Annotated in this window: 44 protein-coding genes and 3 rRNA genes (2 of these 47 cut by a window edge); 37 read left to right on the forward strand and 10 right to left on the reverse strand. The window is 39.2% G+C overall.

Translation table 11 applies throughout. From position 1 onward, the window contains the following. Positions 1-61 carry the final stretch of a TonB-dependent receptor gene (locus tag PALI_RS17425; protein ID WP_193156870.1) on the forward strand. Its footprint begins 2,900 nt before the window's first position, so only the last 61 of its 2,961 coding nucleotides appear in the window; the start codon falls outside the window, past its left edge; its stop codon occupies positions 59-61. 146 nt (positions 62-207) lie between these two features. Here PALI_RS17425 and PALI_RS17430 read toward each other — a convergent pair whose 3' ends face one another. The 3 genes from PALI_RS17430 to PALI_RS17440 all read right to left on the reverse strand — a co-directional run bounded on the left by PALI_RS17430 (position 208) and on the right by PALI_RS17440 (position 1,879). Further along, positions 208-939, reverse strand: a complete 732-nt coding sequence (locus tag PALI_RS17430) for a FadR/GntR family transcriptional regulator (RefSeq protein ID WP_182703261.1) — start codon at positions 937-939, stop codon at positions 208-210. A 492-nt stretch (positions 940-1,431) separates the two neighbouring features. Continuing rightward, positions 1,432-1,599 carry a hypothetical protein gene (locus PALI_RS17435; protein WP_193157071.1) on the reverse strand — a complete coding sequence of 56 codons (168 nt, stop codon included), beginning with the start codon at positions 1,597-1,599 and terminating at the stop codon, positions 1,432-1,434. Further along, positions 1,589-1,879 carry a helix-turn-helix domain-containing protein gene (locus tag PALI_RS17440; protein WP_226894589.1) on the reverse strand — a complete coding sequence of 97 codons (291 nt, stop codon included), beginning with the start codon at positions 1,877-1,879 and terminating at the stop codon, positions 1,589-1,591. Before PALI_RS17440 ends, PALI_RS17435 begins: the two co-directional genes overlap by 11 nt. A 217-nt stretch (positions 1,880-2,096) precedes the next feature. Here PALI_RS17440 and PALI_RS17445 point away from each other — a divergent pair, with 217 nt between their 5' ends. The 10 genes from PALI_RS17445 (at position 2,097) to PALI_RS17490 (ending at position 18,723) form a co-directional block, all read left to right on the forward strand. Beyond that, positions 2,097-2,342, forward strand: a complete 246-nt coding sequence (locus PALI_RS17445; protein ID WP_138586090.1) for a YfhL family 4Fe-4S dicluster ferredoxin — start codon at positions 2,097-2,099, stop codon at positions 2,340-2,342. A 187-nt stretch (positions 2,343-2,529) separates the two neighbouring features. Next, entirely contained in the window at positions 2,530-4,242 is a 1,713-nt protein-coding gene (locus PALI_RS17450) for a type I restriction-modification system subunit M (RefSeq protein ID WP_138586089.1), read from the forward strand. After that, positions 4,235-5,215, forward strand: a complete 981-nt coding sequence (locus tag PALI_RS17455) for a PDDEXK nuclease domain-containing protein (protein ID WP_193156871.1) — start codon at positions 4,235-4,237, stop codon at positions 5,213-5,215. The genes PALI_RS17450 and PALI_RS17455 overlap by 8 nt, the downstream gene beginning before the upstream one ends. A gap of 62 nt (positions 5,216-5,277) precedes the next feature. Next, on the forward strand, positions 5,278-6,837 hold the full coding sequence (locus PALI_RS17460) for a restriction endonuclease subunit S (RefSeq protein ID WP_193156872.1): 1,560 nt from the start codon (positions 5,278-5,280) through the stop codon (positions 6,835-6,837). Positions 6,838-6,889: 52 nt separating this feature from the next. Beyond that, positions 6,890-10,222: a type I restriction endonuclease subunit R gene (locus PALI_RS17465; RefSeq protein ID WP_193156873.1), complete on the forward strand. Its 3,333-nt coding sequence runs from the start codon at positions 6,890-6,892 to the stop codon at positions 10,220-10,222. An 820-nt stretch (positions 10,223-11,042) separates the two neighbouring features. Beyond that, a 16S ribosomal RNA gene (locus tag PALI_RS17470) occupies positions 11,043-12,578 on the forward strand. Between the two features lie 299 nt (positions 12,579-12,877). Continuing rightward, positions 12,878-15,767 (forward strand): 23S ribosomal RNA (locus PALI_RS17475). A gap of 213 nt (positions 15,768-15,980) precedes the next feature. After that, a 5S ribosomal RNA gene (rrf, locus tag PALI_RS17480) occupies positions 15,981-16,095 on the forward strand. Together the 16S, 23S and 5S rRNA genes form the textbook arrangement of a ribosomal RNA operon. An 878-nt stretch (positions 16,096-16,973) precedes the next feature. Further along, on the forward strand, positions 16,974-17,609 hold the full coding sequence (locus tag PALI_RS17485; protein WP_138585671.1) for a methyltransferase family protein: 636 nt from the start codon (positions 16,974-16,976) through the stop codon (positions 17,607-17,609). Between the two features lie 316 nt (positions 17,610-17,925). Beyond that, positions 17,926-18,723 carry a response regulator transcription factor gene (locus PALI_RS17490; protein WP_193156874.1) on the forward strand — a complete coding sequence of 266 codons (798 nt, stop codon included), beginning with the start codon at positions 17,926-17,928 and terminating at the stop codon, positions 18,721-18,723. Between the two features lie 132 nt (positions 18,724-18,855). Here the strand turns inward: PALI_RS17490 and PALI_RS17495 are convergent, their stop codons facing one another. Then, complete coding sequence (locus tag PALI_RS17495; protein ID WP_193156875.1) at positions 18,856-19,938, reverse strand: patatin-like phospholipase family protein; 1,083 nt, start codon at positions 19,936-19,938, stop codon at positions 18,856-18,858. Positions 19,939-20,828: 890 nt separating this feature from the next. Between PALI_RS17495 and PALI_RS17500 the strand changes: the two genes are divergently transcribed. From PALI_RS17500 to PALI_RS17510, 3 genes are all read left to right on the forward strand, one after another. Then, complete coding sequence (locus tag PALI_RS17500; RefSeq protein ID WP_193156876.1) at positions 20,829-21,122, forward strand: hypothetical protein; 294 nt, start codon at positions 20,829-20,831, stop codon at positions 21,120-21,122. 148 nt (positions 21,123-21,270) lie between these two features. Then, the gene (locus PALI_RS17505) at positions 21,271-21,720 is read left to right on the forward strand and encodes a hypothetical protein (RefSeq protein ID WP_193156877.1); all 450 of its coding nucleotides are present in this window, start codon (positions 21,271-21,273) and stop codon (positions 21,718-21,720) included. 422 nt (positions 21,721-22,142) lie between these two features. Beyond that, the gene (locus PALI_RS17510) at positions 22,143-22,511 is read left to right on the forward strand and encodes a PH domain-containing protein (RefSeq protein WP_077535528.1); all 369 of its coding nucleotides are present in this window, start codon (positions 22,143-22,145) and stop codon (positions 22,509-22,511) included. Positions 22,512-23,029: 518 nt separating this feature from the next. On the opposite strand, the gene astB is transcribed toward PALI_RS17510, so the two are convergent. Further along, a complete protein-coding gene (gene astB, locus PALI_RS17515; protein ID WP_193156878.1) occupies positions 23,030-24,376 on the reverse strand; it encodes an N-succinylarginine dihydrolase in 1,347 nt (448 codons plus the stop codon). Positions 24,377-25,025: 649 nt separating this feature from the next. Then, complete coding sequence (locus PALI_RS17520; RefSeq protein WP_193156879.1) at positions 25,026-25,460, reverse strand: MarR family winged helix-turn-helix transcriptional regulator; 435 nt, start codon at positions 25,458-25,460, stop codon at positions 25,026-25,028. A gap of 122 nt (positions 25,461-25,582) precedes the next feature. On the opposite strand from PALI_RS17520, the gene PALI_RS17525 reads away from it, so the two are divergent. The 5 genes from PALI_RS17525 to PALI_RS17545 all read left to right on the forward strand — a co-directional run bounded on the left by PALI_RS17525 (position 25,583) and on the right by PALI_RS17545 (position 31,058). Beyond that, positions 25,583-26,011 carry an organic hydroperoxide resistance protein gene (locus PALI_RS17525; protein ID WP_024611591.1) on the forward strand — a complete coding sequence of 143 codons (429 nt, stop codon included), beginning with the start codon at positions 25,583-25,585 and terminating at the stop codon, positions 26,009-26,011. Positions 26,012-26,177: 166 nt separating this feature from the next. Beyond that, positions 26,178-26,534: a metalloregulator ArsR/SmtB family transcription factor gene (locus PALI_RS17530; protein WP_193156880.1), complete on the forward strand. Its 357-nt coding sequence runs from the start codon at positions 26,178-26,180 to the stop codon at positions 26,532-26,534. A 32-nt stretch (positions 26,535-26,566) separates the two neighbouring features. Next, complete coding sequence (locus tag PALI_RS17535; protein WP_193156881.1) at positions 26,567-27,577, forward strand: ArsJ-associated glyceraldehyde-3-phosphate dehydrogenase; 1,011 nt, start codon at positions 26,567-26,569, stop codon at positions 27,575-27,577. A 24-nt stretch (positions 27,578-27,601) separates the two neighbouring features. After that, a complete protein-coding gene (gene arsJ, locus PALI_RS17540) occupies positions 27,602-28,828 on the forward strand; it encodes an organoarsenical effux MFS transporter ArsJ (RefSeq protein WP_193156882.1) in 1,227 nt (408 codons plus the stop codon). A gap of 109 nt (positions 28,829-28,937) precedes the next feature. Continuing rightward, positions 28,938-31,058: a methyl-accepting chemotaxis protein gene (locus PALI_RS17545; RefSeq protein WP_193156883.1), complete on the forward strand. Its 2,121-nt coding sequence runs from the start codon at positions 28,938-28,940 to the stop codon at positions 31,056-31,058. 81 nt (positions 31,059-31,139) lie between these two features. Here PALI_RS17545 and PALI_RS17550 read toward each other — a convergent pair whose 3' ends face one another. Then, complete coding sequence (locus PALI_RS17550) at positions 31,140-31,724, reverse strand: TetR/AcrR family transcriptional regulator (protein WP_193156884.1); 585 nt, start codon at positions 31,722-31,724, stop codon at positions 31,140-31,142. Positions 31,725-31,837: 113 nt separating this feature from the next. Here PALI_RS17550 and PALI_RS17555 point away from each other — a divergent pair, with 113 nt between their 5' ends. Further along, positions 31,838-32,380 carry a carboxymuconolactone decarboxylase family protein gene (locus PALI_RS17555; protein WP_138584781.1) on the forward strand — a complete coding sequence of 181 codons (543 nt, stop codon included), beginning with the start codon at positions 31,838-31,840 and terminating at the stop codon, positions 32,378-32,380. 62 nt (positions 32,381-32,442) lie between these two features. Here PALI_RS17555 and PALI_RS17560 read toward each other — a convergent pair whose 3' ends face one another. Next, positions 32,443-32,976 (reverse strand): hypothetical protein, encoded by a 534-nt coding sequence (locus tag PALI_RS17560; RefSeq protein WP_138584782.1) that lies wholly within the window; start codon positions 32,974-32,976, stop codon positions 32,443-32,445. Between the two features lie 51 nt (positions 32,977-33,027). Here PALI_RS17560 and PALI_RS17565 point away from each other — a divergent pair, with 51 nt between their 5' ends. Continuing rightward, on the forward strand, positions 33,028-33,396 hold the full coding sequence (locus PALI_RS17565; protein ID WP_138584783.1) for a DUF1294 domain-containing protein: 369 nt from the start codon (positions 33,028-33,030) through the stop codon (positions 33,394-33,396). 158 nt (positions 33,397-33,554) lie between these two features. Here PALI_RS17565 and PALI_RS17570 read toward each other — a convergent pair whose 3' ends face one another. Together PALI_RS17570 and PALI_RS17575 are read right to left on the reverse strand one after the other, a co-directional pair. After that, entirely contained in the window at positions 33,555-33,890 is a 336-nt protein-coding gene (locus PALI_RS17570) for a PEGA domain-containing protein (RefSeq protein ID WP_138584784.1), read from the reverse strand. Positions 33,891-34,080: 190 nt separating this feature from the next. Continuing rightward, positions 34,081-36,051, reverse strand: a complete 1,971-nt coding sequence (locus PALI_RS17575) for a serine/threonine-protein kinase (RefSeq protein ID WP_193156885.1) — start codon at positions 36,049-36,051, stop codon at positions 34,081-34,083. Positions 36,052-36,589: 538 nt separating this feature from the next. Between PALI_RS17575 and tagH the strand changes: the two genes are divergently transcribed. From tagH to tssH, 16 genes are all read left to right on the forward strand, one after another. After that, positions 36,590-37,843 carry a type VI secretion system-associated FHA domain protein TagH gene (gene tagH, locus PALI_RS17580; protein ID WP_193157038.1) on the forward strand — a complete coding sequence of 418 codons (1,254 nt, stop codon included), beginning with the start codon at positions 36,590-36,592 and terminating at the stop codon, positions 37,841-37,843. Between the two features lie 14 nt (positions 37,844-37,857). Then, complete coding sequence (gene tssJ / locus PALI_RS17585) at positions 37,858-38,322, forward strand: type VI secretion system lipoprotein TssJ (RefSeq protein WP_077535543.1); 465 nt, start codon at positions 37,858-37,860, stop codon at positions 38,320-38,322. A 13-nt stretch (positions 38,323-38,335) separates the two neighbouring features. Then, positions 38,336-39,664, forward strand: a complete 1,329-nt coding sequence (gene tssK, locus PALI_RS17590; protein ID WP_193156886.1) for a type VI secretion system baseplate subunit TssK — start codon at positions 38,336-38,338, stop codon at positions 39,662-39,664. 20 nt (positions 39,665-39,684) lie between these two features. Then, positions 39,685-40,965, forward strand: a complete 1,281-nt coding sequence (gene tssL / locus PALI_RS17595; RefSeq protein ID WP_138584787.1) for a type VI secretion system protein TssL, long form — start codon at positions 39,685-39,687, stop codon at positions 40,963-40,965. A gap of 10 nt (positions 40,966-40,975) precedes the next feature. After that, the gene (tssM, locus tag PALI_RS17600; RefSeq protein WP_193156887.1) at positions 40,976-44,485 is read left to right on the forward strand and encodes a type VI secretion system membrane subunit TssM; all 3,510 of its coding nucleotides are present in this window, start codon (positions 40,976-40,978) and stop codon (positions 44,483-44,485) included. Beyond that, positions 44,467-45,195, forward strand: a complete 729-nt coding sequence (gene tagF, locus PALI_RS17605; RefSeq protein ID WP_193156888.1) for a type VI secretion system-associated protein TagF — start codon at positions 44,467-44,469, stop codon at positions 45,193-45,195. The genes tssM and tagF overlap by 19 nt, the downstream gene beginning before the upstream one ends. Further along, positions 45,188-45,985 (forward strand): PP2C family protein-serine/threonine phosphatase, encoded by a 798-nt coding sequence (locus tag PALI_RS17610; RefSeq protein ID WP_138584789.1) that lies wholly within the window; start codon positions 45,188-45,190, stop codon positions 45,983-45,985. The genes tagF and PALI_RS17610 overlap by 8 nt, the downstream gene beginning before the upstream one ends. Before the next feature lie 455 nt (positions 45,986-46,440). Continuing rightward, positions 46,441-47,556, forward strand: a complete 1,116-nt coding sequence (tssA, locus tag PALI_RS17615; RefSeq protein ID WP_193156889.1) for a type VI secretion system protein TssA — start codon at positions 46,441-46,443, stop codon at positions 47,554-47,556. Between the two features lie 16 nt (positions 47,557-47,572). Next, entirely contained in the window at positions 47,573-48,076 is a 504-nt protein-coding gene (gene tssB / locus PALI_RS17620) for a type VI secretion system contractile sheath small subunit (RefSeq protein WP_077535550.1), read from the forward strand. After that, complete coding sequence (gene tssC, locus PALI_RS17625; RefSeq protein ID WP_138585659.1) at positions 48,073-49,563, forward strand: type VI secretion system contractile sheath large subunit; 1,491 nt, start codon at positions 48,073-48,075, stop codon at positions 49,561-49,563. Before tssB ends, tssC (PALI_RS17625) begins: the two co-directional genes overlap by 4 nt. Positions 49,564-49,599: 36 nt before the next feature. After that, positions 49,600-51,126, forward strand: coding sequence for a type VI secretion system contractile sheath large subunit (gene tssC, locus PALI_RS17630; protein WP_182702326.1), 1,527 nt, complete (start codon positions 49,600-49,602; stop codon positions 51,124-51,126). Positions 51,127-51,128: 2 nt separating this feature from the next. Continuing rightward, a complete protein-coding gene (locus tag PALI_RS17635) occupies positions 51,129-51,908 on the forward strand; it encodes a type VI secretion system accessory protein TagJ (protein ID WP_182702327.1) in 780 nt (259 codons plus the stop codon). A 15-nt stretch (positions 51,909-51,923) separates the two neighbouring features. Next, entirely contained in the window at positions 51,924-52,409 is a 486-nt protein-coding gene (gene tssE, locus PALI_RS17640) for a type VI secretion system baseplate subunit TssE (RefSeq protein ID WP_077535554.1), read from the forward strand. After that, positions 52,406-54,232 carry a type VI secretion system baseplate subunit TssF gene (gene tssF / locus PALI_RS17645; protein ID WP_077535555.1) on the forward strand — a complete coding sequence of 609 codons (1,827 nt, stop codon included), beginning with the start codon at positions 52,406-52,408 and terminating at the stop codon, positions 54,230-54,232. Before tssE ends, tssF begins: the two co-directional genes overlap by 4 nt. Continuing rightward, entirely contained in the window at positions 54,229-55,218 is a 990-nt protein-coding gene (gene tssG, locus PALI_RS17650; protein WP_077535556.1) for a type VI secretion system baseplate subunit TssG, read from the forward strand. The genes tssF and tssG overlap by 4 nt, the downstream gene beginning before the upstream one ends. Before the next feature lie 22 nt (positions 55,219-55,240). Further along, positions 55,241-57,671: the 5' portion of a type VI secretion system ATPase TssH gene (gene tssH / locus PALI_RS17655; RefSeq protein WP_193156890.1), read on the forward strand. Its footprint extends 173 nt past the window's final position; 2,431 of the gene's 2,604 nt are visible here — the first part of the coding sequence; the start codon lies at positions 55,241-55,243; its stop codon lies beyond the right edge, outside the window.

Below are 57,671 nucleotides of genomic sequence, written 5' to 3' on the forward strand. Positions count from 1 at the left end.
ACTTTGTTTCCAAGGTTTAACAGACCGCCGTATTACATTTGGTATGAGCTATCGTTTTTAAATAATGGCGCAGCAGTAGTAAAGCAAGCCTTATTTAAGGCTTGCTTGTAACCTGAACTTTAAATAACCTGAACTCTGGATAATAAAACTATCTCAAACAGCTGTTTTTAGTGCTAACTGCCTTCTGGGGGAGTGGGTAAATTACTGTTATTGCGTTAAATGAGAGATTGAATACAACCCACGAGTTTCGCTTGTTTGGCGTTTAATTTCTTCAAGTGCTTTTTTCTCGCTAGCAGCAAAAAGGGCATTGATCAAACGGTTAAAATGATTGTGCATGGCTTTGCGCGCCGCCGATGAATCATGATTTGCGATAGCATCGTAAATTGACGTGTGTTCTTGCAAACGTTGCTCGTCGCTTTGAGAACATACATCTTCATACGCCGCAACGATTTGTGGTTCACAGCGCCTTAGTTTCCACAGATTTTGTATAGACATCACAATGGCGTTGTTACGAGTTGATTTAGCAATTATTTCATGAAAACGCTGATCAGCTTCAATGGCCATTTCTGGTATTTGCATATCCTCTAAACTTTGCTTTAAAGTGGCAAGTTCGTGATCTTGAATGGTTGCCGCAGCCAACGCAGCGGCTTCAGCTTCAATGAGTGCTCTGGCTTGTGTAAGCTCAAATGCACTAATAGGTTTGTCGCTTGTTTCAACTTTGTTTGTGTCTGTTACAAAAACACCCGAACCTGTTTTTACTTCAACACGACCTCTAACTTCAAGCGCGATAATTGCTTCTCGAATTGTTGGCCGACTAACTTGGTGAGTTTCTGCTAACTCTCGTTCTGCAGGCAAACGACTTCCAACATGATAAATTCCTTGATCTATCGCGGCTTCTAACTTATCAACAACGTTCCAAAAACGTCTGCGCCTTTTCATTTTAAACTCCCCAGGTTTTATACTTTGTGTTTCGTAAACTAGATACTAATCGACTACTAAAAGTTGACTAAATTGGCAAATTAATTGGTAAAAAAAATACCTTAATTGGTAAAGTACATTCCTTATATTACCTTGTCAATTTGCTTTTTTTAAAATTGAATAAAAGGCATTAGTATTTTAGGGGACCACTGGTTTTTAAAGGTATTGAGGTGAGCACTTAATAACTTATAACGAACATTAATTTGCTATTAATAGTTTGAAGTCGTGCTTGTTAGAGTCATTGAAATAGATTTAGAAATGTTAATTAGAAATAAAGTGGCTGCTGCCTTTTTAGAGGTATAAATAAACGGCACTTTTAAAAATTAAAACCTCGGCACGAGTGCCTGTTGACCTTTCAGGATTGAAATTTGTTCAACCTAGGGGCGATTTAATCGCGGCGTGAGGTTTGTAACCTAGTGGGCTCGGTAACTGCTCCTGCGTTACTCTAATGGCTTACATCCCTGTAAGAATAAGTAAAAACCGAGCAACAAAGAGTAAATAGCCTTGATCGAATTGAAAGTAAACACCTTGTCTATTTTGAGCAAGTACACCCACCATTAACTCTGTTGAGTCTGACAGTGTACGTTTTACTTCTAGCTTTTCTATGGGTTTAAAGGCCATTGTTTAATACCTGATCAATAGACGTTGGCGCATTCTTACCTTGAGCTGGCGCTTTTGTTAAGTCATATAAACGAGTTAAGTCGTCGAGTGTTTGCCACAAAAGTAATAGCTGCCTAAACGAAATAAGCCCTGTAACCTCAAACTTTTTGATTGTAGAAGCAGGTACCGTACTTTTTTTAGCTAACGCTTCACGTGACATTTTTGCTTTTTTACGGCGTTCTTTTAGGTGCTCAGCAAAGGCTAGCTGCACATCCTCCTCGCTTAATAATAAATAATTAATAACAAAACCTCACGAACTTGATTGGACACGACTGTGTCCAAAATTGCTTTTTTATGAGCGTAATGGATATTGTAGTGTCCATTTTTAGTTGTAAAGTTAATGATTGAATACGAGTTACCCAATGTAATTTTTATTGATTGAGATCAACAAGAAAACGCAGATTAAAATGCATAATTTACGGCTGAAAATTTATGCTAGAAGTACTAGAGGCTAGAGAATGGCGTTACTAATTAACAGCAAATGCATTAACTGCGACATGTGCGATCCAGAATGCCCTAACGAAGCCATTTACATGGGCGCTAAAGTTTACCAAATAGATGCAAGTAAATGCACCGAATGCGTAGGCCATTACGACAAACCAACCTGTGTCAGCGTATGCCCAATTGACTGCATAAAGCCCGACCCAGCCCATCGTGAAAATATAGATGAATTGGCTGAAAAATATATCAGGCTAACGAGTTAGTTTGTTAATTGGTTTTTATGCTTAATGGGTTACGAAGCTCAAATTGCGACACTGTCGCAGCAATCAAACTGCTCGCATGTGACTAATAAATATCTCCTCATATATTTTTAATTAAGTCTCAATAATTCGCGCTCTTTACGGTATGATAACTCAATAATTTGTATTGATATTCTGGTCTGAGATAGCTATGGAAACCGCACCTAAAAAAACCGCCACAAAGCCCGCTACTAAAAAAGTTGCTAAAAAAAACACAAAACAAGCACAAGTCGGGTTTGAAGAGTCCCTTTGGGATGCCGCCAATAAACTACGTGGCAGTGTTGAATCAGCCGAATATAAGCACATTGTTTTAAGCTTAATCTTTCTTAAATTTATCAGTGACAAGTTTGAAGTACGTCAAAAAGCCATTATTGCTGAGCACGGCGATGAATACATCGACATGGTCGACTTTTACGCAATGGATAACGTGTTTTACCTACCAGAAGACGCCCGCTGGTCATACATTCAAGCCAACGCCAAGCAAGGCGATATCGCTGTAAAAATAGATACCGCCTTGCACGGCGTTGAAAAAAACAATAAATCACTCGCGGGCGCATTGCCCGATAACTACTTTTCACGCTTAGGGCTTGATGCCAGTAAGCTCTCAGCGTTAATCGATACCATTAATAATATCGACACCATCGCCAACCAAAACGAAAAAACAGAAGAAGACTTAGTTGGTCGTGTGTACGAATACTTTTTAGGTAAATTTGCCGCCTCTGAAGGTAAAGGCGGGGGCGAGTTCTATACGCCTAAGTCAATTGTTACCCTAATAGCCGATATGATTGAACCATTCGAAGGTAAAATTTACGACCCCTGTTGTGGCTCGGGCGGTATGTTTGTGCAATCGCTAAAATTTATTAATAGCCATAACGGCAATCAAAAAAATGTGTCTATTTATGGGCAAGAGTACACTAATACCACTTATAAACTGGCTAAAATGAACCTCGCCGTGCGCGGTATTTCGGGCAATTTAGGCGATATAGCGGGCGATACCTTTTTTAAAGATCAACACCCTGACCTAAAAGCCGATTACATAATGGCTAACCCGCCGTTTAACCAAAAACAGTGGCGCGCCGATAACGAATTAGTTGACGATGCCCGCTGGGCGGGCTACCCAACACCGCCTACCGGTAATGCCAACTATGCGTGGATCATGCACATGATCTCAAAACTCAGCGAGCATGGCACCGCAGGCTTTGTACTGGCTAATGGCTCAATGAGTTCAAACACCAGTGGCGAGGGCGATATTCGCCAAAAAATAATCGAAAACGATCTAGTCGATTGTATGATAGCCCTACCAGGGCAGCTGTTTTACACCACGCAAATTCCGGTGTGTTTATGGTTTATCAGTAAAGATAAACGCGGTAATAACGAAAAAGGCCTACTAAAGCGCCGTGACCGCCAAGGCGAAACGCTATTTATAGACGCCCGCGAAATGGGCTCTATGGTTAACCGTACCTTAAAAGAACTCACCAACGACGACATAGCAAAAATTACCCAAACCTACCATATTTGGCGTGGCGAAGATCTAACTACAGCAAGTACCGAGCGAGAAAGCGCAGATAAAGAGCAAAGCGCAAATAAAGAGCAAGAACAAGCGTACAAAGATGTCGCCGGTTATTGTAAATCAGCCACCCTTAGCGATATAAAAGCGAACGACTACGTATTGACCCCTGGGCGCTATGTAGGCGCGGCCGATATTATCGACGACGGTATCCCGTTCGAAACTAAAATGAGCGAGCTTAGCCAAACTCTTTATAGCCAAATGAGTCAAGCAACACAGCTTGATACAGCCATTCGCACAAACTTAGCGGCCTTGGGTTATGGTGAAGAACGTTATGGTGAAAAAAGTAATGACTAATCCTCCCAAAAGTAACAGCGCTAGCGTTTTAACTGATCCCGCACTGTTAACCAATATTAAAGCTGTCATAGCGCAAGCGCGTTCTCACGTTAAGCAAGTCGTTAACAGCACTATGGTGCACGCGTATTGGCAAATTGGCCGTCTAATAGTAGACGATGAGCAACAAGGGAGCACGCGTGCTGAATATGGAAAAAGCGTATTAAAAGGCCTTTCTGCTCAATTAACGGCAGATCTGGGTAAAGGGTTTGATGTAAGTAACTTACGTAATATGCGCCGCTTTTATCTTGCGTTTGAAAAACAAGAGACACTGTCTCTCGAATTAAGTTGGTCGCATTACAATGTACTCGCGCGCATTGAAAACCCAGCAGCACGCTTATGGTATATGCAAGAGGCCAGTCAACAAAACTGGAGTGTACGCGCGTTAGAACGCCAAATTGGTACGCTTTACTACGAGCGTTTACTCTCAAGTAAAAATAAACAACCCGTAGAGCAAGAAGCACAACAAAACGACCTAGAGCAAGGCATTATAAATAACTTACAACAGTTTTTATTAGAGCTAGGTAAAGGCTTTGCTTTTGTAGAGCGCCAAAAACGCATCCGTTTTGACGACGAAGATTTTTATATCGACCTCGTTTTTTACAATTTTAAACTCAAGTGTTTTTTATTGCTTGATTTAAAAATTGGCAAACTCAAACACCAAGATATAGGCCAAATGGACACCTACATTCGCTTGTACGATGACTTACACACCAGCAGCGACGACAACCCTACTATTGGCCTTGTTTTATGCAGTGAAAAAAGCGAAGCCGTTGTAAAATACTCTGTACTGAGCGACCAAAAGCAGCTGTTTGCCGCAAAGTATTTAGCCCACCTACCAAGCGAAGAAGAGCTGCGCATAGAGCTCCAAAAAGAGCGTGCACGTGTGCAAGCGCAATTGCTTAATCAGCAAGTTAAAGGCCAAGATGATGAATAAACAAATCAGCGAAGCGCAAGCGCTTAATAAAGCGAACTGTAAAAATTTGGAGGCGCTGGGATATGGATTTTAATACTGAGACTTTAGAATCTTTATGCGAGCTTGTAGTGGATTGTCCTCACTCAACACCCAAATGGACAGATTCAGGAATTATAGTCCTAAGAAACCAAAATATAAAAAATGGAGTACTTGATTTAAGTAACCCAAGTTTTACTAATGAAGAAGATTATCAAAAAAGAGTTAAGCGTGCGATCCCACGAGCTGGTGATATTGTCATTACTCGCGAAGCTCCTATGGGAGACGTTTGTATAATTCCTGAGGGATTAAAGTGTTGTTTAGGCCAAAGGCAAGTTTTACTTCGCCCACGAAATGAGATCTGCGGTGAGTATTTGTTTTGGGCATTGCAGTCACCTTATGTACAACATCAAATATCATGGAATGAAGGCACGGGGACAACAGTCAGTAATGTTAGAATCCCCGTTTTAAAGGCATTGATGATTCCAAGGTTTCCTAAACATGAAAAACAATCTGCGAAAATATTATCTGTATTAGCAAGTAAATTAGAAATAAACCAACAAACCAACCAAACCTTAGAACAAATGGCGCAGGCGTTATTTAAAAGCTGGTTTGTTGACTTTGATCCCGTGTTCGATAACCTACTTGCGAGCGTTGATTTTAACGTAGAAAACCTTGAAACTAGTCTGCCTGATGAGTTAAAACAAAAAGCACAGCGCCGCTTAGCGGCACTGAACAGCTTACACAATGCGACAGAATGCAAAGCGTCACTCATTGCGCTCGCTCACGAGTTACAAGCACAGCTACCAACAAAAGAAGCAACACAATCAGCAGTGCAAGTATCAGAAAAAGCCGCTGAAACACCCGTTAAACCAAACTTTAGCGCCAACCCTAAAATATTAACCCAACACGCCAACACCCACGCCCATTTCCCCAGTGAATTCGAGCACAACGAACAACTAGGCTGGATACCAAAAGGTTGGAAAAGTGGCACATTTAAGGATGTTGCTGATGGGCTAAGTGGTTATGCCTTTAAAGGAAAAGACTTCTCCGAGTTTGGTTGTGCTGTTCTTAAGATTAAAAACATTTCCACTGATCGTACCGTAACTATTAGTGATGTTAATAGGGTTCTACCAGAAGTAGTTGATAACCTTCACCGTTTTTTACTCAACGATGGCGATATTATAATGGCTATGACGGGGGCTGGGAGTGTTGGCCGGTTTGGGGTTGTTGCCACGGAAAATAATGAGCCATACTATTTAAACCAGCGAGTTTGTAAATTGTCTCCAAAATTAAAAAATGGAGCGCCCTTCTTATTCTCAGCCTTAAACCAACCAGGGCTGGAAGAGGTTATATTTAAAGCCGCACAGGGGAGCGGGCAACCTAATATAAGTGTTAATGGCATACTAGCTACAACACTTTTGATTCCAAGCCTATCGACTGTAGAGCTGTTTAGTCGCTTACTCAAAGATACATATGATCGAAAAATTACATTAAGAAAAGAGTGTTATAAATTAGTCAAACTCCGTGACACTTTGTTACCCAAACTCATCTCTGGCGAATTACAAATACCTGATGTAGCCACCGACGATGAAACAGTAGATTAATAACCTTAGCTAAGCATTTAACCATTTAAAATAACAAGAATAAGGATGTTTGATGAAATTTACTGAAGCCAAATTAGAAAAAGCGGTGGTTGAGTTATTAGGCGAGCGAGGCTACCCGCATTTACTCGGTGGTGAGCTTACTCGCAATAATAGCGACGTATTAATTAAAGAAGACCTCCGTGCTTTTTTAACCAAGCGCTACGCTAAAAATAATATTACCACCGGCGAAGTAGACTCTATTATTGCAAAGCTCGAAAAACTCCCTGCCAGTGATCTATACGAGAGCAATAAAACCTTTTGTAACTGGCTAAGTGATGGTTTTTTATTGAGCCGCGAGCGTGGAATGGTAGCAGGCAGTGCGGCGCAAAAAGATTTATATATTCAGCTGCTTGATTACGACAACGTTGAGCAAGGCATTAAAAGCAGCCTAATAGCAGGCAGTGCTATGGCTGCTTTGGGTAATATGGCTCTCGATAACGTGAATGAAGCCAGTGTTACTTACCTGCAAGACGACAACATTTACCGCTTTGTTACCCAGTTAGAAATAGAAAGCCCCACAAGCTACGACAATATTGAAATGCGCATTCCCGATGGCATTTTATATGTGAATGGCTTGCCGCTGGTGGTGTTTGAATTTAAAAGTGCGATACGCGAGCAAGCCCCTATATTTGAAGCGTATGAGCAGCTAACTGTTCGCTACAAACGCGCTATTCCTCAGCTATTTGTGTTTAATACCTTGTGCGTTATAAGCGATGGTGTAAACAACAAAATGGGTAACTTATTTGCGCCGTATCAGTTTTTTTACTCGTGGGGCAAAGTAACGGGGCAAGAGCTAACAGCGCAAGAGGGTATTAACTCGTTACATACCTTATTGCAGGGCTTGTTTGACAAAGCGCGCTTGCGCGATGTAATGCGCAACTTTGTGTTCTTCCCTGATTCTGACAATAAAAGCGCGGGCAAAAAAGAGATAAAAATTGTGCCGCGTTACCCACAATATTATGCGGCTAATAAGCTGTTCGAAAATATAAAACGGCATTTAAAACCAAAAGGCGATGGTAAAGGCGGTACGTACTTTGGTGCAACGGGTTGCGGTAAAAGTTACACCATGCAATTTTTAACACGCTTGCTGATGAAAAGCATTGAACTTAAAAGCCCCTCCATTATTTTAATTACCGACCGAACCGATTTAGACGACCAACTCTCGCAGCAATTTGGTAATGCTAAAACCTACATTGGCGATGACACGGTAAAAACAGTCACTAGCCGCACTCACTTACGTGAATTACTAGAGGGCCGTAATAGTGGCGGTGTATTTTTAACGACCATTCATAAATTTACCGAAGACACCCAGCTTTTAACCGATCGCACTAACGTTATTTGTATTTCTGATGAGGCGCATCGTAGCCAAGTAAATCTTGATCAAAAAATTACCATTACCGAGAAGGGTGTAAAAAAGACCTTTGGTTTTGCTAAATACCTGCACGACTCACTGCCAAACGCTACTTACGTTGGTTTTACCGGCACGCCAGTCGATGCCACGCTGGATGTGTTTGGTGAAGTGGTTGACTCGTACACCATGACCGAATCGGTCAAAGATGAAATAACCGTGCGCATAGTTTACGAAGGCCGCGCGGCTAAAGTGTGTTTAAACAACAGTAAGCTGGCCGAAATTGAAGCCTACTACAAAGAATGCGCCGATGCAGGCAGTAACGAGCTGCAAATAGAAGACAGTAAAAAAGCCACTGCCAACATGAATAGCATTTTAGGCGATCCTGACCGTATACGTGTATTAGCAAGAGACTTTGTACAGCACTACGAAAAACGCGTTGAAGAATGCTCAACGGTTGCCGGCAAGGCAATGTTTGTGTGTAGCTCGCGTGGCATTGCTTATCAGTTGTATCAAGAATTAGAAGAACTACGCCCAGATTGGTTTGAGGTTGTCGACTCTTTAAACGAGCAGGATAACGCGCAAAACTTATCGGATACCGAGCGAAAGCGCGCTATTAGCGAAGGCCGTATTGCAGCCCCTTCTGAAAAAGTAAAAATGGTGATGACCCGTGGCAAAGACGACGTCGCACGCTTATATAATTTACTGGGCAGTAAAGACGAGCGTAAAGAGCTTGATAAGCAATTTAAAAACAAACATTCGAACTTCAAAATAGCCATAGTGGTAGACATGTGGCTAACCGGTTTTGACGTGCCATTTTTAGACACCATGTACATAGACAAGCCACTGCAAAAGCACAGCTTAATACAGACTATTTCGCGGGTTAATCGCCAGTTTGAAGGTAAAAATAAAGGCTTGGTAGTCGATTACATTGGTATTAAATCTGAAATGAATAAAGCGTTAGCGCAGTATTCAAAAACAGACGAAACCAATTTTGAAGACATTACCGCGTCGGTTATTGAAGTAAAAAATCACTTAGCGCTACTTGCCGAGCTATTTCATAAATTTGACAGCAGCCCTTACTTTACAGGCGAAGCAGTTACGCAGCTAAATAGCTTAAACCACGCCGCCGAGTTTGCGCTAATTACCGAAAAGCGCCGAAAACGCTTTATGGATCTAGTTAAGCGTTTAAAAGCCGCTTACGATATATGTTGTGGTAGTGAAAAAATTAACGAAAACGAGCGTAACCACATTCACTTTTACCTCGCCATTCGCTCTATTATTTACAAGCTAACCAAAGGCGAAGCGCCCGATACCGCGCAAATGAACGCCAAAGTACGTGAAATGATAGCCGAAGCCCTACAAAGCGACGGCGTTGAAGAAGTATTTAAACTCGGCAATGAAGACGGCGGCGAAATCGACATTTTTAATGATGACTACATCGCCAAAATAGAAAAAATAAAACTCCCCAATACCAAAATTAAAATACTGCAACAAATGTTAGCTAAAGCCATAGGCGAGCTTAAAAAAGTAAACCAAACCCAAGGTATCGATTTTACTAAACGCTTTGAATCGCTGGTACAGCGCTATAACGAGCGAAAAGATGATGACATATTGGTAAGTAACGTACTTGATGAGTTTTCAGATACTATGGTTAATATGATTTACAGCGTACGCGACGAAATGAACGCCGGCGACGAGCTAGGCATTGATATTGAAGAAAAAGGCTTTTACGACGCATTAAAAATGCTCGCAATTAAATACGACTTTGACTACCCCGAAGATAAGCTAATAGAGCTCGCCCAAGCGGTAAAAGTGATAGTGGACGACAAAGTTAAATTTGTTGATTGGAACCACCGCGAAGATATTAAATCATCCCTAAGAGTAGAGCTTATTTTAATACTGGCTAAATTTAAGTACCCACCAATAAGCCACGACGAAGTGTACAAAGAAATTTTTGAACAAGCACAAAATGTAAAAGCGAATAAAGAGGGGTAAATTAGCCAAGTGTTGTGGTCATTATGCTAAACCGACTTGCATAGGCGTCTGTCTTGTTAAATGTATAAAACCAGAGCCCTCGTATTATGAAAATTTAGACGAGCGGGCACACAAGTGCGTTAAAGTTAGATGAAAACTGCTGATCTTTAAAACGTGTTTTTTAGTAACACATTAATAGTGTATATAGTTAAAAACTAAAACGAGCGCAGCAGTATTTATCTAACAGCCCTAAATAGGGCTTATCTCACTATAGACGGTGACAAGCTAAACTCTAAATACACTTGATTTGTTTGTTTAATAGTCAACTTAGCCCCTGCAACCCTTTATTTGTATGGTTTTTGTACTAAATCAATATTATTTTTAAAAAGTTAAAATAAAGCATTGACCCCCGCTCGAATCTCCTTATAATGCGCCCCCACTGAGACGGGAAAGGCTGAAGCATAGCGAGGCAGCTACGACTCAAAAAGTTAAGATAAAACTTAGGTTTTAAATTGTTGAAAGAAAGTTTAAAGCTATTTGAAACAAAGTGTTGACTCGAAAAATAAAGGGTGTACTATTCGCATCCCTTGAGACGCTAAAGCGACTCAAAACGTTCTTTAACAATATAAAGCAATCATCTGTGTGGGCACTCGTACAGATTGAGTTCTAACAGCCAAGCTTAGTTCGCTAAGTAAGGCAAACAAATTAGAGTCTCAATTGAAAACTGAGTGACCAACAGAAGTAACTTATTTATAAGTTGCTTCGGCACAGTCAATTCAATATCGAAAGATATTAAAATAAATTCAGAATTCATTGAGCTGTCGAAAGACATAAAACTTTTTAATTGAAGAGTTTGATCATGGCTCAGATTGAACGCTGGCGGCAGGCCTAACACATGCAAGTCGAGCGGTAACAGAGAGGTGCTTGCACCTTTGCTGACGAGCGGCGGACGGGTGAGTAATGCTTGGGAACATGCCTTGAGGTGGGGGACAACAGTTGGAAACGACTGCTAATACCGCATAATGTCTACGGACCAAAGGGGGCTTCGGCTCTCGCCTTTAGATTGGCCCAAGTGGGATTAGCTAGTTGGTGAGGTAATGGCTCACCAAGGCGACGATCCCTAGCTGGTTTGAGAGGATGATCAGCCACACTGGGACTGAGACACGGCCCAGACTCCTACGGGAGGCAGCAGTGGGGAATATTGCACAATGGGCGCAAGCCTGATGCAGCCATGCCGCGTGTGTGAAGAAGGCCTTCGGGTTGTAAAGCACTTTCAGTCAGGAGGAAAGGTTAGTAGTTAATACCTGCTAGCTGTGACGTTACTGACAGAAGAAGCACCGGCTAACTCCGTGCCAGCAGCCGCGGTAATACGGAGGGTGCGAGCGTTAATCGGAATTACTGGGCGTAAAGCGTACGCAGGCGGTTTGTTAAGCGAGATGTGAAAGCCCTGGGCTCAACCTGGGAACTGCATTTCGAACTGGCAAACTAGAGTGTGATAGAGGGTGGTAGAATTTCAGGTGTAGCGGTGAAATGCGTAGAGATCTGAAGGAATACCGATGGCGAAGGCAGCCACCTGGGTCAACACTGACGCTCATGTACGAAAGCGTGGGGAGCAAACGGGATTAGATACCCCGGTAGTCCACGCCGTAAACGATGTCTACTAGAAGCTCGGGTCCTCGGACTTGTTTTTCAAAGCTAACGCATTAAGTAGACCGCCTGGGGAGTACGGCCGCAAGGTTAAAACTCAAATGAATTGACGGGGGCCCGCACAAGCGGTGGAGCATGTGGTTTAATTCGATGCAACGCGAAGAACCTTACCTACACTTGACATACAGAGAACTTACCAGAGATGGTTTGGTGCCTTCGGGAACGCTGATACAGGTGCTGCATGGCTGTCGTCAGCTCGTGTTGTGAGATGTTGGGTTAAGTCCCGCAACGAGCGCAACCCCTATCCTTAGTTGCTAGCAGGTAATGCTGAGAACTCTAAGGAGACTGCCGGTGATAAACCGGAGGAAGGTGGGGACGACGTCAAGTCATCATGGCCCTTACGTGTAGGGCTACACACGTGCTACAATGGCGCATACAGAGTGCTGCGAACCTGCGAAGGTAAGCGAATCACTTAAAGTGCGTCGTAGTCCGGATTGGAGTCTGCAACTCGACTCCATGAAGTCGGAATCGCTAGTAATCGCGTATCAGAATGACGCGGTGAATACGTTCCCGGGCCTTGTACACACCGCCCGTCACACCATGGGAGTGGGTTGCTCCAGAAGTAGATAGTCTAACCCTCGGGAGGACGTTTACCACGGAGTGATTCATGACTGGGGTGAAGTCGTAACAAGGTAGCCCTAGGGGAACCTGGGGCTGGATCACCTCCTTATACGATTTAGAACTTATTTGTTCGTAGTGTCCACACAGATGATTGTTAATTAGTGCGTGTCCCTTTGGGATAACTAATTAATATGCTCTTTAAAAATTTGGAAAAGCTGATAATAAAATTCTGATGAATACATTGTATTTATCAAGAGTTTTCAAAAGTAAAAAAAGAATGGTAGCAGTACCATTCAGTGCCATTTAATTAACTCTTTTGAGTTGATTGATTGGCATCTACTTTAGTATTCAATATTGACTTCTGGCGAAGTTAAACTGTCACACAACAAAGACCCGTTTGGGTTGTATGGTTAAGTGACTAAGCGTACACGGTGGATGCCTTGGCAGTTGGAGGCGATGAAGGACGTATTAACTTGCGATAAGCCTAGTCAAGCTAGTAAAAAGCACTTGAGACTAGGATTTCCGAATGGGGAAACCCACCTGCTTGCAGGTATCGTTAACTGAATACATAGGTTAACGAGGCGAACGCGGAGAACTGAAACATCTAAGTACCCGTAGGAAAAGAAATCAACCGAGATTCCGAAAGTAGCGGCGAGCGAAATCGGAACAGCCCTTAAGCTTATTATGTGTTAATGGAAGGCTCTGGAAAGTGCCACGATACAGGGTGATAGTCCCGTACATGAAAAGACATTTTAAGTGAAATCGAGTAGGTCGGAGCACGTGAAACTTTGACTGAATATAGGTGGACCATCATCTAAGGCTAAATACTCCCAACTGACCGATAGTGAACCAGTACCGTGAGGGAAAGGCGAAAAGAACCCCTGTGAGGGGAGTGAAATAGAACCTGAAACCGTGTACGTACAAGCAGTAGGAGCCCACTTGTTGGGTGACTGCGTACCTTTTGTATAATGGGTCAGCGACTTATATTTTGTAGCGAGGTTAACCGAATAGGGTAGCCGTAGGGAAACCGAGTCTTAACTGGGCGACTAGTTGCAAGGTATAGACCCGAAACCCGGTGATCTAGCCATGGGCAGGTTGAAGGTTGAGTAACATCAACTGGAGGACCGAACCCACTAACGTTGAAAAGTTAGGGGATGACCTGTGGCTAGGAGTGAAAGGCTAATCAAACCGGGAGATAGCTGGTTCTCCCCGAAATCTATTTAGGTAGAGCCTCGGACGAATACTTACGGGGGTAGAGCACTGTTAAGGCTAGGGGGTCATCCCGACTTACCAACCCTTTGCAAACTCCGAATACCGTAAAGTAATATCCGGGAGACACACGGCGGGTGCTAACGTCCGTCGTGAAGAGGGAAACAACCCAGACCGCCAGCTAAGGTCCCAAAGTCATAGTTAAGTGGGAAACGATGTGGAAAGGCCCAGACAGCCAGGAGGTTGGCTTAGAAGCAGCCATCCTTTAAAGAAAGCGTAATAGCTCACTGGTCGAGTCGGTCTGCGCGGAAGATGTAACGGGGCTAAACTATGCACCGAAGCTGCGGATTCAGAATTTATTCTGAGTGGTAGGGGAGCGTTCTGTAAGCCGTTGAAGGTGTACCGGGAGGTATGCTGGAGGTATCAGAAGTGCGAATGCTGACATGAGTAACGATAATGGGAGTGAAAAACTCCCACGCCGGAAGACCAAGGGTTCCTATCCCATGTTAATCAGGGTAGGGTAAGTCGACCCCTAAGGCGAGGCCGAAAGGCGTAGTCGATGGGAAACAGATTAATATTTCTGTACTCGATATAATTGCGATGGGGGGACGGAGCAGGCTAAGCAAGCATAGCGTTGGTAGTCTATGTGAAAGTGAGTAGGGCGTTTGTTTAGGTAAATCCGGACGAACACTAAACCTGAGACACGAGACGAGTCACTACGGTGATGAAGTTGCTGATGCCATACTTCCAGGAAAAGCCTCTAAGCTTCAGATTATATGGAATCGTACCCCAAACCGACACAGGTGGTCAGGTAGAGAATACTAAGGCGCTTGAGAGAACTCGGGTGAAGGAACTAGGCAAAATCGTACCGTAACTTCGGGAGAAGGTACGCTCCTATCTGTGATGAGACTTGCTCTCTAAGCGGACGGGAGCCGCAGTGACCAGGTGGCTGGGACTGTTTATTAAAAACACAGCACTGTGCAAAATCGCAAGATGACGTATACGGTGTGACACCTGCCCGGTGCCGGAAGGTTAATTGATGGGGTTATCCTTAGGGAGAAGCTCTTGATCGAAGCCCCGGTAAACGGCGGCCGTAACTATAACGGTCCTAAGGTAGCGAAATTCCTTGTCGGGTAAGTTCCGACCTGCACGAATGGTGTAACCATGGCCACGCTGTCTCCACCCGAGACTCAGTGAAATTGAAATCGCAGTGAAGATGCTGTGTACCCGCGGCTAGACGGAAAGACCCCGTGAACCTTTACTACAGCTTGGCACTGAACATTGAACCTACATGTGTAGGATAGGTGGGAGACTTTGAAGCAGCGACGCTAGTTGTTGTGGAGTCAACCTTGAAATACCACCCTTGTAGTTTTGATGTTCTAACGTTGGCCCCTGAATCGGGGTTACGGACAGTGCCTGGTGGGTAGTTTGACTGGGGCGGTCTCCTCCTAAAGAGTAACGGAGGAGCACGAAGGTTGGCTAAGTACGGTCGGACATCGTACGGTTAGTGTAATGGTAGAAGCCAGCTTAACTGCGAGACAGACACGTCGAGCAGGTACGAAAGTAGGTCATAGTGATCCGGTGGTTCTGAATGGAAGGGCCATCGCTCAACGGATAAAAGGTACTCCGGGGATAACAGGCTGATACCGCCCAAGAGTTCATATCGACGGCGGTGTTTGGCACCTCGATGTCGGCTCATCACATCCTGGGGCTGAAGTCGGTCCCAAGGGTATGGCTGTTCGCCATTTAAAGTGGTACGCGAGCTGGGTTTAGAACGTCGTGAGACAGTTCGGTCCCTATCTGCCGTGGGCGTTTGAGAATTGAGAGGGGTTGCTCCTAGTACGAGAGGACCGGAGTGAACGAACCGCTGGTGTTCGGGTTGTCATGCCAATGGCATTGCCCGGTAGCTACGTTCGGAACTGATAAGCGCTGAAAGCATCTAAGCGCGAAGCAGGCCTCGAGATGAGTTCTCACTAGACTTTTAAAGTCTCTGAAGGGCCGTTGAAGACTACAACGTTGATAGGCAAGATGTGGAAGTGGTGTGAGCCATTAAGCTAACTTGTACTAATTACCCGTGAGGCTTAACCATACAACGCCAAACGCGTTTTATGTGATAGTGAAACAAGCGAAGAAGTTAATATGACTAAAGTAGATATTACTGAAAGAACGACTTAAAAAATATTATCAGATATTTTCCAAATTCAAGAGGTGACTCTTAGCGCGTAGCGTTAACATTGAGGCACCTTGCGCAAAGAAAATGGGAGCACTACGTGCTTGTCATTACTTCTTTGCACCATATTTGCTTGGTGACAATAGCGTTTTGGACCCACCTGATTCCATGCCGAACTCAGTAGTGAAACGAAACAGCGCCGATGATAGTGTAGCATTTGCTATGTGAAAGTAGGACATTACCAGGCTTCAAATTAAAGAAACCCGTTACAGCAATGTGACGGGTTTTTTGCTATCTGGGATTTAGCTAATAGCCAAGAGCCCAAACCGAACTTAATAGTGAAACCAAAGCTTCGAGCGATGATAGTGTGCATTTGCTATGTGGCTCTCCACCGCTGTGGGCACTACGACATTACACAGGCTTCAAATTGTAGAAAGCCCGAATCTAACGATTCGGGCTTTTTTACGTCTGCAGAAAAGTAAAATGTGGGTGAATAGCGGACAATAAATGATGTAGCATTTCACTGTGGCTCTCCACCGCTGTAGGCACTACGACATCACAAGGCTTCAAATTAAAGAAACCCGTTACAGCAATGTGACGGGTTTTTTGCTATCTGGGATTTAATAAATAGACAAGAGCCCATGCTGAACTCAGTAGTGAAACGAAACAGCTCGAAGGCGAGTCCCACGGAAGGCCGCCCCGACACAAAGATAGTATCCCATTTGCACTGTGGCTCTCCACCGCTGTGGGCACTACGACATTCTACTGCGTAGGGCACCGACTTCAAATTGTAGAGAGCCCGAATCTAACGATTCGGGCTTTTTTACGTCCGCAGAAAAGTGAGGTTTGAATGATATACACTCGCACTGAAAAAGCTCGAAGACAAGCCTAGCAAATGATAGCGCATCATTGGCACTGTGGCTTTCGTACCAATTTCAAATTTAAAAAAACCGATACAGCAATGTGACGGGGTTTTTGCCATCCTCCGCTGCGAGATCGCTTGATAAACTTCATAGATCATCATATTTATGTTCATCTCGCTTACTTTACTTGTTAATTAACGGTATGAATACTAAGATGAATTTATTATCTTAGTATTGCGATTAAGGCACTGGGCTGTTCTGAATGAATTATCAACTTTTTATAGATGACTCCACATCACTCATTGAATTCACACGTATTTATCTTGCTATCTTTTATACATTTGTAGCTGCTTTTTATACATACAGAATTATTTATAAAAACCGAACTACACCTTCTGGCGTCATTTTTCCAGGCAAACAATTTTGCTCTAGTTGGTGGAACCATATGGCGTTTAAGTTTTTTAGAGCTGCTATTTGGTTAGTGTGTGTTGTTAGGCTATTTATTCCAGAGTTGGATGATTATTTACTTTTATTTACCCCTCTAAATGGTTGGCCTGGCGTTATGTTTGGTAATGTATTACTAAGCGCAGGTTTCGCATTAAGTATGTTCGTACATTTTGATATGGCATCACTTTGGCGCTCAGGAATTGATCCAAATGGACCAAAAGAGCTTAAAACGACGGGGCTTTATGAGTATTCTCGAAATCCAATGTACTTAGGTGTTGCTGCTGCACAAATTGGCTTTTTTTTAGCGCTCCCTTGCTTATTTAGTTTAGTTTGTTTGCTAGTAGGGTTAACCGCATTGTATAGGCAAATAATGGTAGAAGAAGCACATTTAGAAAAATCGTTTACAGAGTCATATCAAAAGTATAAGCAGCTTGTTCCTCGCTGGCTATAGAACTCCATTTTATTAAAGTAAGATTGTTTTAGGGGCTAAATGATGAAATTTTGCCTTGTTGCTACACGGTTTATTTCCTTCATCATAGACCCGTTTATTAAGGAATTGGTATGGCTAATTTGGTGTACTTTATTAATAATTAGTCTGCGTTTTATACGCTACTTTATAAAATAGTACAAATTAGCGGTTGAGGCGTAAATATTAGTTTATTACAATGATGTAAAATTTTTCTCCTTTAATAATACAGAGTTGTTCTATAATATTAGTGAATAAAAGCAACCGCTTTATAAAATACAATAACACTGAAGAGATATAAATGAGTGATTTAACCGCAATAGCCAATTTATCAATATTATTAGTAGAGCCTTCAGATGTGCAGCAAAAGCTTATAATAAAATCACTAACTCAATGTGGTGTAAAACAAGTTGAAACGGCGGCGACACAACTGCAAGCTTTAACAATGCTTGAAAAGTACCAACCTGATTTAGTTATTAGCAGTATGTACTTTGCTGATGGCACTGCAGACACGTTATTACAGCAAATAAGATCTACCCCACGTACAGAACACCAAGCATTTATGTTGGTGTCGAGCGAGCGTAATAAAAAGTATCTTGAACAATTAAGGCAGTCGGGTGTACTCGCTATTTTACCTAAGCCATTTAGCGCCGAGGCTATTACACGCGCGCTAAAAGCCACTTTAGACATTATTACCGAAGAAGAAGTAGAGCTTGAGCACTTTGATATAACTTTATTGCGAGTACTGGTTGTTGACGACAGCCGTTTTGCACGTAAGCATATTATTCGTGTACTTGCTGGCATGGGGATCCCTGCACCAGTAGAAGCTGAAGATGGTAAACAAGCGATAGAGCAATTAAACTCACAATCATTTGACTTAATTGTTACCGATTATAATATGCCTGAAATGGATGGCAAAGAGCTGACCGAAACTGTAAGAGGTTCCAACACCTATTCGCACATTCCTATTTTAATGGTGAGCTCAGAAGCAAATGATACTCACCTAGCGAATATAGCGCAGGCAGGCGTTGATGCTATTTGCGATAAACCTTTCGAGCCTGCAACAGTAAGAGAGCTACTATTTAAAATAATGTCTTAAGCGTTTTTTAGTTAAATGTTGATGGGCTGATTTTAGCTAAGCGCATACCAAAAGGTATGTGCTTAGTGCTTGTATTAAGTCTTTCCTAACTTCAATATTGCTGTTTTTGATAAATTGGAATTATTAAGTGTCTTACTGCCAATATTTATTAATTACATCAGTCGCACTTTTTAGATCTACATCCACAGCAAATGTTTTCATGTCATTAATTTCTTTGCAGGTATGTGCTGTTTCTGAGATATACGTTGATTTTAAATCTGGGTTAAGATAGGCATATCGCTGGCCAAGTAATAGACTAGATTGTGTTGGTATTTCATTTGTAGATGTACCATTTAAACACATGTTCAGGGTTGGGTTTACACGATCTTCATTAGCAAAGAGAGATGGAATACGACTAGTGTCATAAATATTTTGGTTTACGTTATCTGCCGAATTTAGCCACTGAGCGGAACCCCAATACATTGTATCTTCGTTAGCAATATAATTTCCCATGAATCCAGTGCCAAAACAAATAACTGAAATATCTTCAAGTTTATGGCCTTGGTTAACTGCCAGAGAAACAGCTGCCATAGTTGGATCATGGTTAACAAAAGCGCCATCGACAAATTGTCCAAGAGCTAACTCACTGTCAGAAGAGTACACACTAGTAGAGCCATTCATGCCTGGCATTGAGCTACTAGCGAGCACTGCTTCAAGAAGATAGACATTACCAGAGAGTGATTGATCAAGATTATTGAATAATTCCATACCCCAAGATTTATTTTCTTTTACCCCAAGATGGTTTCCTGGTTGTTGTTGGGCATGCTCTTGTATGTTAAATGCAGGAAACATTAAATCAAAACAACCCTTAAGGTCCAACATGGTGAGTTTTTCTAAACTAGAAAGTTTTTGACCAATGAGCTGACTGATCTGATTAGAGATTGCTGGCTCATTAGGATTTGTACGTACTTTCGAAAAGATATCACGCATTGCAGGGTCATAGAGTGCCATTAGCTTGTTCAATGCTATTTCGACATCATTTTCGCTTTCAAAGCTGTTGTATTTTTTATATATTGCGAGAAAGCTAGAAATAACTGCGCCCGTAGAGCAACCAGTAAGCATATCAGTATTTTGTAAGAGGCCTGGGTTATCGGCTTGTAATCGTTGTAGCATTTTGACTGACATCAAACCTCTTATTCCGCCACCACAAAAGCTTAGTATTTTATAAGTAGACATTTAATTACTCCGTATTGATTTGAAATTTAATTGAATACTAATGTAGACAATATTGCTTTTTATTTAGATGTTTTACATTAAGGCCTGTTGACCTTTCATGATTAAAATTTGTTCTATCTAAAGGCGATTTAATCGCGGTGCGAGATTTGTACTTAGTGGGCTCGGTAACTACTTCTGCGTTACTCTAATGGCTTACATCCCTGTAAGAATAAGTCAAAGCTTCCGCTCCCTGCTCACGCCCCTTACCTACATCTGTGTCATAGGTAGTTAAAAAAATCTAAAGTAAAGCCTTAAAAATTTGGCTCTACATCACACTGAAATACTTCTGTTTTCCGATCGCGTTTGGGGTGCGCCCTAGCTGCATTTAATAATCCTTTCCTATGCTTCTTAGTAATCGCTGTTAATATGTTAATCCACCAGAAAGAACCCAAAGGGCAGCGGACGTTTGGCATTTATACAGCGTTATCGCCAATTTATGGGGAATAACCACACTTCATAGGCTCTGTCTTGCCTAAATACCAAACAGTCTGCTGTAAATTCAACCTCGAAAGATAAACAGCCCTAGCTCTTTAGTCAGTAGTAAATCTCTATATGGAAACTACATCATTTTTTAATGGAAAAATATTACACCTTATTACATGCTCGTTTCGCAGATGGTTTCTGCTATGAACACCAATATCACTTGAGGTGATTCAGTATTAAAGATGATAAAGTTTTTTAAACTTCAAAAAAATCACCCAGATCTCGTTAAAAACACCGATTAAATTCTCTCTATATCCACCATGAAACACACTAAAAAATTGAACTAAAATGAGAACTTAGCTATGGTTGAGACATCAATAAATATAAAGCGCGACAACTAGTCTGACAGTGAGGGTCAGTGGCCGAGTATGAATGTTTTAAGTAATAAAACTAAAAAGATTATTGGTCTTCTTTTTAAATCTGATCAAGCAAAAATTGTTGAAAAAATTCTTTCGGATGACTGCCCAAGAAGCATCTCTAGTTGCAATGATTGGGAAGCTGAATCCTTAGAGCGGATTTGGATATCCGTTTTAAAAATAAGTTCAGGAGACATGAAGAAATTCGAATCTGCTGTCAAGCTAGCTAATACTGATTATAGGGATTTATTCATGGCAGCAGGGTTTGGGTATGATTCAGAGGCTCATAAAAAGTGGAAGATTTAATGCCTAAAGCCACTAACAAGCGCATGTTACATAAGCTACTAGCGTGGCTTGGACGGTTTTTTCCGCTCGTGTCTCGATACAAAACCTCCGCATATACGAGCGTTATCTTTACATAGAGCCTTGCTCTACATAATAAAATGGATTCTAAATGCCAAAAGCAATAATCAAAATAAAACGGAAATTTCTATCTCCTGAAGTTATAGAGTTCACTTCTAGTTTTGATAATAGTTATGTGCTTTCAAGTATTGGTGAGCTGACTCAAGATGGCACTATTATTTTTTCTCGTGCGGGTGGAATTCATAAATATTTATATAAAGGCGAAAAGGTTCGACTTGATTATGGTAAACGGGCAAGTTTTTCTCTAATAATTAATGAGGATATTACGCTAGAAGTAATTCATATTGAGAGTAGATGGCTAAAATCAAACTTTGAATTAAACTATAATAAACAAAAGCTTGCTGATCTTGTTTTCGTATCCAGTTTTTTCCCATACTCTGAGACATATGAACTAATTACAGTAAATGATAACTCCCATACTTCATTGCTATTGTTTGGATTGTTTTCTTGGTATAACTATGAATCAATATGTTGTTTGTAGGTAAACTACGGGAAGTCTAAAATTACTGTACCACTACAAACCCACGTTATAAATGTATTGTGTTACCAAGAATTAAAAATGGAATTGCTAAAAACAGGATGATAGTTAGGATGACATCCGTCCTAATTATTGCTGAAACTGTCAATTAAACAAAATGATAAGCTTAACTTATAATCAATAAATAACGAGAAGAGCGATGCATCAATACGGGTAAGTCTTCACCCGCTCAAATAAGTCACTCAAATACCTATAATCTCTTCCAAAACACAAATTAAACAGCACTAAATTCTCTTTTAATATTTCATGTGAAATTGAAGTAACTGATTGAACCAAAATAGGAACTCGGCTATGGTTTGTTTATCAATAAAGATAACTTTAAAACGAGCTAATCTACAGGCTCGTTAGATATATAAGGATGTTCAATGATAGATTTTGATAATAAAGGTTTTTTTAAGCTTAAACAGGATTCTGATTACGCAGATAAAGTAAAAGATTTACTTTTAGACGATGAGCAAATAATTGATTCATACAAGTCAATGCGTGATGGAGTGGTTTTTACAGATAAAAGAATCATCGCTGTAAATGTGCAAGGTATTACCGGAAGCAAAAAAGATTTTACATCTTTACCCTATAAAAATATTGTAGCCTATTCGGTTGAAACCTCGGGTACTTTTGACCTTGATTCTGAATTAGAGATATATTTTTCAGCTGTTGGTAAAGTTAAGTTTGAGTTTACTGGCAAGTCTTCAATGTTGGAAATTTCAAAAACCATATCTAATCATTTGTTGTAGACAATTTATAGCTAACAACACCTCTGGGGTGGGCAGTAAGTATTAAAGCTCACCTTCCACCGCAAATTCCATCAACGATGAACCCAGCCATTTTAAAAGTGTTTAGATAGGTATACTTATTATAAAGCGTATGCGTTTTTCAGCATTTAAATAGGATCCGTATCCACTGAAATGCCAACAAGCGTGTAGGTCATTAGAGTAACGAGTGGGCATTAATACCAAACTGCATAAATCTTTGATCAATTTAACGAATTAAATTGCACTATAACGTCGTTAAAAATTTTTTATTTAGAACAACTAGATACAAAAATTTTTGCCTAGTTCTAGCGTAATTTTCTTAACGTTAAATAGACCCCATATATAAGCAGGTTGGTATAACCAAGTCTACTGGGCTTATAAACCTCGGCTGTGAATAAACCTTCCTGAATTGAACCAATTTAAACCCACAAAGATCAACGCAGCTCTGTATAAATAAACATAGCGAGGTTTGGTTCGCTATATTTTTATTCGCTTTAGTATTAACCTTCTAGTTGAAAGTCGTACACTGAGCCTAAATTAAGCAGCTGTGTAAGTTCATCAAGTGCTTGGTAGCTTTCGGTGAGTAGGGCTGAGTCTGCAAAGTCACTTGCGCCTAATTTGTCGCGGTAGTTACGTTTTGCCCAGTCACACAGTTGTGTGTATTTAGTATCCGTTAAAATAACCTCTGGGTTTACTGCAGCAAGTTCTTGCTCGTTAAGGGCTACACGTAAACGCAAGCAAGCTGGGCCGCCGCCATTTTGCATACTTTGGCGTAAATCAAAAAACTGCACTTGGTTTACTGGGTTATCAGCCATAATCATTTCTTCAATGTAGGCATTAACAGCACTGTTGCGCTTACACTCTTGTGGTGCAACTAACAGCATTGAACCATCATCAAGGCTCACTAGTTGGCTATTAAATAAGTAACTACTTACTGCATCGTTAATACTCACTTTATCGCTTGGTACCTCAATAATGTAAAACTCTTTACTGCCTACATACGCGTCGCGAATGTCTTGTAGCGCCAGTGCTTGATTTAAAAATGCTTGTTGGTGGCACAGTAGTACATTGGCGTTACCGACTGCAATTACATCGTTGTGAAATACGCCTTGATCTATTACATCTGGGTTTTGCTGTAATAAAATTTGGCTAGAATCTTTTAAGTTATGTAAGCGACAAATTGCTTCTGAGGCTTCAAGCGTTTGCCTTGCAGGAAACTTAGCGGGTTTTGGTAATTGGCTGTTAAACGCGCTGGCACCAAATACAAACATTTCAAGGCCTTGCTCGCCATGGCTGTCACAAAAACGAGTATGGTTTGCTGCACCTTCGTCGCCAAAAAAGCCTTGGTCGGGTAAGTGAGTATGGTGCGCAAAGTATTTGTCGTTATTAAACATCGCTTTTAATAAGCGTGTAGTGGTTGCAGGCTCTAATGAACGATGAAACTTATTATTTAAATTAGCTGAAGTGAAATGTACTTTGCCGTCGGTTGTATCAGGAGATGGCGATACCGTAGCAGCATTGGCTGTCCACATTGCTGACGCTGAATAACACGCGCGTAATAAAATAGGATCGGCTTTAAACGCTTTATGAATTACTTGTGCATCATTACCGGTAAAACCTAAGCGGCGCAGTACGTTTAAGTCGGGGCGCGCATGAGGGGCAAATACACCTTGAGTTAGGCCTTTGTCGTGCATGGCTTTCATTTTTTCAAGGCCTTGAAGTACTGCCTCTTGAGGATTTGAAAAGCTTGCTGCGTTATTTAACGAGGCAACATTACCATACGATAAACCAGCGTAGTTGTGGGTAGGACCAACTAAACCATCAAAATTAACTTCCAAAGCGTGCATACACGTTCCAACTAAAAATTTTCAATAGAGTGCCACAATACAACGCAATTGGGCTGCTTGCAAAGTTATAAACGCAGTGCTTTTATTAATTTTTGATGTTTGTAAATGTGAGCTTTTAGGAGGGGTGTTTTTATACTAGGTGGTTCATAATGCGCAAAAGCTTAGCCTAAAGTAGTTTATACATTTCAGTTTTACGCTAAGCCTTTACACAATACGCTATTATTTAACATAGGCGCGTTCTTTTTCAGCCGTAGTGTGGGTATTTGTCGGATCATTAACTTGCCAAATGCTAATGTCTAAACGCCATAAAAGGTAAAGGGTATGGTATAAGTTGAACATGGTTTTTTCCTTGGTATTTTTACTAGACACATTAGTTAATAGAAGAAGTATGCCAACATTAACTTGAATATTTTATGAATAAAAATCAGGTGGTTAGTATTTAAGTGAAAATATATACTCAAGAATTAGCACCAAAGAGGTGAAGTATTATTAAAAGATGCACCAGTGTGGTGTTTTTTAGCAAAAAGCCCTGCAACTATTTGCCAGGCTTTTTAAAAAATACAGTCACTTAATAAAGTAAATTAACGGCCTACTTTTTATATGCGCCAACAAAAGTAATTTTTTAATATCAGTCATTTTAATTAAGAGCTTAATCGGCTAAATCGCTTACGACTAAATCGAGTAATTGCATAAGTTGCTTCGCTTGTGCTGCATCAACACTATCAAATTTACACAAAATATTTTTAGGAATATTAGCCGCTTTTAACTTAAGTGATAGGCCATTTTGGGTAAGCTGTACGAACCGTTTGCGCTTATCGTGCTCATCTTTAATAACCGCTAGAAGTAATTTATCAGCCATCTTCTTTAATATTTGGGTCATTGCACCGCCGTCTATCGCGGTTTTATCTATCAGCTCTGCAATTGCTATTTTGTCTTGTTCCCACAGCGCCATCATTACTACGTATTGTGGGTAAGTTAAATTCAGCTTGCTTAAAGGCTCACGATACGCGCGAGCAATGCTGTTAGATGCCATGTATAACCGATGGCATAACTGATTTTTTAACTTTAATTGCTCAAACGACATAGCTTTATCCTTTATTTTAATATCGTTATTTTAATTTGTACGCAAAGTATTTGCAATCTCTAATTACTTGTTCTATTATTTTGCACACAAACTAAATTGATTACTAAACTTTGGAGTTTATTATGAATGTATTACAAAACGTAGCTTACACAGCAAAAGCAACTGCAACTGGCGGCCGCGAAGGTGTAGCTAAATCTGATGATGGTCGTTTAGATGTAAACCTATCAACACCTAAAGGTTTAGGCGGCGATGACGGACAAGGCACTAACCCAGAGCAATTATTTGCCGCAGGTTATGCAGCGTGTTTTATTGGCGCACTAAAATTTGTTGCAGGTAGCGAAAAAATAGATTTACCAAGCGACACGCATATTGACTCACAAGTGTCTATTGGCGCGATTGAAGGCGGTTTTGGGATTGCGGTAAAACTTGCTGTATCACTTGGTGACATGGATAAAGCAGCAGCGCAAACGCTTGTAGATAAAGCACACCAAGTATGCCCATATTCAAACGCAACACGTGGCAACATCGAAGTAGAGCTTTCAGTTATTTAATAACTAAATAAAGAAAAGTTATAAAAGCACACAGCGACAATCAGTCGTTGTGTGCTTTTTTGCGTTTTAGGGTAAAATTACTTTAACATGCAAAAAATCATATATTCACTATTCCATATGTTCTGTTTTTGTTTTATTGTATGTGCACTAACACAGTGAGGACAGTATGGAACAATTCAACCCACTCCAATTTTATAAATGCCTAGCGGACGAAACGCGTTTAAAAGCAATGCTCCTAATTAGCCGCGAGCGAGAGTTGTGCGTATGCGAACTGGTTGCTGCACTTGAGCTAAGCCAGCCTAAAGTGTCTCGCCATTTAGCGCAGTTAAGACAATGCGGATTGTTGAGCGACCGCAAACAAAATCAATGGGTGTATTACAGCATTAATAAAGCCCTGCCAGAATGGGCTAAAACGGTGCTAACGCAAACGCTTACTGCTAATCCTTCATTTTATGAAAATGATTTAACGCGCTTAAATGTTATGGGTAATCGCCCTGAACGTATTACTAGCTGCTGTAACTAACTAATAAATTAACTTATTAAAGGTATTTAATTATGACTATTAAAGTAGGTATTAACGGTTTTGGCCGTATGGGGCGTTTAACACTGCGTGCAGCAGTTGATTGGCCAGAAATCGAGTTTATTAAAGTAAATGATGTAGCGGGCGATGCTAAAACCCACGCACATTTAATTGAGTTTGACTCAGTACACGGACGCTTAGCACAACAGGTTTCTAGTGATGATAATAGCTTTAGTGTGGGCAAACACACGATTACAGTTACCAACAACAAAACCATAAACGAAACTGATTGGTCAGATTGCGATGTTGTTATAGAAGCCAGCGGTAAAATGAAAACCACTGAACTGCTAAATCAATATTTAGCGCAAGGTGTTAAGCGTGTTGTGGTAACCGCGCCTGTAAAAGAAGACGGTATATTAAATGTAGTAATGGGTGTAAACGATGACCTTTTTAACCCAAGTGAGCATAAAATTGTTACGGCTGCTTCTTGCACAACTAACTGTTTAGCGCCAATAGTAAAAGTACTGCAAGAAAAAGTGGGTATTAAACACGGCTCAATGACCACGATTCACGACATTACTAATACTCAAACGATTATTGATGCCCCTCACAAAGACTTACGCCGTGCGCGCTCGTGCGGTACAAGTTTAATCCCTACTACAACCGGTAGTGCAACGGCTATTACGCATATTTTCCCCGAGCTTAAAGGTAAATTAAACGGCCATGCTGTGCGTGTACCTTTAACTAACGCGTCAATTACCGATTGTGTTTTTGAGCTAGAGCGAGGTGTTACACAAGACGAAGTAAACACGTGGTTTCAAGATGCTGCAAATAATGAGCTAAAAGACATTTTAGGCTACGAAGAAAAGCCGCTTGTATCTATAGATTACAAAACTGATCCACGTAGCTGCACCATAGATGCACTTTCTACTATGGTTATTAACAACACTCAGCTTAAATTATATGCTTGGTATGATAACGAGTGGGGTTATGCCAACCGTACTGCTGAGCTAATGCTTAAAGTTGCAAAAAGTGATTTAGTTTAATCTCATTTAATAAGGTTTAACGCTATGTTTGCGCAGTTGGCTAACTTACCGAGTTCTATAAAACAATATTTAATAATTACTGGTAACTATTGGGCATTTACTTTAACCGATGGTGCACTGCGCATGCTGGTGGTGCTGTATTTTCATCAGTTAGGTTATGGTGCATTTGCAATAGCCATGTTGTTTTTGTTTTATGAAATTTTTGGTGTGATCACTAATTTAGTCGGTGGTTGGCTTGGCGCGTATTTAGGGTTAAATAAAACCATGAATGTAGGGCTTGGGCTACAACTTGTCGCTTTAGCCATGTTGTGCGTTCCTGGAGATTGGTTAACGGTTGCCTATGTTATGGCAGCGCAAGCACTGAGTGGCATAGCTAAAGACTTAAATAAAATGAGCGCAAAGAGCGCCATTAAGTATTTAGTACCACAAGACGATGCAGGGCAAAGCCAATTATATAAATGGATTGCCATACTTACCGGCTCTAAAAATGCTTTAAAAGGGGTGGGCTTTTTTTTAGGCGGATTACTGCTTACTGTATTTGGCTTTGTAGGTGCGCTAGTAAGCTTAATCGCTTTACTCAGTGTTGCGTGGGTTATTAGTTTAATTTTTTTGAAAGGCGATATTGGCAAAGCTAAAAACAAACCTAAGTTTAAAGAGTTATTTTCTAAATCCCGTGCAATCAACTTACTTAGTGCTGCGCGCTTATGTTTGTTTGCGGCGCGCGATGTATGGTTTGTCGTTGCATTACCGGTTTACTTAGCCGCTCAGTTTAACTGGGATCACTGGTGGGTAAGCGGCTTTATGGCTTTGTGGGTTATTGCTTATGGGCTGGTGCAATCGCAAGCTCCGCGCATAACTGGGCAAAGCGATTCAAATTCACACTCAGTCAAAAAAGCATATTGGTGGGTGGCTTTATTGAGTGGCGTAACTGGTATTTTAGCGTTGTTGATGCAATTTGATATCGCGATACATTTTACGCTTGTAATAGGCTTACTTATTTTTGGTGGTGTATTTGCCGTAAATTCATCACTGCACAGTTACTTAATAGTAAGTTTTGCTAAAAACGATGGGGTTTCGCTCGACGTTGGCTTTTATTATATGGCTAATGCAATAGGGCGTTTACTTGGTACGGTGCTTTCTGGTTGGGTATTCCAAATATATGGGTTGGTGGCATGTTTATGGGTAAGTGTGTGTTTACTCATAGCAGCAACCTTAATCACCTTTTTTCTTAATAGAATTAGGTTAAATTAGCGCAACGACCTTAAATGTAGTTTTAGTTTAGTAGTTTAGCTAATTTAGCTAGTATGATTTGGCAATTAGTCTAGACTGAAAGTAACTACGTAAAAGGAAGGTAAGTTTAATGCGGGAAATAGCGCTAGCAAAAAAGTTATTGTGGATCAGTGTGGGTGGAATACTACTCACTGTTATCGTTTTATCGACTATTTTGTGGTCTGAGCTTTCATCAAGCAATACTAAGTTGTCAATTGAAGCAGAACAATTAATTGTCACAGAAGTCGATGAAAAGCTAACAGCAAAAGCCGCTTCATACGGTGAGCAAATTGCTGCTTTTATAAATGAGGTATACCGAGTTCCTTTTTCTTTAGCCTCTATTTTAGGTGAATCAGCAGAAAAAAACGCGTTGAGCCGTGACTCTGCCGTACTATTAAATAGATCGCTTATCACCGACAATGCTTTGTTGTCTTCTATCTATTCTCAATTTGAAAAAAATGGCTTTGACAATAATGACGCTAATTTTACTAACGGCTTTCCTCATTCAGTAAAAGACGTAGGGACGCTAGAAATTTATTTTACTCGCAGTAAACAAGGTGTTGTTAAGCAGCAAGTTGTAGATGATGCGAGTGAAAAATATATTACTAAACTTAATGAGTTTGGTTTACGCGAAGCAGAGTGGTATTTATGCGCTAAGGACAGTGAAAAACCATGCATTATGGAGCCTTATTTATACGAGATATCCCCCGGTTATTCTGAAATGATGACCTCTCTTACAGTGCCAATAATGAGGTCGGGCCAATTTATAGGATTAGCTGGTGCAGACATTACCTTACCTGTTTTTCAATCTTTAACCGAAAAGTTATCAGAAGAATTATACAAGGGTAAAGCAAAAGTAACTTTGTTAAGTAGCTTAAATTTAATCGTTGGTAGTAGTCATTATAAAGATAAGCTCGGGCGTCCTTTTAAAGAAGCAATTAATGACTCTGTAAACAAAAATTTTGAGAGCTTAGATGGCGAAGGAGGGGTCTATAAATCTGGAAATGAAATTTTAGTTTCATATCCTATTAAAATTAAATTAGCCGATGTAAGTTGGACGTTACTAATTGAGGTGCCTGCAGATTTAGCATTAGCTGGACCGGTTACTTTAACTAATAACATGTCAGAAATGGCCAAGTATCTTGGTTTATTAATCTTAGTATCAGGCTCAGTAATTGCTGTTATTGCTTTTATTGTCATGAAATTGGTTGTTAGTAGTGTGGTTGCCCCTTTAGAGCAGATCCAACAACGAGTTGATAATTTAGCAAGCTCAGAAGGGGATCTTACTCATACTTTAGAAGTTGATACGCATGCTGAGCTAATTGCCCTAGCTGCTGGTTTTAATCGTTTTTTATCTAAATTAAGAGAATTAATAATTCAGTTAAAAGCTGTTTCTGAACAAACAAAACATCAAGGCGAAATTGCATCGCATATCGCCATAGATACTAAGCAAAATGTTCAAGCACAATTTAAAGAGATTGAAAGCGTAGTAACGGCGATGAATGAAATGAGCGCTACGGCACTCGAAGTGGCTAGAGCATCTGAGCAATCGGCGCAACAAGCTGACGAAATTAATGGCTTAGTAGTCAGTAGCGAATCGAGTTTATCTTCTGCGATGACGCAAGTTAAAACGATGTCAGAAGAGATAAAAGAAGCTAACCAAGCCGTTGAAAAAGTGGCATCGCGTAGTAAAGATATTACACAAATTTTGGATGTGATTCGTACTATTTCAGAGCAAACTAATTTGCTAGCGTTAAATGCTGCTATTGAAGCTGCACGCGCAGGTGAGCACGGTCGTGGTTTTGCTGTTGTAGCTGATGAAGTGAGAGCGCTTGCTTCGAAAACACGCTCATCCACTGATGACATAAGTAAATTAATTGATAGTTTACTTCATGAAGTCGGAAATGCTTCAACGGTTATCGAAAAGGGTGTGGTGCGTGCACAAAGTGCAGTAGAGGAAACATCTGTTGCATTTGATGCATTGCACAGTGTTGTGGTTAAAGTCGATGAAATAACAAACCAAATCACGCACATTGCTACCGCAGCGGAAGAGCAAAGCTTAGTGACAGAAGAGATCAACCGCAATTTGACGCTTATATCAGACGCCGCCTCGCAGTTATCTGACTTATCGGCGCAAGCTGGCGACAGCAGCGAAGTGCTCAATAAGTTGGTCACGCAGCAAGATTCAGAACTTAATAAGTTAAAAACGTAACGTTTGACTCGTGTTAGCATAAATATAAATAGCAGTGATTAAGTCACTGCCATTTTTTACGCAAATAATTGAGGTGTTAGTTTATAAACTCTTCATAATTTTGAACATTTGATTAATCATAGGTTGAGCTAGCGATTCAACACCTGGACGATTAAAGTAACCGCGTAGCCCAGTAAACTGAACCTCAAAAAATCGTGCATAATCTTGTGCAGGTATATTATTACTCAGCTCATTATTTGCTATTGCTTGCTCAAAGAGAATTGAAAGATAGCTTTCAAATTTATCTGCTAAATCTAAACTAAGTTGATATAGGCGACTGTCTTTCTCGGAAAATTCGCAATTGGCCTTCACCAACATGCAAATTGCACTGGGTATATTTTCTTTTTTTGTGACTACATCCTCAACAAAAATGCGTAAACCATCAAGAATATTATCTGAAGTAGATAAACACTCGTTAATTTGGGTTTGCATTTGTACTGTGTAGTCTTTTAAAGATTCAATATAAAGTCCTTCCTTTGAACCAAAAGCAGCGTAAATACTGCCAGGGCGCATGTTAACTGCTTCTTGCAAATCGCGCGTTGAGGTTGCATGAAAACCTTTCTCCCAAAATAGCTGACTTGCAAGTCGGACAACGGTTTCACGCTCAAACTTTATTTTGTTAGCCATGTCATTTCTCAATTAATTTGAACACTTGCTCAATTTTAACTTGAACAGTCGCTCAAAATCAAATAGTATGTGTTTCGAAGTTACTTAAACCTAATTATTTATTGGAGCTAAACATGTCAGAATTTACTTTATACACAGCAGAAAATGCACCTGAAGAGTCAAAGTCTCTAATGGCTGATTCAGTAGCTGCATTTGGTATGGTCCCTAACTTACATGCAGTAATGGCTGAAGCGCCAACATTACTTAAAGGGTATCAAGTGCTGCATGACTTGTTTCAAAAAACATCGTTTAATGCACAAGAGCTTACTGTAGTATGGCAGTCAATTAATGTTGAACATAACTGCCATTACTGCGTGCCTGCACATAGCGCTATAGCAGCTTCAATGAAAGTTGATCAAGATATTGTTGATGCATTGGTAAATCAAACACCCCTTGCGGACTCTAAGCTTGAAACACTTCGTGAAACAACATTAGCAATGACACGTGAGCGCGGTGTGATCAGCGATGAGCAAATTGAAAAGTTTTTTGCAGCAGGTTATGGCAAGCAACAACTACTTGAAATCATTGTAGGCTTATCTCAAAAAGTTATGAGTAATTACACTAACCACCTTGCAGATACGCCTGTTGATGAACCATTTAAAAAATACGTAAAATAAATACGATTTTATAAATGACAAAAGGCAGCCTAGGCTGCCTTTTTTGTGTCTATAAATTGCGGCTATTTAAATTTAACCGTTTTTGTACTACGTGTATAAATACGTTGTTCGGGCTTTGTCCACTCACCTTTTTTTAAGTAAGAGGTCGATACAATAAATTTTTCATCTTTTAGTTCACTCATAGATTTAACTTTAGTAATACCTTCTTTACTACCCGTTACATCCTCATAGGCTACAAATTGAGTGGGGCTTAGCACCTTTAATGTGCCTTTAGTGTAAAAACCTGCCGTTGTGAAGTAATAAAAAACGAGTAACTCTTTTTTGCTATCGTAAAAAATCATAGATTCGCCGCCATACTCACCTTCATTAATAGAGTGTGCAGTGCGAATAGCTTTACCATTGAGTGCTCGTTCCCACTTACCTACATCTTGAATTGGCTTTTCGCCTTGGGCTACTTCAAAGTTAGCTTGCCAAGTACCCAAAAAAGGTTGAAATACAGCTAGTTGTTTATCTAAAGTTAGGTTATTTTCATCTGCGTAACTAAACGTAAATACACACAGGCATAAGGCTAAGAATAGCGTTTTAAAATATGTCATACTTTCACTCTCTTTTTTTAGTTTTATAAAGTTAGTATAGGTGATAATTAATTGATAAAGAAAACTTTAATAACGATAGCGAGCCTTTTTATCATTTTTACTTGGCTAGCTTATACGCTTAATTACACGCTAATTTATGTACCAATCTATATCAGCGTTTTGAGCGCATTAAGCTTTTTAGTATATGCGTGGGATAAACGCAAAGCTAAGCAATCGGTATATAAAAAAGTAAATCGTACACCGGAGCGAACATTGCAGTTAATAGCGCTTTTCGGGGGATGGCCTGGTGCATTAATAGCTCAACAGTTATTGCGTCATAAGTCGCAAAAAAAACGTTTTATTATTGTGCTGTGGTTGTGTATTTTAATTAATATATGCATCTTGGGGTATGCTAACCATTATTTTAAAACACTCTTGTAATACTAATGCATTAATTGAGTGCATATTGGCGTTATAAGTACTCGGAGTTATCACACATAAAAGGGTTGTGAGTTGAATATTTGGTTAGGTAGTAGAGAAGCTAATATACTTTTATAGAAAAGTACATTAGCTAAAAAGATTTATATTGTTTACAGCGATTATTGGCCTGCCGTCGCTTTTTGCAATTGAACAGTGACTACTGTTTTTTTATCAACAACAACCCATTCTCTGTAAGTAATAAATCCTTTTTTACTTACTTCAATATCGTATTTTCCTTCTTCAAGTTCAATTGCATCTTGGTAGATAGGAGAAATATTCATAATGCGAACACGGGCATCGGCTGGGTTAGCGATAACTGTTAATGAAATTGGCGCTACAACTTCTTCAACATCCATAACGACTTCATTAACTACTTGCTCAGTTTCATCAACAGATGAAGTTGTTGAACAACCGCTTAATAAAAGGATGGCTGCAAATGCGCTTAGTTTTTTCATAAATAGTCCATTTAAAAGTATTGAGTGTTTCGAAAATTTTGGAAGAGTAAATGAAGTATTCAACTTGTCGTCCCTAACTCTCGTTTTAAAAAATAGCAATAGTTTAATATGTATCTACTGCTTATTCAATTATTGTCACTTTCGTTATGTAACTCGCAGAGCAATAACTCTACGAGTTGATATGCTTATTTTAAAGTAAATTATCCAAAGATTTAGTGATAGCTTCACTTCTTTCCACTAACTGCTCTGCCGTTTTATACATTCTTTTTTTCATCAATGCATTGGCCATTGTAATATAACGTCTTGATAACTCTTTTCGAAATGAAACTAAAAGAGAAAAGTCGCTTGGAAGTCCAGTTGATTCCAAATTTACTTGCTCTTCAAAAGCTAATAGTGCTTTATGATCGGTTATATTTTCTAGCATTTCATCATAACGTTGAAATCTTGGCAGATAGAACACAACAGCGTCTGATGTTGGGTAAGTGGCTTGTTCTCCCGCATCTAATTTTGTCTGATACGAACTTAACGCATCAATTGCCGACTCTCTTTTTAGTAAATTGGTAAATAGACTTTCAGCTTTTTGTTTATCAGTAAATATAGCCTTACCTACATTTAATAACGCTTTTTGAGATACCACGTCGTCTACTTCAATGGCTTGGTTTAAAGCAACTTCAAAATTCTCAAAATGTGTAGGTGAAGGGCGATATACGTAAGTGTTGTCGACTTCGTTGAGATCGCTGATTAGCTGAGGAATACTGTTGTTATCAATTTCGTTATAACGTGATTGTTCTAATAATAAGTTAATCCTTGATGTAATATCAAAAATTATAGATTGGCGCTCCCTAAGAACACTTTCAAGTTGAACAGAAAGTGTTTCTGAGTCAGGATAATATTCAAGCGCATTAGAATATATAGCAATTATTTCATCAAAGTTTTTAAATTTACTTGAGTTGTTGCTGCTATCGTTTGCTTGGTCAGCAAAGTTTTTCAATATAGTGTCTTGGTTAACTCTCAACAGACCTTGTTTTAACACATTATACTGTGGAGGTATTTCACCTAATCTTTGCAAAATAGCTGGGCCATTCCACGCCATCCAAGTTTCTATTTGTTGATTAATAGCATTAGCATTATCAAGCTTTGCTTCTAGCTGTTTTATGTTATTGCCATTGGATAAATTTAATTGACCAGCGATGAGGATCAAAGCAGCTGATACTGCGATGAATACCATAGTTGGCTTTAGATTAGACTTAAGTTTATTTGATATGGGCACTAAAGAGTCGTGCCGTTTCGACGTTTCTAATGAAAGTGCTTTATTTAAACTTCCCCATAACCATAGTGGGCAATTTTTAGGACGTTTAGCCGTCGTGTCTTTAGGGAGTTTGTCAGCGGCAACACGATTAAATGGATGCTTACTGCTAAGTAATTCAAAGGCAATACACGCGTATGAAAACACGTCGTCTCTGAGCGTAGCATCAGCGCCTTTTAGCTGCTCAGGACTGGCGTAAGTTGGTGTGTACCCACCAACTACACCTAGCTCGGTATTACTGTTTACTGCATAGGCATCTTCAATGCTTTTATGCTTAGCAATACCAAAATCGAGTACTTTTAAATTACCATTACTGTCAAAAATAATATTAGAAGGTTTAAGATCGTTATGTATTACGCCTTTTGAATGGGCATAATTTAAAGCATCGGCTAGTTGTTCTAAAATAATTTTGGCTTTTTTAAACACCAAACCCGAAGGCTTATTTCGTTTAATGATTTGCTCTAAGGTCTCCCCTTCGATCAGCTCCATTGTAACGTAATATAAGTCACCGTCTGAATCAGCAGAAAAAACTTTAACAATACTAGGGTGAGAGAGTTGCTGTGTTTTTGATGTCTCGTCTTTTAAAAGAGAAATTGCTTCTTCAGAGTGAGAGAACTCTTCTTGTAAAATTTTGATTGCTACAAATGCTTCTGAGCGAGTCGCATTTTCTAAAAATGTATCTCTAGCTCTATAGATATAACACATTCCGCCTTGACCAATAAGTTCTTCGATCAAATAACGACCTGATATTTTTTTACCTATTAGATTAATTTTATTTTTTGGCGGTGTTCTTTTAAGATTAGAGTCAAGTGAAGCAATTTGAGTTTTATCACTTGAGCTATTGATACTGCTCATCGTAAGTCCTTTTGTTGTGTTAATGTAAATAATCGCATAGGTAAGTTTTTTATTCTTACCAACTTTCCCTCTGATACAGTCCACCATTTTTACAAAATTCTCCCACTATAGCAATGATTCAATTGCCTAATATTTAGATCTAAATCACGTCTTTGTGGCTTCGATGTTGTTTTCAATTTGTAACTAATTTAATGTTTGTAATATTTTATAAAAATCTAACGATCTACCTTGGCGGGTACTTTGAATTTTAAAGAGCAGAGCAGTACTTTGGTTGCTATGAATGATAATTTTCTAAAGCGTTACATAATGTGTTTTTTTATTAAGATGTTTTTAATAAATAGAATTTAAAATAGCGATACACAGCGTTTTTTTAACAACATATTTTTATAATACTATTTCATTAATAAATTATATATTTCCCGTATTTTTTAGATTAGTAAGATCAAGACAGTGTCCATATATTAATTTCAATGTTGACAATAGTTTCTCTTGTACTTTATCCTAGTGCAATTGAAGATTTATGGGACTAACTTATCAAATGGAACTGATACTAAACATAACTAGTTATCATAGACTCTCACCTGAAATTGAAGCATCTAAGACAACAGAAAATGTACTCACCTTTGGCCGTTCTGAAACATGTGACTGGCACTTTCCCGATCCTGAAAAGATTATATCGAGTAAGCACGGAAGAATAGAAAAAGAAGACGATGCATTTTACGTTTATGACGACTCTACTAACGGTGTTTTTGTCAATTTTGGTGTGACGCCGCTTGGTCAAGGTAATCGACAACGCCTTTCAGATAAAGATGTACTTACTATTGGCGATTTTCAAATTGATGTAAAGTTAGTTGAGCCGCAGGGCGCTGCTACGAGCAATGCTGGTTTGTCTCAACACCGCGATGATTTTATGGGAAGTAAGCCGGAGTCATTTTCGCAACCGCATCACTTTACAAACGAATCTCTGTTAGATGAATCTATGCCTGCTGTTGATATGGTACAAGAAAGCTTCTCTGGCGGTAATAATCAAATACCTGAAGATTGGGATGAGTTATCGAGTCTTATGGCTCCTGCTTCTTTAGTTGCAGACAAGCCGGTTTTTGAAGAACCTCAAAAACCTGAAATTGCACCCACACCTCCAAAGCAAAATGTAGCGGCTAAAGTTCACACACCAGAGCCATCATCAGCGAAGGCCACTGTGAGCAGTGGCTCTGCGCTATCAGATGCTTTTTTAAAGGGATTAGGCGTTAAAGCCGAATTGCAGGATGCTTTAAATACACAAGAACATTGGTTCGAAATGGGGCAAGGTTTAAATTTATTACTAAACGAGCTTATGGAATCTCTGCGCCAAAGAGCGCATGTAAAAAACCAACTTCGCTTAAATCACACGATGTTTCAGACTAAGCAAAACAACCCTTTAAAATTTTCTGCGGATGTTGATGATGTTATTCAGAATTTATTCATCAGAAATAGTGCAAGCTTCCTTTCCTCTAAAGAATCAATAAAAGAAAGCTTTGTTGATACGCGCAGGCATGAACATGCATTATTGGCAGGAGCTGACGGTGTATTGAAAGGAATGTTAGCGCAAGTTTCTCCGCAGCATATAAGTCAACAAGTAAATGATAACGCCAATATACTAAAGATTATACCAGGGCAGATTGATTACAAGTGCTGGAAACTATATGAAAGTTTACATGATGATTTATCGCAAGAAGTGAATACGAAAGGTGCGATGGCGATGTCAGATGACTTCTTAAAAGCATATAACGATAGAATTAAAGAAACGCTCTAGAAAGGAAAGCAATAATGTATAAAGTTAAGCTCTATTTGATGAGTTTTAGTTTACTATTTTTAGTACTCGGTTGCAGTACTGTTAATCAATTGGTTCCGCCTTCAACGGATTTAATTATTAATGTATCCAAGAACGTAAACCCGGATACATCGGATAGACCGTCTCCGGTAGTTATGAAAATTTTTGAACTTAGTTCACGTACTATCTTTGATACGCAGGATTTCTTTAGTCTTTATGATACACCTGAGAAATTACTTGGACCTGACCTAATTAAAAAAGATGAACTTGAATTACAGCCAAACTCAGTGCAAAAATATAAAATGAGTTTAAACAAAAATACTCGTTATGTAGGCGTTGTGGTTGCGTATAGAAATATAGACCAAGCTAGATGGCGATCTGTTATTGAGGTCGATCCAACTGGTTATGACGACATAGATGTTAATGTGGAAGCAATTGCTACATACATGAGAGAGCAATAAAAAGGATTTGTAAATGAGTGACAATACTCGGGTTGCGTGGACTGAAGGGATGTTTTTAAGACCACAGCACTTTCAGCAATCAGATAAACATATTGCGAATGTAATAAAGCAAGTGTGTAGCGGGAATTTGGCCGATCCGTGGGGAATACTTGAAGTAGCAATAGATACTGAATTATTGAATTCAGGTCAATTTGCTATTGAAGCATTATCTGCGATCACTCCAGATCTACTGCCGCTGGATATGCCTCAATCAACCCCATTACCAGAACCTTTGGTAGTAGGCAAAGATGCCTATGATGAGATAGTGTATCTTGCTATACCTGCGTTTAAAAATAGCGGGATTAATATCTCAGCGCCTGAAGAAAATATAGTCACTCGTTACAAATTGCATGATTTGTCTGTAAGTGATGACTTAATTGGCTCTCAATCTCAAGAAATAATCCAAGTTGCGAAAACATTCAGTAAGTTGGTGTTATCCTCAGATGATCACTCTGGTTATATTTTACTTCCTTTAGCAAAAATCTTAGATGTAAGTAGTGAAGGTAGAATAAAGTTAGACACTAAATATATTCCAGCCTCATTGCAGGTTGGGCAGTGTAAACCTCTTGTTGGATTAGTACGTGAAATAGGTTCAATGATTAAGCAACGCGCAGAAAGTATTGCCGTTAGACTATGCCAAGGTTATGCCGGAAGTACGTCTGTCGCTGACTTTATTATGCTACAAACGCTGAATAAGTATGATGCGGTATTTGAAAACCTATTAACAGTCAATAACCTCCACCCAAATGTATTTTATACGCGGCTTATTGAGCTCGCAGGAGAATTGTCTACGTTCAGTACGGTCAACAAAAGAGTGCCTAAGCTTCCCAAATACGACCACAAGAATTTAGGACAAGTATTTAGCGAAGTCGTTAATTTCTTATATCAGTCATTAAGTCATGTAATAGAGCAAACAGCGACTGAAATTAAGCTGGAGCAAAGTAAATTTGGTATTTCATTTGGTGCTTTAAAAGACAAATCGGTGCTTAATTCAGCTCAATTTGTTCTTGCGATTAAAGCAAGTGTGCCACATGAAGAATTACGTAAAATACTCCCGTCACAAATAAAAATTGGCAGTGTTGAAACAATTCGTGATCTTGTAAATAATCAAATTCCAGGAATAACAATTAGTAGTTTACCTACCGCACCTAGGCAAATTCCGTATCATGCAGGCTTTCATTACTTTGAGCTAAATAAGCATGGCGAGCACTGGGAAAAACTTCGCTCAAGTGGTGGAATAGCTATTCATTTATCAGGGAATTACCCAGAACTTCAATTAAGCCTTTGGGCTATTAGAACTTAACTTTTAAAGGAAGAGTTTCAATGGACGAAACCATTATAAAACCTCGCCCTGGTAGATTGGGGCGAAATGCACCAAGTATCAATACTGATAGCAATGACGCTGATAAGACCGTAATGTCGGTAGAGCCACCATCAGCTAGACAAGCAAGCAATGTTAAAGTATCTATATTTAAAAACCCTCTTTTAGAAGCTGCCACAGATTGTTTTTCATTAGTTATCTCAATTAGTCAGTCAAAGGAGATGACTAATTTAGCAGCACTTAAGCATCGCTGTGTTGAAGCACTAAAGCGCTTTGAAGTTGAAGTTCGAAGCCAAAATCTACCTAAAAATGTGATTAATAATTCTCGCTACTGCTTGTGTGCAATCTTAGATGAATCGGTATTAAATTCAAAGTGGAGTTCAATGGAATGGGCCGATGAAAGCTTATTGTCAACATTCCATAAAGAAACGTTTGGTGGCGAATATTTTTACACTCTTCTTGATGATGCATTGGGTCAACCCGAAAAAAACAAACAGTTTTTAGAGCTACAATACCACTGCCTAAATTTAGGTTTTAAAGGGAAATATAGACTAGATACAGGCGGAGATAATAAAGTCGAAGAGTATCGCTCTCAACTTTATCATCTTTTAAATCAATTAGATGGCCCAGTTAGTAATAAATTATCCCCCAATTGGAAAAGCAGAGTCGCTGCAGGTGTTGAACTAAGAAATCAAGTCCCACTTTGGGTCGTTTTCTCTGTGTTAGGTTTAGTGCTGCTCACTGTTTATTTATTTATTAACATGAGGCTCAATGATGCCGTTTTTTCCGTTAATGAAAAGCTTGCCGTCATTCATCCTCTGGCAAATGACGTATCTATTGATAAAAAAGACCAACAATTACTCGTTTTAGAACAGTTATTACAAACTGAAATAACAATGGGCATTGTCGAAATTAAAAAAAGTAATGATCGTATTCGAATCTCGATTAATAGTGAAAGTCTTTTTAATCAAGGAGATTCAAAATTGCTGCCTTCTTTTCAGCCTATTCTTGAGAAACTCGCGCTTAGTTTAGAAGGGACAAAAGGGCGTATATTAATTACGGGTCATACTGATGACACGCCTATTAATACCGATAGATACCCCTCTAATTGGCATCTTTCTTTAGCCAGGGCAACACAAGTCGCTAATTCAATGGCTAAAAGTACAAACCTTAGTGGACGTTTATGGCCAGAAGGTAAAGGTGCTGCAGAGCCAATAGCCAGCAATTCAGATTCAGCTTCTCGGTCATTAAACCGACGAATTGAAATCGATTTATTATTTTAATGGGGCTGACATGAGTTTCTCGCAAAAAATTAAAAAAATGACATACGCGCTTACATCACGCACTGGGATATTAATTATAGGTTTTCTTGCTCTATCATTATTGATCTGGTTTGGCGGTCCATTAATTGCTGTTGCTGATTACGTTCCATTAGAAAGCATAGCCTCAAGATTGTTAACAATATTGCTAGTGCTACTCGTTTTTTCTGTATCAAAAATTTATCGTCTTATGCAACAAAGCAAAAGAGACGAGAAAATGGCTGATGAGCTTATTGACAGTGATGATTCAAATAGCAGTGAAGTTAACGAAGAGATCACAACGTTAAAAACAAGAATGAACGAAGCGATTGATCTGCTTAAAGATGTTAAGTTATTTAAAGGCAAAAATATTTATCAGCTGCCTTGGTACATAATGATAGGCCCGCCTGGTGCGGGTAAAACAACAGTAATACACAACTCAGGATTAGATTATCCGCTTAAGGATAAGTTGGGAGTTGATTTAGTGCACGGCATAGGTGGCACTAGAAATTGTGATTGGTGGTTTACTAATAAAGCAGTACTGATAGATACAGCTGGCAGGTATACAACGCAAAACAGTCATGCAAAGCATGACTCACGAGCATGGGAAGGCTTTTTAGGTTTACTTCGAAAGTACCGCCCACTTAGGCCTATCAACGGTGTCATGATCAGCATGGGTATTTCTGAGCTAATGAGCCAGACCAAGACCGAAAGAAATCTGCATGCTCGCGCAATAAAACAAAGATTACAAGAGCTTCAAAATCAACTTGGAATGACTTTCCCTGTCTATGTTATTTTTTCGAAAGTAGATTTAATTGATGGGTTTAGAGAATTTTTTGGTGAATTAAGTGAAGAAGAATGTGAACAAGTTTGGGGTGTTACCTTTGAACTTGACCTTGCAAAAGACACCCAAGTTGAAGCTTTTAATAAAGAATTCCATTCGTTGATTTCTAAACTAACGGAAATGCTAAATCGTCGATTGATCAATGAGCGAAATGAAGTAATAAGAGCTAAAATATTTGAATTTCCAAGGCAGCTTAGGGTATTACAAGGTGTTGCTGATGGATTTTTAAAGGAAATATTTACACCTAACGCATATGAAGAATTGCCGATGTTTAGGGGCGTTTACCTAACAAGTGCGACCCAAGAAGGTACACCTTCGAGCTTTTTAAGTGATAGCAATTTAGGAAAATCTGAGCATATAAATCAGTCAAAAAGTTTTTTTATAAAAAATGTTTTAGAAAGTGTTATTTTTCCTGAGCAGAACTTAGCCAGCACTAATAAACACCATGATAAGCAAAATAAATGGTTACGCATTGTGAGCATTACCTTTGCCTGCTTAGCACTATTTGGCTTTTCAATTTCTTGGTACTTTAGTTTTGCGTGGAACAGTAATTTAATTTCTGCAACAGAAGAAGCCATTGTTACCTATCAAGAACTTGATTCGGCTTCTTTTGATCGTAATAACCTACTTGTTCTCAATGATAGACTCAATGCTTTGAGAAATTTACCCGCAAGTGGGCCGCTTGTAAGCGAGTTACAAGAGTCGTCATCGTTTGGCTTTAATAAGTTAAGCGAAATAAAAGAGTCGTCGGTTAACGCTTATGATCGCTCTTTGCAAACGTATCTAGAACCTTTTGTAGGCAATACATTAATTAAAGAAATGGAAGCTCACCCGGAGCATCTGAGCTATTTATATGAAACATTAAAATGCTATTTAATGCTATTTCAGCCTGAGTACTTCGAAAGCGAAGATATTACGGCGTGGTTTAATGCTTATTTAGAAAGAAACTTACCTGGTGATAAAAATATGCAAACCAGGGATGAGTTAATGGGCCATATTTCTGCATTACTAAACAAAGGCATCACTCAAAGTGACATCGATAATCAAGCTGTGCGTACAGCTCGTAATGAGCTAACTAAGCTACCGATAGCAGAGAGAGCATATCAACGGCTTCAAGCTGATTTTCTTAACAGCAGTATTCCGCCGTTTAGACTCACTGACATTATTAGTTTTGAAAGCGCTCAAAAGTTTACTTTTCGTAACAATGGGGAACTCACCAGAAGTATACCTGGTTTGTACACGTTTAACGGCTTTCACGGTATTTTCAACGTTGAAAAAAGTAAAATGCTCGGTAATTTAATGGCAAGTAGCTGGGTTTATGGTGAAGAAGCATCGGGCACTTATGACATATCTAAAGACGAAATTGAGAAAAAATTAGAGCAACGTTACTTTCAAGATTATATTTATTATTGGCAGTCATTTTTGGATGATTTGAGTCTTAATCAGTATAGTTCGCCTGCTGAAGGGGTTAATGTTACTGATGTACTCGCTGGATCTGAAGCCCCAATCAAGAACATCATCGCAGCGGTCCAAAAAAATGTTCAATTAACTAAATTACCTGTATCAGAAAACCAGAAGGTCGCAGGTAAAGTTGCCGGTAATGCAGCTAAAATTGCACTGCAAACTAAGGCGAATCGGATCAAGCGGTTTTTACCTGATGAGGCCCCCACGTTTGATATTAAATTACCGGGACATCAAGTTGAAGAGGCTTTTGAAGAGGTGATAGGGATTGACTCGCAACAATTAGATAATATTCAAAAAAACCTCAGAGAGCTTAATGTCTATTTAACCAAGCTTGACCGAGGCGATCAGCTAAAAGATTCAATAAAAGATCAAATTAGCGGTAAAAGTAAGCCTAGCTTTATACGTCAATTAGAATTTCAGAGTCGTGATTTACCGTACCCATTTAATAGCTGGTTGTTAGACATAAGCCGAGATACAAGCAATATCACTAAAAATAGTGCAAACAGACACTTAAATGAAATTTGGAAGAGTAAAGTGTTAAGAGAATACAACGCTGCAATTGTTGGCAGGTATCCTTTTGCACCGCAAGCTGATAAAGAAGTGAACATGAAAGACTTTACTCGCTTTTTTGGCCCAAATGGTACAATTGACTCTTTCTTTAATAGTTACGTTGCACCGAGTGTTGATATAAGTTCAAGTCCATGGAAGTTCGAAAAAGATATTGGTATTGGTAATGAGGCACTAAAAATGTTTGAACACGCTTACCAAATTCAAACCGCATTTTTCGACCGTGGTAGTGATACACCAAGGATTGAATTTGGGTTACGCCCACTTGAACTTGACCGTACCGTATCTAGCTTAATGATAGAAATTGATGGCCAGTCTATGACGTATCGTCATGGCCCGTTAAAAGTAACTAACTTTATTTGGCCTGGCGCTTCAGGACAAAGTAAAACAAGAGTTGTATTTACTCCTCCAAGTGGTGGACGTTCTATTAACACGACTTATCAAGGTGAGTGGTCACTTTATAGAATGCTTGATGAACTTAGCGAAAAAAGAAGTGAAACACGTAAAGATCTAAAGCTGCATTTCTCATTAATGGGAAATAATGCAAAAGTAGAGCTCTTGCCTAAGTCAATTAGACACCCATTTTGGAATTCAAGTGTAGAGAAGTTTTCATGTCCGACGCGATTATAAATATTGGTTACTTAGGCAAAGTGCCTTGTTTAGGTGACTTTGTTCAAGATAATGTCTCTAAAGACTTCTCAAAGCATTGGGAGCAATGGCTGCAAGCAGCCATTGCTGTTAGCAAAGAGCAACTTGGGGATGTATGGGAAGATAGTTATTTAACAGGTCCTGTTTGGCATTTTGCTTTGAGCCCAAATATAGTGGGTGATAAAGGCGTTATGGGGACATTGCTCCCAAGTATGGATGCAGTTGGCAGACATTATCCTTTTACGGTTTTGAGTACTACAGACAATAACCCTATTGATATCTTAAATTCAGGCGTTTTTTCACTTGAATATGAAGATGTAGTTTTAAAAGTTTTAGACGGTTCGGTCGATCTTTTTTCATGGCGAAAAGAGGTCTCTAAAACGATTAAAATCGCAGCTTGTGAAAACAAGCAAGTGACTTACTCCCACTCTGTTGATAAAAATAAAGATGGTGAAGCTTTTGAATTTTCAGGAACAGAACTGAGCAGTGATGTTTTGAAAGATGCGATGCATGCATTATTGTATAAAAAGCATGGTGAATACAGTGTTTGGTGGACACATGGCTCTTGTAATATAAAGCCCATGGTACTGATAACTTCAGCATTACCTCCTATAAATCAAGTTGCGGCAATGTTAGATGGAAGATGGAAGCATTGGGAATGGAATTACACACAGGTAAAAAATAGTGATTAGCAATTTTAATACAAGTTACGCAATTACTCACCGAGGTGTTGTAAGACAGCTCAATGAAGATTCCCATGTAGAGATAAACAGCCATAACTTATGGGTTGTGGCTGATGGAATGGGGGGACATGAGGCCGGCGAGGTTGCAAGTCAGTTAGTTGTTGACGTAATTAGAGCAAAAGTACAAGAGCGCGACTTAAAAGACTTAACTGTTTCTCACATTGTAAGTGCGATAGAAGAGGCAAATAAACAACTAAACGATTACAGCTCTCAGTATCTCGAAAACAAAACAGCGGGTAGTACCGTTACAGCATTATTTGTCAAAGATGGAAAGTATTATATTTTGTGGGTAGGCGATAGCAGAGCTTACTTGCTGCGCAATGGAGTACTTACGCAAGTATCAAGAGATCATAGCCAAGTTAATGATTTAATTGATGAAGGGATTATTTCTGTAGAGGAAGCTAAAGATCACCCTCTATCGAATGTAATAACGCGAGCTGTGGGTGTAATGGAAAACGTAAACGTTGATGTTATTCAAAATGACATTAAAACGGGCGATCTTTTCTTACTTTGTTCTGATGGACTAACAGGCGAGTTGTCTGATGATGAAATATGTTTATCATTAGAGCCAAGCAGTATTATTGACTCAGGAATGGCCTTAATGCACTCCTCTTTAGTGCGAGGTGCTCGAGATAATGTAACGTGTATTATTGTTAAATATGATGAGACTAAAAGTAATCAGCATAGTGAAACCTTTAATATTCAAGATGAAGCGACAATCCCTTTATTTACTAAATAACCTGAACTCTGGATAATAAATCTATCTCGAGCAGCTATTTTCAGCGCTAACTGCGTTGAATTTACTTGCAATAGGCCCGCTATTGACGCGTAAATTCGCCTTGTTTTCACTGAAAATTTTTGGCTAGAGAAAATAAATTTAAATATCACTATGATTCAATACGTTAGTAAATCTTTTAACCAGAGTTCAGGTTAAATAATCAGATTTGAGGTTAAATAGTTTGTTTACTGGCATAAAGTTTTTTAAAATAGGCGCTATAAATGGAACTGAACATGGTTTGACTGAATCATTTTCACACCAGCAAAAATAGTAAATTAGTACGTGATTGTTTTTGTATTCGCAATAGTCCGCACATAAATGCTAGTATGGCTAGGCTTGTAATTTCTTATAAAGAATGTAATATAAAATCCGCCTCGCTTTATTGGGGTTTTATGGATAATTATTAGGACGACGGAATGTTTTTATTAGACGAATATATCTCCCCTATTTCAGATACTGAGTTTGCAGGCATTGATCCTCGCTCAGATGTTTCTCCTACGTCCACATATTATGCCTTAAAAGATTTAAGAAACCAGTTAAGAGCAGCTGAAAGAAATGCTTTAGTTGATGAGCAAGGTATTGCATCTTTATCTCGTGACTGGTTACCTTTGCTTGAGCAATGCAGTAAAGCAATTAAAACTGAAAGTAAAGACATTGAATATATAGCATGGTTCATAGAGGCGATGTGCCGTATTTACGGGTTTAAAGGTTTAGCATTTGGTTTTAATGTTGCACATAATTTAATTGACAGTCACTTTGAATCACTTTATCCAACATTGGATGACGATGATGAAATTTCGGATAAAGTATCGGCGTTAGCTGGCTTAAATGGAGCCGCTGGTGAAGGGACTTTGATTATTCCTATCAAGAGCATCTACCTTACAGATAGCGTAAGTATCGACTCTTTTTCTTTTTGGGAATATCAACAAGGTTATGACGTATCGCGCTTAAGTGACGACAAACGAGAAAAAAAGATTACTCAGGGCTCAGTTGACTTTGAATTAATTGAAAAGAGTGCAGCAGAGACAAGTACAGAATTCTTTGTTTCACTTAAACAAGATATAGAAAAAGCGATTGAGCAGTTTTCAATACTCAGTGACGTAATGGATAAAGCAACGGGGCAACCCCAACCAACGTCGAGTATTAAGCAAGCACTTGAAGTCAGCCTTGCGGCTGTGAAACATGTTGCAGCCGATAAGCTTGAAGCGGCTGAGAAAGCGCTTGCTGAAAATAATAAAGAAGAAGAAATTGAATTGAAAGATGATGACGTTGAATCGACAGCAACAGTGGTCGAAAAAGCGAATAATCACGAGATAAATTCAAGAGAGAATGCGATAAAAAAATTGAAAGAGATCGCTCTGTTTTTTAGAAATACAGAGCCTCACTCACCAATGTCGTACACCATAGAACAAGTAATTCGATGGAGCGAATTATCGCTGCCTGAATTATTAAATGAACTAATTACAGATAGCGATGCTAGGACTGGGTACTTTAAGTTGTCTGGCATTAAAATCAGCGAAACTGAAACATAGGTAAAAGGAGTTCTCAATGAGTATCCATGATAAATTAAAACGAGTTCGTAAACCGAGAGTACACATCACTTATGATGTAGAAACGGAAGGCGCAGAGGTAAAGAAAGAATTACCATTTGTTGTTGGTGTAATGGGCGATTTCTCTGGTGATAATACCGATGCTTTAAAACCTCTTAAAGACAGACGATTTATACAAATAGATCGTGACAGTTTTAATGATGTTTTAAAACGTATGAGTCCGTCACTGAGCTGGAAAGTTGCAAATACATTAACGGATGATGGTTCTGAATTTCAAGTCGACCTTAATTTTAAATCAATAGAAGACTTTGAGCCTGCTGCCGTTGTAAATCAAGTAGAACCATTACGTAAGTTAATGGAAACGAGAAACAAACTACGTGATTTAATGACTAAAATTGATCGTTCAGAAGAACTAGAGAATGTATTAGAAGAAGTACTAAGTAATACAGCAAGTTTAGATTCTATCGCGAAGGAATTGAAATTAGAGGAGACTGAAAAATGAGTACTGAACAATTAAGTACAGAACTAGAGTCTACTTCTGAGGCAAGTTCTTCACTTTTAGAACAAGCTATCGGCGCAACTAAACAAACAGATGCAAGCCGCGCTGAAGAGTTACTTAAAACACTGACAGAAGAGGCATTAAAAGGCACTGTTCAGTGGAATAAAAACATGACAGTGACGTTTAATGAAGCTATTCAGTTAATCGATCAAAAAATATCGAAACAGCTTAGCGTTGTTATGCACAGTGAAGAGTTTCAAAAGCTTGAAGGTTCATGGCGTGGTTTACACCACCTTGTAATGAATTCAGAAACGAGTGGTACGCTTAAAATTCGTGTTCTGAATATGAAGAAGAAAGAGCTTCATAAAGATTTAAGTAAAGCGGTTGAATTTGATCAAAGTCAGACCTTTAAGAAAATATACGAGTCTGAATTTGGCACGCCTGGTGGCGAACCGTATGGCACTATTGTAGGTGACTTTGAATTTACTAATCACCCAGAAGATGTTGAAACGCTTAGTTTAATGTCTAATGTTGCCGCAGCTGGTTTCTGCCCATTTATTGCTGCATCATCACCTTCTTTATTTGGTTTTGATAACTGGGAAGAGCTAACAAAGCCTCGTGATTTAGAAAAAGTTTTTGAATCGCTAGAATATACAAAATGGCGTTCATTTAGAGATAGCGATGATTCACGTTTTGTATCATTAACTATGCCTCGCTTCTTATCTCGTCTGCCGTATGGTGCGGCGTCAAAACCTGTAGAAGAGTTTAACTACGAAGAGTTTGAAGTTGAGCCTAAAGCGGGTCGTTCAGTGAGTACTGAAAATAAAGACTACTGCTGGAGTAATGCAGCCTATGCGATGGCGACTAATATGACAAAAGCCTTTGCTCAATACGGCTTTTGTACTGCTATTCGTGGTGCTGAAGGCGGTGGTAAAGTTGAAGGTCTTCCTACGCATATATTCACAAGTGATGATGGTGATCCGGATCTAAAATGTCCTACTGAAATCGGTATTACAGATCGTCGTGAAGCAGAGCTAAGTAAATTAGGTTTCCTACCACTTTGTCATTATAAAAACACAGATTACGCTGTTTTCTTTGGCGGACAAAGCTGTCAAAAACCAAAGATATATTCGACACCAGATGCAACTGCAAATGCTGCTATTTCTGCTCGTCTTCCTTATTTAATGGCAACATCTCGTTTTGCTCATTATCTTAAAGTTATGGCGCGCGATAAAATCGGTAGCTTTATGGAGGCTGAGGATGTTGAGTCTTGGTTAAACCGTTGGATCCTGTCATACGTTAATGCGACAGAGGGTGGTGGTCAAGATATTAGAGCACGTTACCCATTAGCTGATGCAAAAGTATCTGTTAAAGAGATCCCAGGCCAACCAGGCGCTTACAATGCGGTTGCTTGGTTAAAGCCTTGGCTACAAATGGAAGAACTGACTTCTTCTTTACGTCTTGTAGCTAAAATTCCAGAGATTGGTTAATAAACTAATCTCAAGCGTTAAGGATAATGCAGTAGAATGAATCACGAAGAGTTTTCATTTATAAATCAAGACATTGCTTTTCAACAAAAAGCACAGTCTCGAATAAGTGATAATGATGCTTTGCTTGATAGATTTTTGAACGAAAAAAATCTAGATAAAGCATTGTTATTATGGCTTGAAGGCTCTTCTGATTCACCTATTTCATGGAATAAGGAATCTATTGGCCCCTACCTACAACGTATAATTGTGGAATTAGATCAACAAATATCTAATCAATTAAACACGATTATTCACGCGAAAAAGTTTCAAAAATTAGAAGCCAGCTGGCGTAATTTATGGTGGCTGTTACTGCAAAGTGAACAGTACGACAAAGAAAATAAAGTAAAAGTAAAATTATTAAATTGCGACTGGGTTACATTATCAAAAGATGTAAATAAAGCGATTGATTTTGACCAAAGTTTGTTTTTTCAATTACTTTACCAAAGTGAATTTGATAGTGCTGGAGGAGAGCCTTTTGGCGTTGTTATTGGCGATTATGAAATAACCAATACTTGCTCTGAAGGAACAACTCACAACGATATCGACACCATTAAAGAAATTTCAAGAACTGCGGCCGCTGCATTTGCTCCCTTTATTTGTTCTGCCTCAGCTAATTTGTTTGGTGCAGATAGTTTTTCAGACTTGGGCTATTATTCAGATCTTTTTAATCATTTTGAGCAGCCAGAATACGCAAAATGGCAGAGTTTTAGAAAAATGGAAGAGTCCCGATTTGTTGGATTCACATTACCCCATGTATTAGTAAGACCCCCTTACAGCAATGATGGAAAACGCCATCAAGATTTTTATTTTAAAGAACAAATAACCAACCCTGAGACAGATATGCTTTGGGGTAACGCCGCTTATCAGTTTGTATCAACAATAATAAGAGCCTATTGTGAAAGCGGTTGGTTTGGTCATATTCGCGGTATAGAACCTGGAAAAATTTCTAAAGGGTTAGTCACAGGGCTTGCTCGAGATAGTTTTGCTAACGATACCTATCAAAAAGAGGCAAAACCGCCTTTAGATTTACTGGTAACCAGTAAATTTGAGAAACAATTTTCTGAACTTGGGTTTATTCCAGCATCGTCTGTAACAAATACTGAGCATATTGTTTTTTATAGTAATGCATCGGTTCAAAAAACAATAAACTACGATTCAAATGCTGCGAATATCAATGCCCGTTTATCATCGATGCTGCAGTATATTTTATGTGTTTCTCGATTTGCGCATTATTTAAAACTATTAGCACGTGACAGAGTGGGTTCTTATAGTACAGCACAGGCCTGTGAACGAGATTTACAAGCTTGGATAAATAACTATACCACGGCATCAGATTCCGCTTCTGAGCATATTAGAAGCAAGTACCCATTGAGTAATGCTAGAATAAAAGTCAGTGAAAACAAGGCTAACCCAGGGCACTATTTTTCTGTTTTGCAGTTACAACCACATTTTCAATTAGATCAAATGGTCTCTAGTATAAAATTAATTACAGAGCTCAGTCCTCATCATAAAATAAAGGAATAGTCATGAAAAAAATACATAGCTTAATTCGCGAGGGTAAACTTACTGATGCATTATCTTGGTGCGCAACACAATTACAAGATGAGCCTTTAAACTTTGATATCAGAAGTATTTATGCTGAGTTACTTTGCATTAATGGCGAGCTTGAAAAAGCGGATAAGCAGTTAGACTTTATGGTTCAGAAAAACCCAGAGTTTGCGGTGGGTGCAGTTAACCTTCGCCACTTAATTAGAGCACAGCAATCAAGAGTTGATTTTTATCAAGGTAAAGGCATCCCTAAGTTATTTCATGAAGCGGATGAGCTTGATACTTTATTTTTAAAAATGCATATGGCTTTACTCGAAGGCGAGATTGATGAAGCGGGCAAATTAGCGAAAGAAATGGAATTGCTAAGAATTGAAACGTCTCAAGACAGCGACTCAGTAGTGAGAGATCTTGATGACAGCCTAGCGCCATATTTAGAGGTTTTAGGCACTAATGGTGAGTTTTATTTAGCAAACTTTAATGAGATAGAAGCATTAAAAGTAGAGCCAAACGCATCGTTACTTGAAAGTATTTGGTTAAGAGTTGAAATTACTATTAAAAATGATGGTCCTTCAGGTACTGCACATTTACCGCTGGTGTATGCAAACGCAGATACAGAACTAGAAAAGCTAGGGCAAGTTTCTGATTGGGTCGATCTTAAAGAAGAGCTTACTATTGGTAAAGGGATGAAAATGCTGTTTGTTAACGACGAGGCAATCACTATCCCAAATTTAAAAATAAACGTGTTCGAAAGCGTTTAATCCATTTGAACTATTATGATTGAACATAAGCAACAGCTTCAAGCATCTATTATCGATAGACTTATCGACGATGAGCCAGACTTTCAAGATGCGCCTTCTCGTACAGAAGGTATTACCATTAGTGAGCTAAGAAATAATGTACGAAGGGATATAGAAGCGTTGCTTAATGCAAGGATCCAATGGCATACCTGGCCATCTCAATATAATGAGTTAGCAACATCTTGCTTATCATACGGTCTGCCAGACTTTTCAAGTATGTCTGTAAGCTCTCACGAAGGGCGAACATTATTGTGTGAAACCGTTAGGGACACAATTTTAAAATTTGAGCCGCGATTCCTTGAAGTTGAGGTGTTTACAGATGAAGAAGTGCCTGTAAATAGAGTGCTTAACTTACGTATAAATGCGCTTTTGTATGCGGATCCTGAACCTGAATTTATCAGTTTTGACTCTGAGGTTGAGCCCGTTAACTTAGGTATGAAGATTATTGAGGCATCTTTATGAACGATGAATTATTAAAATATTACAATCGTGAATTAGCATTTGTGCGTCACTTAGGTAAAGACTTTGCAGATAAATACCCAAAAGTAGCTGGGCGTTTAAAGCTAAGTGAAGATCACATTGAAGACCCTCACGTATCAAGGTTGATTGAATCATTTGCTTTTTTAACAGCAAATATCAGGCAAAAATTGGATGACAGTTTCCCAGAGTTAACGGATGCTTTATTGGGCCAAATGTTTCCTGATTATCAAGCGCCTATTCCCTCAATGTCGATAGTAAAATTAGAAGCAGAAAATTTATCGACAACCGGTATTATCATTCCAAAAGCGAGTGAAGTAGAAACCAATGTTGAGTCGATGAAACAATGTAAGTTTCAAACTTGCTACGAAACCTACCTATGGCCTGTAGAAATTACCAATGTGCAGTTTGATAACAGCCCATTTGTTGCACCTAAACCACGTTGGCATGAAAAAGCGAAATCTATTTTTAAGCTAGAATTAACCGGTGAGTACGAAGGTGTATCACTTGCTGAAACAGGGCTTGAAAAACTAAGAATATTTATAAATGGACAATGGCATCATACTCTAAAAGTGTATGAGTTATTGTTTAAGCATTGCATCGGCATTGCATTTGATAATGGTGAAGAAGGAATTAAGTACTTATCCAAGAGTCAGCTAAAAGCCGTTGGGTTTAGTTCAAATGAAGCCGTTGTTCCCTATTCGCAGCGCTCGTCTGCGGGCTATCGTTTATTAGTTGAAAATTTTACTTTTCCAGAGAAATTTAGGTTTTTTGAATTACAGGGGATAAAGTCGTCTCTTCCAAAAAAATCGAATCAATGTAATGTTTATTTTTACCTAGATACAGAGTCAGCTGAGCTTGAAAAACAAGTCGATAAAAATATGTTTTTGCTTGGTTGCACACCCATCATTAACTTATTTGAGCAAGAGCTGGAACCGATTCGTCCGGAAATAAGTGAGTATGAATACAAATTAACGCCGCGCTATATGGATTCAGAGATCTCAGAAGTAATTGGTCTGACTGAAGTCATTGCTTTTGATCATAAAGGTAACAAGCAAGTCGTGTCTCCTTTTTATGGGCAAACACACCCAAAATATCACGGTCATGCTGATTTATTTTGGCATATACGCAGAGAAACGGCCTCATGGGCAGGTGGTTATGTTGAATCCGGAACTGAAACATTTTTGTCTCTAGTCGATGCTACATTTGAAAATACCGCAATGGAGTATGGAGAAGGGAATACTGTTTTAACTGTCCGTGCAAATTGTAGCAACAGAAACTTGCCAGCCAGTATGCCTTTTGGTGATGATGAGCTGGGTTTATTGATGCCTGAGCGTGGTGATGTTATAAAAAAAATTCGCTGCTTAATCCCTTTTACTCACGCTGTTCGGCCTATTTTGGCGGACGCGACGAGGTGGCAGTTAGTAAATCATCTAACCCTGGACACATTTAGTGGTGACGATGCTTGCAGCAAACTCAAAGAGGTATTGAGACTTTATGATTTTAGGGCCTCACCACAAACAAAAGGCATGATTGATAATATTTATAGAGTATTAATTACGCCTTCTACAGCACGAGTTGTGCAAAGTGGTAGAGTGAGTTTTGCAACAGGCAGTGATATTGAAATTACCTTTGCAAATGATGATTTCTCTGGCAGTGGTATGTTTTTCTTTGCATCTATACTGGACCATTTTTTTGCGCAGTTTTCAGCTATAAATAGCTTTACGCGTGTCAGTCTTCGCTTAAAAGAACAAGAGCAAATATATTATCAATGGCCGGCAAGAGTCGGTGATAGTCCTCTTTTATGATTAAGCATATTATTTCTCAAGCGTCGCAAATCGACTTTTATAAAGCGGTTTTCATTATTGAAAATCAGCTTAAAAAGCAGGGATTAGAGCACCGCCATGTTGGTTACGATAGCAATCCCAAACAAGAGTTGATTAAATTTACATCAACTCAAAAGTTTGGCTATCCTGGTAATGCAATTACTAAATTAGAAGAAACTAGCTACGAAGAGGGTTTACATAAAGTCACGATGCAAGTGTCGTTTATGGGGTTAACGGGTTGCTCAGGTGCTTTACCACAGTTTTATAGTGAACTGGTTATGCAGCGTTTGAGATACAAAGATACGACGATGCGTGATTTTTATGACATGTTTAACCATCGTCTAATTTCACTGTATTACAGAGCGTGGAAAAAATATAAACCAGCGCTTAATCATATTAATAAAGATAAAAATAAAGACTCGTATACCCAAATTTTAGGGTTATTAAGTGGTGGTTATAATGAGCACCAACTTCATTTTTCGGGTTTATATAGTCGAAAAATTAGAAATGCCTCTGATCTAAAAAACATTTTAACTTCTTATTTAGAGTGTAATGTTCAGATCAAGCAAATGGTTGGCCAGTGGCATAAGTTGCGATTACAAGAACAAACATGCTTAGCCAGCCAAGTACTCTACGAAGGACAACATGCTCGTTTGGGCGTTGATACCGTTATTGGTAAGCAAGTGTGGGATATATCATCAAATATAGAAGTTCATATTTCTTGTGATGATCCACTTAAAGCTAAATTACTGCTACCTAGCGGTAGTTTGTTTAAATTGACCAATAAAATAATAAAAGATTATGTGGGAAATACAGTTCAGTTTCGTTTAGTAATTGAAGCTAACTTCCAAGATTTAGAGGCAACAAAACTGTCGAATAATGATTATCAACTTGGTGCAAATAGTTTTTTGAGTGCACGTAAAAACAAGTTAACAACACACCCTACTAAGTTATCGTTTAAAGGATAATTAAAATTAAAAGGAACAGCGTATGTCTTCGATGACACTAAATAAGCTAGTTGAGAAATTAAGTCCTGATTGTAGAAAAAGTCTAGAAGCGGCTGTTTCTATTTGTAATAGTCGCAGTCATTTTACTGTTGAGCTGGAGCATTGGTTACTCGCGATGATTGAGCAAAAGCTAGATGACGTTAGACTAATATTTGGATCATTTGATATCGATATTGATAAGGTTCAACAAGACTTGAACCAGTCATTAGAATCGTTAAAAACCGGCAGTGAATCATCGCCGAGTTTATCGGTTCATGTTACAAGTTTATTAAAGCAATCTTGGCTAAGTACCAGTATAGAATTTACCGATAACCAAATTCGTAGTGCTTATGTTATTTATACGCTAACAAAAGACGATACGCTTTCAAGCTTAGTAACACGTTGTAGCAAGCTGTTTAATAAAATTGAACCAGGTCAGCTTTTACATGCGTGGCCAGAAATAGTTGCGCAGTCAGAAGAGCGCAATCAGTCTGTGCAAAGTGCAACAACACAGACTAATTTGAATTCTAAAACCCCGAGTCTTGATCAATTTACCGTTGATTTAACTGCGCAAGCACTTGAAGGTAAAATTGACCCAATTTTAGGACGCGATTTCGAAATTCGTCAAATGGTTGATATTTTAACCAGGCGCCGTCAAAACAATCCAATACTTACCGGTGAAGCTGGTGTTGGTAAAACGGCTGTAGTAGAAGGTCTAGCACTTAGAATTGCACAAAAAGATGTTCCTGCAGTTTTGCAAAATGTAAAAATTCACAGTTTAGATTTGGCTTTATTACAAGCCGGTGCTGGGATGAAAGGCGAGTTTGAAAACCGTCTGAAATCTTTAATCAATGAAGTGAAAAATGCAATTAATCCGGTAATTCTTTTTATTGACGAAGCACACACTATGATTGGTAGTGGTGGTGCAGCCGGGCAAAACGATGCAGCTAACTTGTTAAAGCCTGCATTAGCGCGAGGCGAACTGCGTACAATAGCAGCGACTACATGGGCCGAGTACAAAAAGTTCTTCGAAAAAGATGCCGCACTTACACGTCGTTTCCAAGTGGTTAAGGTTGAAGAGCCAACACCAGAAAAAGCGGTGGCTATGCTGCGTGGATTAGTGCCGGTGATGGAACGTCATCATAAGGTATTTATTTCTGAGCAAGCACTAGAGAGCGCGGTGCATTTGTCTCATCGCTACATAACGGCACGACAATTACCCGATAAAGCGGTTGCATTACTTGATACGGCATGCGCGCGCGTTGCAATGAGCCAAGCATCGACCCCAAGTACAATTGAGCAGCTTGTAAATAGATTAAGTGAAATAGAAACGCAAGTATTGATGCTAAATCGAGAGCAAAAAACGGGTTTAGATCACTCAGAGCAGATAAATACGTTAAAAGCAGAATTGGTTGATATAGAAACTCAGCTTTTACCGCTAAATGAGCAATTTAAAGTAGAAAAAGAAATTGTTGTTGAGCTTAACGAAGCCCTTCAATCAATTAATGCTGAAGACGATAGCTCAACGAGTGAAATGCTTGATAAGTTAAAAGAAAGTAAGCAAAAGCTTGCCTCATTTGAGCACAATATGGTGCATTGGCAGGTTGACGAAGAGTTAATTGCGCAGGTTATTTCTGACTGGACAGGTATTCCCGTTGGTAAAATGCATGAGGATGAAATTCATGGCATTTTAAATTTAGCGAGCCAAATGAAACAGCGAGTTGTAGGGCAAGACCATGCACTGGAATTAATAGCAAAGGTTGTGCAAACTTCTCGCGCTCAACTGGCAGATGAAAGCAGACCAAATGGTATTTTCATGCTGGCTGGCCCAAGTGGTGTCGGTAAAACTGAGACTGCGCTATCGCTTGCCCAAGAAGTTTACGGTAGTGAGGAAAATGTCACTATTATCAATATGTCTGAATTTAAAGAAGAGCACAAAGTATCGTTACTGCTGGGATCGCCTCCAGGTTATGTAGGCTATGGCGAAGGCGGTATTTTAACGGAAGCCGTTAGAAGAAAACCTTACAGTGTTGTATTGCTAGATGAAATGGAAAAAGCGCATCCAGGTGTTCAAGATATTTTTTATCAAGTATTTGATAAAGGAACAATTAAAGATGGTGAAGGCAGAGATATCGACTTTAAAAACACCATTATTATAATGACCTCAAATGTAGGCACCGATACGACAATGAGTTTGTTTGAAGATGAAGAAAGTAAGCCGAGCATTAAAGGGCTACTTAAAGCATTGCAAGATGATTTATTGGGCTCATTTAAACCAGCATTTTTAGGTAGAATTAACGTCATACCTTATATTCCACTAAGTGACGATATCCTTACCAAGATTGCAGGACTGCAAATAGATAAAATAATTAAGCGTGTTAAAAAGCATTATGATGCTGAGCTTACTTATACTGACGACGTAATTGAGTATATTA

The organism is Pseudoalteromonas aliena SW19 (assembly GCF_014905615.1).
GTDB classification, from domain to species: Bacteria; Pseudomonadota; Gammaproteobacteria; order Enterobacterales; family Alteromonadaceae; genus Pseudoalteromonas; species Pseudoalteromonas aliena.

Coding starts and splice junctions, on each gene's coding strand:
- PALI_RS17430 (WP_182703261.1), bottom strand. CDS start 939: ATGAAAAGGCGCAGACGTTTTTGGAACGTTGTTGATAAGTTAGAAGCC.
- PALI_RS17435 (WP_193157071.1), bottom strand. CDS start 1,599: ATGGCCTTTAAACCCATAGAAAAGCTAGAAGTAAAACGTACACTGTCA.
- PALI_RS17445 (WP_138586090.1), top strand. CDS start 2,097: ATGGCGTTACTAATTAACAGCAAATGCATTAACTGCGACATGTGCGAT.
- PALI_RS17450 (WP_138586089.1), top strand. CDS start 2,530: ATGGAAACCGCACCTAAAAAAACCGCCACAAAGCCCGCTACTAAAAAA.
- PALI_RS17455 (WP_193156871.1), top strand. CDS start 4,235: ATGACTAATCCTCCCAAAAGTAACAGCGCTAGCGTTTTAACTGATCCC.
- PALI_RS17460 (WP_193156872.1), top strand. CDS start 5,278: ATGGATTTTAATACTGAGACTTTAGAATCTTTATGCGAGCTTGTAGTG.
- PALI_RS17465 (WP_193156873.1), top strand. CDS start 6,890: ATGAAATTTACTGAAGCCAAATTAGAAAAAGCGGTGGTTGAGTTATTA.
- PALI_RS17485 (WP_138585671.1), top strand. CDS start 16,974: ATGAATTATCAACTTTTTATAGATGACTCCACATCACTCATTGAATTC.
- PALI_RS17490 (WP_193156874.1), top strand. CDS start 17,926: ATGAGTGATTTAACCGCAATAGCCAATTTATCAATATTATTAGTAGAG.
- PALI_RS17495 (WP_193156875.1), bottom strand. CDS start 19,938: ATGTCTACTTATAAAATACTAAGCTTTTGTGGTGGCGGAATAAGAGGT.
- PALI_RS17500 (WP_193156876.1), top strand. CDS start 20,829: ATGAATGTTTTAAGTAATAAAACTAAAAAGATTATTGGTCTTCTTTTT.
- PALI_RS17505 (WP_193156877.1), top strand. CDS start 21,271: ATGCCAAAAGCAATAATCAAAATAAAACGGAAATTTCTATCTCCTGAA.
- PALI_RS17510 (WP_077535528.1), top strand. CDS start 22,143: ATGATAGATTTTGATAATAAAGGTTTTTTTAAGCTTAAACAGGATTCT.
- astB (WP_193156878.1), bottom strand. CDS start 24,376: ATGCACGCTTTGGAAGTTAATTTTGATGGTTTAGTTGGTCCTACCCAC.
- PALI_RS17520 (WP_193156879.1), bottom strand. CDS start 25,460: ATGTCGTTTGAGCAATTAAAGTTAAAAAATCAGTTATGCCATCGGTTA.
- PALI_RS17525 (WP_024611591.1), top strand. CDS start 25,583: ATGAATGTATTACAAAACGTAGCTTACACAGCAAAAGCAACTGCAACT.
- PALI_RS17530 (WP_193156880.1), top strand. CDS start 26,178: ATGGAACAATTCAACCCACTCCAATTTTATAAATGCCTAGCGGACGAA.
- PALI_RS17535 (WP_193156881.1), top strand. CDS start 26,567: ATGACTATTAAAGTAGGTATTAACGGTTTTGGCCGTATGGGGCGTTTA.
- arsJ (WP_193156882.1), top strand. CDS start 27,602: ATGTTTGCGCAGTTGGCTAACTTACCGAGTTCTATAAAACAATATTTA.
- PALI_RS17545 (WP_193156883.1), top strand. CDS start 28,938: ATGCGGGAAATAGCGCTAGCAAAAAAGTTATTGTGGATCAGTGTGGGT.
- PALI_RS17550 (WP_193156884.1), bottom strand. CDS start 31,724: ATGGCTAACAAAATAAAGTTTGAGCGTGAAACCGTTGTCCGACTTGCA.
- PALI_RS17555 (WP_138584781.1), top strand. CDS start 31,838: ATGTCAGAATTTACTTTATACACAGCAGAAAATGCACCTGAAGAGTCA.
- PALI_RS17560 (WP_138584782.1), bottom strand. CDS start 32,976: ATGACATATTTTAAAACGCTATTCTTAGCCTTATGCCTGTGTGTATTT.
- PALI_RS17570 (WP_138584784.1), bottom strand. CDS start 33,890: ATGAAAAAACTAAGCGCATTTGCAGCCATCCTTTTATTAAGCGGTTGT.
- PALI_RS17575 (WP_193156885.1), bottom strand. CDS start 36,051: ATGAGCAGTATCAATAGCTCAAGTGATAAAACTCAAATTGCTTCACTT.
- tagH (WP_193157038.1), top strand. CDS start 36,590: ATGGAACTGATACTAAACATAACTAGTTATCATAGACTCTCACCTGAA.
- tssJ (WP_077535543.1), top strand. CDS start 37,858: ATGTATAAAGTTAAGCTCTATTTGATGAGTTTTAGTTTACTATTTTTA.
- tssK (WP_193156886.1), top strand. CDS start 38,336: ATGAGTGACAATACTCGGGTTGCGTGGACTGAAGGGATGTTTTTAAGA.
- tssL (WP_138584787.1), top strand. CDS start 39,685: ATGGACGAAACCATTATAAAACCTCGCCCTGGTAGATTGGGGCGAAAT.
- tssM (WP_193156887.1), top strand. CDS start 40,976: ATGAGTTTCTCGCAAAAAATTAAAAAAATGACATACGCGCTTACATCA.
- tagF (WP_193156888.1), top strand. CDS start 44,467: ATGTCCGACGCGATTATAAATATTGGTTACTTAGGCAAAGTGCCTTGT.
- tssA (WP_193156889.1), top strand. CDS start 46,441: ATGTTTTTATTAGACGAATATATCTCCCCTATTTCAGATACTGAGTTT.
- tssB (WP_077535550.1), top strand. CDS start 47,573: ATGAGTATCCATGATAAATTAAAACGAGTTCGTAAACCGAGAGTACAC.
- tssC (WP_138585659.1), top strand. CDS start 48,073: ATGAGTACTGAACAATTAAGTACAGAACTAGAGTCTACTTCTGAGGCA.
- tssC (WP_182702326.1), top strand. CDS start 49,600: ATGAATCACGAAGAGTTTTCATTTATAAATCAAGACATTGCTTTTCAA.
- PALI_RS17635 (WP_182702327.1), top strand. CDS start 51,129: ATGAAAAAAATACATAGCTTAATTCGCGAGGGTAAACTTACTGATGCA.
- tssE (WP_077535554.1), top strand. CDS start 51,924: ATGATTGAACATAAGCAACAGCTTCAAGCATCTATTATCGATAGACTT.
- tssF (WP_077535555.1), top strand. CDS start 52,406: ATGAACGATGAATTATTAAAATATTACAATCGTGAATTAGCATTTGTG.
- tssG (WP_077535556.1), top strand. CDS start 54,229: ATGATTAAGCATATTATTTCTCAAGCGTCGCAAATCGACTTTTATAAA.